The sequence below is a fragment of the Paenibacillus oceani genome (assembly GCF_014705615.1).
Classification (GTDB): Bacteria; Bacillota; Bacilli; order Paenibacillales; family NBRC-103111; genus Paenibacillus_AB; species Paenibacillus_AB oceani.
The window spans coordinates 1-57,671 of the sequence record NZ_JACXJA010000013.1 but is presented as its reverse complement, the minus strand read 5'-3'; the positions used below and the strand labels follow the sequence as shown (position 1 = coordinate 57,671).

Genomic DNA, 57,671 nt, shown 5'->3' with positions numbered 1-57,671 from the left:
AGCTTGCCGAATTGCATCTTGACGCCGCATATCGCGGGAGCGGTCAATAACGGGGTGAAGCGGGTCGGCCAATTTGCGATCGACGAATTGAAGCGGCTGCTGGCCGGCACGCCGCTCGAAGGCGAGGTTCGCGAAGAGCAGATGAGCACGCTGGCGTAACAGAAGAGGGAGGCCGCCGTCTACCGCAGGGGAAAGCGGCGGTCTTTTATTAACGGAAAGGGGTGATGCCCGTTACCAACAAGTTTGTCTGAGGTGCCGTCCAGTCCTGAACGAAAAGGATGACACGTGCGGCTTTTCGACCAACGGGGCTGACGGGTGCCGGCTAGGCTTGTCCGCATGTGAAAGCTGCCAACACCATGACGACATCGACGAATCGCATCCCGGAACTTAATCAGGAAAGTGGGGATTCGCTTATGTACGTTCGAAACGGGGCTAAAAACGGCCTCATCTGCTGTCTGGCCATGCTGCTGTGCCTCATCTCGGTTATGGTGCCGGGCAAGGCCGGATTGGCCAGCTCTCCGGCGATAGCGATTGTGAACGCAGGGTTCGAGCAGCAAGCTCCCGGAGGCGTGATTCCGGGCTGGAGGCAAACGTACGGCAACGGCGTGGCTGCGGCTACGTACGGGATTACGAGTACGTCCAAGTATAGCGGGAGCTTCAGTCTTCATCTGGATGACTTGTCTCCTACGGCGGCGCTTGGGGTGGAGAGCGACAAGTTCGCGATCGTCCCGGGGACCGCTTATTCGGCGTCGGCTATGTTTCAGGTGGAGCGCGGGGCGCTGTCCATCTATTTGCAGTTTTTTAATGAAGCCGGAACCCGGGTGGCGAACACTTCGGCCGGAGTGGATCTCTCCGCAGGGGAATGGGTGAAGGGCGGCGTATCCGGCATCGCTCCGGCGGATGCGGTGACGGCTTCGGTGCTGCTGTATTCTTCAACGACAGGACAGGGGGCGGGTCATATCGACGATGTGAAGGTGGAAGTGAATCCGATCGGTACGTTCGAGTCTCTGGGACAGCCGATTATGAATTTCATTAATCAGGACGCCGCGATCGGACGGGAGCAGGGCAAGGATGTCGCGTATACGGTGGTGAAGGGCGCCAACGACAGCACGGTATTTGCCGTAGTCGACCTGCTCTCTGCTGATGTGATCAAGACGATCCCGATGCCCGGCGTCACCGGAGCGTGGGGCGTCAAGGCGGCAAGCGACGGTAAAATCTATGCGGGCACTCATTATGACGGCCATCTGTATCAATACACGCCGGGCAGCGACAGTATCGTCGATCTGGGACGGCTGGGCGCGGAGACGCACATCTGGGCGCTGGTGGCCGGTGCGGACGGTAAAATCTATGCCGGCACGTATCCGAATGCGCACGTGTTCGAGTACGACCCGGCGACCAATCAGGTAAACGATCTCGGCCGGGTACATCCGACGGAGAAATACGTCCGCTCCATCGCTTACGACGGCGACAACAACGTCGTGTATGCAGGCGTCGGAGGGGTGACGGCGGGGATCGTCAAGATCGATCTGGCCACCGGGACTCACGAAGAAATTTTGCAGACCCTCCTTCCCGCCGCTTACACAAACTACGATTTTGCTACCAATATGGGTTATGCGCTCGGCAAGCTGTTCGTCAGGCTGAACAAGCCGGATCACCTGCTGATCGTGGATGTCGCCACGGAGACGGTCGAATATTACGACCCGAACGGTCTCGGCATGGGATCGAGGACGCTGGCGGTTATGCCGGGCGACGATCAGAATATTTATTTCGGTGGCTACGTATTGCGCTCGTATAACGTGGTGACCAAAACGTTTGCTGTAGAGTTTGCGGACCCGAACGCGAGAGCGTTCAACTTTTTCGACGGCAAATTTCTGCAGCTGAACGATCCGCAGTGGCCGGGGTATACGTTTGTCGGTTTTAGCGAGAAAGGCCAGATCTTTTTCAACAACAAGCAAACCGGCAATCTGTCTACTCTAAAAGTCGACAATTACGGCTCCCCGATTCTGATTCAAAGTTTGCATACCGGCTATGACGGCAATATATACATCGGCGGTTACTTGGGGGCTACCGGCTTTACATCCTATCGTCCGGCGGACGGCACGTTCACGGACGTGCAGCAGTTCGGCCAGGTCGAATCGGTGGCGAGCGTCAACAACAAGCTGTATATCGGCACGTACGGGAATGCGAGGGTGCACGAATATGATCCGACCGCACCGTGGACGTCCGCGAATCCGCGAAGGGTAGCCGAGCTGGTCAGCCACGGCCAGGACCGTCCGTTCGCGATGGTCGGCGTCGACTCGCTCTCCAAGCTGTATGTCGGCTCCGTCCCCGATTACGGTTCGCTGAGTGGGGCGCTGACGGTATATGACGTGCCGACCCGGCAAGTGCAGGTGCACAAAGATATCGTGCACGACCAGGGGGTCGTTTCCTTGGCGCACCGGGACGGCCTCATCTACGGCGGAACGACGATTTACGGCGGTCTTGGCACGAGTGGGCCGTCGGAGACGGAAGGCAAGCTGTTCGTATTCGATACGGCGACGAACAGCAAAGTATTCGAGATCGTACCGGTCCCCGGCCGCAAAGTCGTGAGCGGCTTGCTGGACGGCCCGGACGGCCTGATCTGGGGCGTGGCGGAGGATACGATCTTCAAGTTCGATCCGGATACGCAGCAAATTGTCTACAAAGCGGCGAGACTCGGACGGTACGGCACCGGCACGGTATGGGTCGACGCATTCCTGGAGGTCGGCAAGGACGGCAATGTGTACGGGACGAACCGGCAAAAGACGCTGTTTATGATCAAGCCGGACACGATGGAGTTTTTCCGGATCAAAACCGGCGCGGGCAATTATTTGACGCAGGACCATCTGGGCAATTTGTATATGGCGAACGATGCGAATCTGTGGAAGTATACGCTGCCGCAGGAAGAGGAGGAAGTAAGCCTGGACTCGATGCGGGCCGCGGTCGATTCCTATCAAGCCGCGGGCGGCATGAACAGCACGTTCGCCGCCGAGCTGAAGTACCGTCTGAATATTATCGGCATCTTGCTGGGGCAAGGGGCGGCGGGGCAGGCGGCTGCCTACATGCAGGACTTCGTCAGCCATATTCAGGACCCGGCTGTTTTGCAGCAGGGGCTCATATCGGCGGCGGCATCGGAACGTTTAAGCGCGGATGCGGCCGTGCTGATCCAGGCGTGGACCGCTTAAGGAGCTTCGCCCCCGCGAAGGGGAGAAGCGGCTTTCCAAGTGATCGGAGGGGAAAAGGATGGGAAGCACAGGACAGCGCGGCGTACGTTTGCGGACGGCGAAGGCGGCACTAAGCATTCTGCTTGCGGTCGCCGTCGTATTCGGCGGCTTCGGCGCCGGTATCGGACTCGGTCCGGCGGAGGTCCGGGGAGCAGGAGCGGCAGGCGAGCTGTTTTACGATTTTGAAAATTTCGCAGTAGGCCCCTTGAACGGACAGCACGGCTGGACGAATGCCGGGCCGGAGGTGACGGTGACCGATCAGGTGTATGCGGTCAGTGGCGCCAAGACGATGAAGATCGCCGATAACGACAAGACGAAGGCGATGGGAGCGCGGGTGTCGTTCGATCCGATCGAACGCGGCAGCGTCGAGTGGTGGGTGAAGGCGGACACCGCCGACCGGCTGGTCATGCTGCTGGAAAGCGCGGGCCCGCAAGGGACGAAGCCGGTCGAGTGGATCGGGCTGCTGGCGAACCGGACGATCGAATATTATGACGGGGCGACCCGGTCTTATTCGAGCGAGACGTACGAACCGGGGAAATGGTACCGGTTCCGGGTCGACTTTGACGCGGCGGCAGGCAAAAAGACGATCACGGTGCAAAGTGAAAATGGCTTGCTGATGTTCCGCCAGGATACCGGCTTTCGGGATACGACGGCCTCGATGGTGAACGTGTTCCGGTTTGCGACGATCTCGACAGGTCTCGGCACGTTTTATGTCGATAACGTCCGGATACGCGATGCCGCGCTTGCCGATCCCGGCAGCCTGATCGGTCTTCGGGCCGATCCGGAGTCCGTGCAGGTGGTGGCGGGGCAGACGAAGAAGGTGCATATGCTGGGCAGTTATACGAATGGAGATGTACGCGTAATGGATGGTGGGACGGTGAACTATACGTCTGCAAATCCCGGAATTGCGACGGCAAGCGGCGGTATCGTGACCGGCGTATCGCCGGGGGCGACCGTGATAGCCGCTGTATACGGAGGTGCGCAGGCGATGCTGGACGTGAATGTGCTTGATCCGAACGATGTGCCGCCGTACAAAGATTTGCCGCTGCGTCCTCTGCAGCGGACGACGGATCTGCACGGGCTGAAGATCGTCGTGCCGGCCGGTCAGGAATGGCGGGCGCTCGGCGAGCGGATCGCCACGGCGCTCCAGACGAGATGGGGCATTCAGGCCGTTATGGCGGCGCCGGACCGCGATCGGTTCCGCGACGGCTGGACCGGCAATACGCTGCTGCTCGGCTCTCTCGGCAATAACGACCTGCTTGCCCGGCTGTACGGGATGCGCGCGTCGTATGCCGACGCCGTCTATCCCGGGGACGGCGGGTATCAGCTGCTGACGGTGATCGACCCGTTCGGTCTCGGCGGCAATACGATTATCGTCGGAGCGGGAGATACGGCGGGAGCGGCGCTTGGCGTCGACCGGCTGCTGGAGATTATCGGTCAGCAGACGACCGCGGAGCTCCCTTGGCTGGTGGAAGCGAAGCTGTCCGATCAGGCGGCTTCCTATCTGCAATATGACGGCGACCCAAGCCCCGCCGATATTCAGTCGGCGCTGGCCGCTGCGGGGACGCGCCTGTCGAAGCTGAAGCCGACGGCGAACAACGAGACGGATGCCAAAGCTTTGCATTCCGTACTGTCGGCGATCAAAATCTACGGCGAAAACTACCAGTTGACCGGCAATCCGGGCTTCGGCGAAGTGTACCGCAAGCTGCTCAAAGGGTATGCGTCTTTCCTGAACCGGCATCCGGCGGAGGCGAAGGCGCAGCTGAACGAAAGATCGAACATGTGGACGGACGGCGACACGTTCATTCAGAACTGGACCATCATGGAGGCGTCGCCGCTGTTCACGCCGCTCGAGCGCAAGCAGATCGTCTCCGCGCTGTACCTGACGTTCGAGGCCAATGCGAGAGACGGCTACGTGACAGGAGCCGCGGCCAGCGGTCCGCGCTGGAACCATCAGATTTTCCCGGCCTTGTCGCTGATCGCGGGGAGCGATTATTTCCTCCGTTATTACAGCTTGGCCGAAGCTTCGGGATGGAGGCAGCTGGGCGAACGGATCTTCACGGGAAATACGTCGTACATAAGCCTGGACGAAGGCTCGGATTACCTGATGCACGTGCCGATGACGAATATCGATTACGCGATGGCGACGGGAAATCTGGATTTCATGCAGCGGAGCCTGCGTCCGAGCGCCGATCTGAATGCGCTGATGATCGATAATTTGGGCGTGATGGCCGGCGGCGGGGACACGTATCCGTTCGGCTACAGCAGCAGCGGGTTCTCGTGGGGACACTCCCAAGTGATGAACGCCGCGACGTGGCTGTACGGCGATCCGCTTTACCGGTTTCTGCTGGAGCGGGCGAGAACCGGACCGTTCCCGGATCAGCGGATGGGCGATCTGGACTATCCGATCCACCGGTATATGGCGGTGAAGCCGGACGAGTCGGCCGGTCCGCCGGAAGGAACATACCCGAGGGTGCAGGCGTCCTCCATCGAGCCGGGCATCTATGACGACTTGAGGGAGAAGGAGCAGGCGCCGCTTGACGTGGCGCTGGAGGATACGTTCCATAAGCTGACGTTCCGCGAAGGGTTCGGGCTGGATGACAGCTATCTGATTCTGGACGGCTTCTCGGCCGGAGCGCACGGCCATCAGGACGGCAACGCGATTCTCAATTATACGGCGAACGGCAGGCTGTTCCTGACCGACCGGGATTATATCGAGAATACGCCGGAGCATCATACCGGGCTTGTCGTCACGAAGGACGGGGAGCAGCGGAAGAAGCCGCCGCTTGCCGAGCTGCAGTGGTCGGCGGACATTGACGGCATCGGACTTAGCCGCAGCATCGTGCCGAATTACAACGGAACGGACTGGCAGCGCTCGGTTGTAAGTCCGAACGGCAGCTTTTATGTGATTTACGACGATGTCACGGTAAACGAAGCCGGCGACTACGTTCTGAAAAATCTGTGGCAGACACTGGGGACGCCGAATATTCGCGGCGGCGACCGCTTCGAAGCGGAGCAGCAGGGCGTGACGATGTCGATCGACAGTCTGGACGCTTCGGATCTGCGCACGCAGGACCGGTACGGTCATTTCCGCAAATATTGGAAGTCCGATTACCCGTATCCGTATGCCGATCAGGAAACGGTGCTCAGCGAAGTGTTTGAGGAGCGCGGGTATGAGGCGGGTGAGAAGACCGGCTTTATCAATGTACTGTCCAGCCGTAAAAGCGGTCCCGCACTTCAGACGCGGCGGCTGAACGAAACGACGCTGGAAATCCGTCAGCAGGGAGAGCAATGGCTGGCCGTCCAATCAGCGCTGACGAGCAGCGATTTCGCTTCGGACGGGAAGTTCCATCTGATCGGCGAAGGAAAGCTGCTGGCGGCCGAGGCGACCCAGATCCGGATCGGCTCGCAGACGCTGGCGTTCGCACAGCCCGTTATGTTCTCGATGGATACCGCCAGCGGAGAGTGGACGACGCATTCGCTGCGCAAAGACCGGGTCGTCTACGATGCCCAGGGCGAACCGGTCCGGGAGGAAGCGCTTGATTCCGGTACGGCGGTCTGGTCGAAGCAGATGCTGCAGCGGCTGGAGCGGGAGGTGAAGGATCGGGAAAACCCGCGGGAGTGGAAAAAGCCGAGACCGGATCATCCGGAAGGGCTGGCCGACTGGCAGCGGGTACACCGGTTCCCCGAACAAGTGACGGACAGCGCATGGGGCGAACTGAACGGAGACGGCAAGGAGGAGCTGGTGCTCGGAGGTATTCAGGGCGCGGTGAGGGCGATCGACGATGCCGGTCAGGTGATGTGGAGCTTCGCGGCCGCCGGGCGCGTCAACGAAGTGACGATCCAGCAGTTGAACGGGCAGCCGGTTGTATTCGTCGCCACGGAGAACTGGCACGTGCATGCGCTGAATGCGCAGGGCCAGGAGCTGTGGAGCTACGTATTCCCGAGCGGAGCCGCACAGCGCGAACGCAAGGGGAATCTGCTCGGCGTCACGAACGTCCGGGTCGCGCATGTGAACGGAGCTGATCAACCTCCTTGGGTGATGGTAGGCACGCAGTACCGGTACATTTACGGATTGGATGCGAACGGAACGCTTCAATACGAGGACTTGTTGTATTATTACGGAATCGAAGATATGGCGTTTGCTGACTTTGACGGCGATGGCAAGGAGGAGGGCGTCTACGCACTGGAATATGCGTATTACGCGTACTGGAACGAACGCGTCGTTACCCGCGGCGGCAGCGGCGGCGGTCCGGGCTGGAAGGTGGCGGACGTATTGGAGCAGGGCGGCAGCGGAGGGTTGCCCGCTTTCCTGATGGGAACGAAGCAAAATGAAGTACGTCTGGCCGGGTATAGCGGGAAGCTGCAGGAGCTGTGGCAGCGGAACGTCGGCGGTGAAGTGAATGCGATCCGCCATGGCGATTACAACGGGGACGGAGTGCCTGAGATTTTGGCCGGCTCGGACGGCTTCCAGTTCTACGCGCTGAATCCAGACGGCACGGTCCGGTTCCGCAAGGCGCTGGAAGACCGGGTGCAGCATGTGGACGGCTGGAGCAGCGGCGGCGTAACCGAGTATTGGGCGGCTGTGGACCGCGGTTTGTTGGTTCAGTTGTCCGACCAGGGCGAGATCGCCAAGAAGACCCGGTTCAAGCATCCCGTCGCGGCCATCCGGGCGGGAGAGGCGCAGCCTAAACCATGGGTCGTGCTGGAGAACGGAGACGTGTACCGTTACCGGCGCTGACCGGATTCTTTTCCGGATTCTTTTTTAGATTGCCGCTTGATTCGTCCGTTTATGCGCGCCTGCACCTGTGTGCCGGCGCGGGAACGGGCGGTCAAGCGTTTTTCATTCCCATTTCTTCGTTAACGGCCGGTGTATCCTTATGTTATATTGAAGAGATAAGAAAACTAACGAACAGTGATGGCGGGATTAACATGAACGAGAAACCGAGCCGTAAAACGTTTCACGCCCGACTGGAAAAACTGGTCGACGAGATTCGCAGCGATATTGTACAAGGAGTATTGCGGGAAGGAGATTTCCTTCCATCGGAAAAAGCGTATGCCAAGCAGCACCGGCTCAGCAACAAGTCGGTGCGTCAGGGGCTGGAAGTGCTGGTCGCCGAGCGGCTGATCGAGAAAATTCCGCGGGTGGGCAACAAGGTGGCGCGGTACGCCCGGAGCGAGACGGTGGTGCTGAAGTTTGCCTGCCATACTTCGCTGCCTAAGGAAGCTGCAATGAAGACGCTGGTTGCCGAATTCCACAAGCGTCATCCCGGCATTCGCGTAGAATTCGTCACCTATAGCGGGGCGATCAATACGTTCCGTACGGTCAAGCAGCTGATCGAAGAGGAAGCGGTCGACGTGTTCACGATGAACTACAACGGATATGATGACTTCAAGCGCAACGACGGTCTTGACTATTTGGAGGCGCTGGAGCCGAATCCGAATATTTATCCGTTTCTGACTGACATCATGACTACGGACGACGGGCAGCTCAAGGGGCAGCCGTTTCTGTTTACGCCGCTCATCCTGTGCTACAACAAGGATCATTTCCGCGAGAAAGGCGTGCTGGAGCCGGACAGCGGCTGGCGCTGGGACGTGTTGTTCGAACAGGCGTCGAAGCTGGCGGTGGAGAACGAGAGACTGGGCTTTTATTTTCACTTCCCGTCGAGCAACCGGTGGCCGGTATTTCTGCTGCAGAGCGGCATTCGCTTCGACCGCGACGAGCGGAACCGGTTCTCCATCGGCGGCACGCAGCTGCTCGACAGCTTGAGGGCTTGCCGCAAGCTGATTCATATGCAGAAGGGGTTTCCGTTGTTTCTGTCGGAGAGGGACGCCGATGCGGAGGATTTGTTTTTCCGGGGCAAAGTATCGATGATTATGACGACTTATCTGAGCTTGAATCATCACGAGCGGCCGGAAGGGCTGGAGTACGACGTGGCGCCGCTGCCGTATCTGAACGACCCGAAGACGCTGCTGATGACGATCGGGCTGGCGGTCAACGCCTCCTCCAAAGTGAAGGACAGCGCCAAGCTGTTCGTCGATTTCCTGGTCTCGTACGAAGCGCAGCTGATGATCCGGCAGAAAACGTTAAGCATCCCGAGTCTCAAGCCGGCGGCGGAATGGACGGGCAAGGAGTCGATGTACCGGCCGTCGCGCTTCCATATGTATCGCGATATTATTCCGGCGTTCCGGACGTTCGGCGCCTTGAATATGTCGATCAAGGAGCTGGATGCGGTGTATGCGGAAGCGAAGCTGTACTGGTCGGGGCTGGAGACCGAGGAAGGGGTGGCTGCGCGGCTGGAGCAGCTGCTGGACCGGTTGGGCGGCAGCGGGGGCGGTCACGACGAGGCCGGAGTGGCGAATCTCACGGTTTGAAAGCCGGAAAGTATGAGGGCGTCCTGCTGCAAGAGCCCCCGCAAGAGCACCCCGATTAGAAACGAACGCGTTAGGGCGGCTGCGTGTTTTGCGGGTGGCTGGCGGTTCGGCTGTTATTCACAAAGTCCAAGCACCGGAAGGGTGCTTGGGCTTTGTGCCGTTGAGAAAACCGTCCATCGGCAGCCGCAGTTGCCGAACGTAACCTGATAGTGACCCTTGCCTTGTATGCGGAAATTCCGTGCACGCGGCGGTCCGTCTTCATTCCCCAGTCTTCAATCCTCAATCCTCCCGACCCGGTCCCAATTCTACTTCTGCTTGACCAGAACGACGCCCGCCGCAATCAGACCCAGGCCGGCCCATGTTTTCCAACTGGTAGTCTCCTTGAAGAACCAATACCCCATCAGCAAGGAAATCAGAATCTCCATACACTTGGCCGCCACAAGCACATAACTGAGCTGGTGAGTCGCTTTGTACCCGAACCGGACCCCGTACCCGATGCACAGGTTGGCGAGTAGAAACAAGGGGAGCATCAGGGTCTGAAACTTGAACGTACTCCAGAAGTGAGGATCGATCTGCTTGCTCTGATAAGAGAAGATCGCGTTAATGACGGTTAATCCAGTGAATAAAAGCCCGGCGCTGTACAAGTATATCATCCGATCCTCCGCAGCAGCATATGATGGCCTTAGTGTTTCCCTATGCCAACTTTTTTAACCGCGCGCAGAAAAGCGGTCGTCGGCGTCACCGTGGAGCGTCTTATTGGGACGTCCGGGCTGCAGTCTTGCCCGATCGGAATAGCGGGTGAGTGAGCCGCCGCCGGGTTGCATTTCCCCGATTCATTCCTTCCGCGACCTGAACACGTCTCGTCCCTCCGGCAGCGGAACCGCTGTGCGATAAAGCCCGGAAAAATAATTTTTGGGCGGGTAAACTATGTTTCCCTTAGGCAAATGCGGAAGTTCCCGTCGTTCCAAGCAATTTTCACTTTTTGGTTTATCGGAATGTTTGCAAAAAGTATTGACAAATTGCTCGTGGACAATTAATTTGTATATAACAATAAATTTTGCCCTAGGGAAAAATATTTGTCGGGGTACAAGTTACATATTCATGCCTGACGGCAAATAAAGGAGGAACAAGAAAGTGGTGAGAACTATGCTGAAGACATCGAAATTATGGGGGATCGGATTGTTGCTGGCTTTATCTGTGGTCGTAACGGCGTGCGCATCCGATTCGAAACATACGGCAGGCCAGCCGGGCGGATCAACCGTCGCAGGCAAGCTTAACGTCATTGCGACGATTGCCCAGATCGCCGAGCCGATCTCCGTTATCGGCGGCGACAAGGTCAACGTCCAGAGCTTAATGGGTCCCGGAGTCGACCCGCATCTGTACACGGCCACGCAAGGAGATATTAAGAAGCTGGAGAGCGGCGACATCATTTTCTATAGCGGTTTGCATCTGGAGGCGAATATGGTGAAAGTGTTCGCCGAGATCGGCAAGAAAAAGCCGGTGCTCGCGATCGGCGAGACGCTCCCGAAGGAGAAGCTGCTGAAGGACGAGGCAGGCGCGACCGACCCGCATATCTGGTTCGACATCGATCTGTGGAAGCAGGCGATCGGAGCCGCGACCGAAGAGCTGAAGAAGGCATCGAAGGAAAACGCCGATTATTTCGAAGCGAACAAAACGAAGTATTTCCAGCAGCTGGACGATCTGAAGAAGGAAGCCAAGGAGAAACTGACGCAAATCCCGAAAGAAAAACGGGTGCTCGTAACGGCGCACGACGCGTTCGGCTACTTCGGCCGCATGCAGGGCATCCAGGTCGTCGGTCTGCAAGGCTTGAGCACGGAAGCGGAAATCGGCCTGACCGACATCGAGGATACGATCAAAATTTTGGTCAAGCACAAAGTTCCTGCCGTATTCGTGGAAAGCAGCATCAACCCTGCATCCATTAAGGCTGTAATCGAAGGCGCCAAGAAGCAAGGGCTTGACGTGAAGCTGGGAGGAGAGCTGTTCTCCGACGCCATGGGCGATGCGGGGACGAAGGAAGGCACGTATATCGGCATGTACCGTCACAACGTCGATACGATCTATAAAGCGTTAAGCGGAAAGGGTGAGTGAGATGACTCCGGTACTGAACGTAAACGGCTTGTCTGCCTCGTATCGCAAAAATCAGGTGCTCGACCAGGTGCGGTTTCAAGTGCTGCCGGGGACGATGACCAGTATCGTAGGCCCTAACGGAGCGGGGAAGTCGACGCTGCTCAAGGTGATGCTGGAGCTGCACCCCAGACTTTCCGGATCGGTCTCCTTTTTCGGAACGACCTACAGCAAAGCGAAGTCCCGGATCGGCTACGTTCCGCAGCGCGGTTCGGTAGACTGGGATTTCCCGACCAATGCGCTGGATGTCGTCATGATGGGACTGTACGGGCAGATCGGCTGGCTAAAATGGCCGAGACGCACGCACAGGGAGCTGGCGTTGAATGCGCTGGCCGAGATGGGGATGGAAGCTTATGCCGGACGGCAGATCAGCCAGTTGTCCGGCGGGCAGCAGCAGCGGGTGTTTCTCGCCCGCGCGCTCGTGCAGGACGCGGAGCTTTACTTCCTCGACGAGCCGCTGGCCGGCGTCGACGCAGCGACGGAACGCGCCATCATGGATACGCTGAAGAAGCTGAAGAGCAAGGGAAGAACCGTTATGGTCGTCCATCACGACCTGCAGACGGTGGAAGACTACTTCGATCACGTGCTGCTGTTGAACCGGACCGTCGTCGCCCACGGCGCGACGCAGGATACCTTTACCAAAGAAAACATTTACCGTACCTACGGCGGCACGCTTCGATGGATGGGGGAGAAGTTCGGATGATCACGATGTTGTCGCACAATGCGCAGTGGGTGTTATTAAGTACATTAATATTGGGCACGGCAGCCGGGATCATCGGCTGCTTCTCCTATTGGAAGCGGCAAAGCCTGATGAGCGATGCGTTGTCTCACGCGGCGCTGCCCGGAGTGATTGTCGGATTCGCCATTATGGGCTCCAAAAATTTGTCGGTCATGATCGCCGGAGCCGCGGTCAGCGCCTTGCTCGGGGCCCTGCTGATTCATTGGATCCGCTCATCCTCGCGCGTGAAGGAGGATGCGGCGATGGGCATTATCTTATCCGTGTTTTTCGGACTCGGCATTATGCTGCTGACGTTCGTCAACCGGACGGCGGGGGGCAGCCAGAGCGGACTGGACAGCTTTATTTTCGGCCAGGCGGCATCGATGGTCAGTAAGGACGTAGTGACGATGTCGGTGCTGGCGCTGCTCGTGATGCTGGTCGCCGTGATCGGCTACAAGGAGTGGAAGCTGTTTCTGTTCGATGCCGCCTTTGCCAAAGGACTCGGCTTGTCCAGCCGCTTGATGAACAGCATCTATATGGCGGTTCTGGTGCTGGTCATTGTCATCGGCATTCAGGCGGTAGGCGTCATCCTCATGGCGGCTCTGCTCATTATACCGGCCGTTAGCGCCAGGTATTGGACGAATTCCTTTAAATGGATGGTGGTCCTCTCCGGTCTGTTCGGCGGAGGAGCCGGAATGACGGGCACGCTGATCAGCGCCGCAGGCAAAGGCTGGCCGACAGGTCCGTTCATCGTCATAGCCGCTTCGACCCTGTTCGTCTTTTCGTTGGCGTTCGGACTGCGCAAGGGACTGATCGTGACGTACTTGCAGCAGCGCGCGCAGAAGAAACGTTTGCTGCAACCGATGGCGGGTCAGACAGTACTGGACGGGGGGGTGACCAAATGAGCTACGCAGGCTGGATTCTATTAACTGCATCGCTGGTCGGACTGTCCTGCGGATTTATCGGCGTCCTGCTCGTCCTGCGCCGGATGGCGATGATGGCGGATGCGATCAGCCATACGGTCTTGCTTGGCATCGTTACGGCATTCCTGGTCACCCGGGAACTGAGCGGCATCCATATGCTGATCGGGGCGATTGCAGCCGGACTGCTGACCTCTGTGCTCGTGCAATGGTTTCATGCGCGCGGCGTCCAGCAGGAAGCTTCGATCGGAGTCGTATTCACCACCCTGTTTGCGATCGGCGTCGTCCTGATCGCTACGAAGGTCGGGAACGCGCACCTCGACGTCAAGCATACGCTGATGGGTGAGATTACGTTTATTCCGTGGGAAAAAATCGAACTGCCTCTGATCGGGGAAATACCGGAAGCGGTATTCATCCTGTCGATTGTATTGATTGTTGTGCTGGTGGCGATACTTGCGTTTTATAAAGAGTGGAAAATTACGTCCTTCGATCCCGCGCTCGCCGCAAGTCTGGGAATACCGGCCGTGCTGATGCATTACGTGTTCATGTCGCTCGTCTCGGTGACGACCGTTGCCGCCTTCGACGCGGTAGGCGCGATCATGGTGGTCGCCATGCTGATTACGCCTGCGGCGGCGGCATACCTATGGACCGACCGGTTGTCGGTTATGCTGATTCTCAGCGGGTTGTTCGGCGTCATCTCGGCCATAACCGGCTATTATATCGCGACTTGGCTGGATACGTCGATCTCCGGATCGATGGCGTTCTCGACGGGCCTCCTGTTTGCCTTCAGCTTCCTCTGTTCGCCCAAGCACGGCGTAATCGCCAAATTCATTCGTCCGGCGGAGACGAAGCTTTCCGCTTGATGGGCGATAGACGAACGCGGAGCTGCGAATCGATACGTGCAACGGTTACCAATAAAGCGCTGCAGAGCTGCGGTCCTTCCGCTTCCTCTGGAGCGCTTTTTTTCCTTTACCCTGCGAACCTTTAACGGTCTGAAATTAACCCTTCCCGCCAAATGCGCTTTACGATACTTGCGGCTGTCTCCTCGGCCGTCAGATCGGACGAGTCGAGCCACATGCCGATCCGCGGCGTTTCGTTGCGCAGCACGGCGTCCAGCGCTTCCACCGTCCATTCGCCGTATCCTTTTTTGGAACGGGCGGCTTCTCTTGAGGCGACGGCAGCCGGGCTCGGACACAGCACGACCACATAGAGCGGGCGGTGGCGGACATAGGAAATAAAATCGTCAAGCACGCGGCCGACCACGACATCCTGTACAACGGCGTTGAATCCGGCTTCCCGGTAAGTGTCCGCGGTCTGGGCCGCCAGGCGGTATCTCAGCCGCAACTGCTCCATCTCGTCCTGCCCGGAGTCCGGAGTTATTTCTTTGCGGTTATTTACGATCATTCTCCGGAATAAATCTCCCCGGATATGGACGGAGTTGTCGAGCCGTTCGGCGAGCAATTGGGCGACAGTCGACTTCCCGCTGGCCATAATGCCTGTCACCAGGATGGTGCAGGGACGTTCTGGAGGCATCGCGATCGTCTCTCCTTTCCTCTATCAGATTCCCCCTATTATAAAGAACCGATACCGATTCGTAGAAGGGGCAGTTTGAATAATAACGATCCTTTACCGCCGTTCCGTCCCATTAGGACGAACAAACAAAGTCTCCCCGGCTCCCGCCGAAAAGCGGAGGCTTTTTCGCCCTGTCTTTTCCTCTTTCTCTTTCATACTAATAATCGTAAAGAAGCAGGTGAGCTCCATCGGGGCGATCGGCCATATCGAAGGAGGCGGGGGCTTGAAGCTATCGGTAGTGATGGCCGTGTACAACGGCGAGCGATACGTAGAGGAAGCGATCGGCAGCATACTGGCGCAAACGTATACGGATTTTGAGCTGATCGTAATCGATGACGGTTCTGTCGACCGGACGAGAGACATCCTTCGCTCCATTTCGGACCCGAGGCTGAGGAGAGTGCTGCTGCCGTACAATTGCGGCGCCGCGATGTCTCTGAATATCGGCGTCTGGCAGTCGACCGGGGACTGGATCGCCATCCACGATGCGGACGACCGCAGTATGCCCGACCGGTTTCAGGTGCAGGCCGAATATGTTCGGGCCCGTCCAGAGCTGATCGTGGCCGGTGCGCAAATATCGTGCTTCGGCGACGCCGACGTCTCCCCGGCCTTGCTGCGGGAGCGCGAGCAGGCGCTGAACCAAGGCGAAAGTGCGCTGCGTCGCGATCGTTATTCGGTATGTCCGTTTTGCCACGGCACCGCATGGATTTCGCGGGCGAAGTTTATTCAAGCCGGAGGTTACGATCCCGGTTACAAGATCGTCTACGATTACGATTTGTGGCTGAAGCTGTTCCGGCTAGGTCCGATCGGGAAGGTGGACCGGGTGTTGTACGAATACCGGATTCATGCCAGCTCGCTGTCGAATCACAACAAGCGAAACGCGTTTACCGAGAGGCTCCGCTGCTGTGTCCGCCGAATGTGCGAGTCGGATCTGGTTCGCGGCAGCGGTATGCCCCGGGTACTGGTGATCGGCGGAGAATATCAGTGCCGGATTATGAAGACCGAGGTGGCGCCGTATTGCCGGATACACGTACAGGCTTATCACGATTCCGGTCTGGCGGGGAAGGTGCAGTCGTTCGTACATGCAGTCAAGTCGGGCGAAGTAGACGCTATCCTTCAAATGAATCATCCCTCGCGGACGATGATGACCGCGTATTTCCAGTTCCAGGGACTGGTGCAAAACAAACATTTCTTTAATTTATGACAACCCAGCGTCACGCTGATTCGATCCGGGCAACTGGCATTCGATGGAGGAGGTTTCGCCTTGCTGCCCTCGCCTACCGCTTCTAGCGGCACAAAAATTGATATCGTCATACCGACGGTAAGAAAAGATCTGGAAGTATTGCCCTATGTCGTGTCCGGCGCCAGAGCCAACATCCGGCATCCGATCGGGCGTGTCTATATCGTCGCGCCGACCGATCCCGAGATTCGGGCGTATTGCGAACGGAACGGGTGCACGTACGTCGAAGAGTCGGCGCTCCTGCCGATTACGAAGGAAGAGATCGGTTATACGGTGAACGGCATTGACCGGTCGGGCTGGCTGCTCCAGCAGTTTATCAAGCTGAGCGGCGACCGGCTGTGCGAGCAGGAGTTTTATCTGGTCATCGATTCGGATACGGTGTTTATCCGCCCGAACTGCTTCGAGCGCGGCGGCCGAGTCATCTTCCACACTTGCGACGAATACCATCCGCCGTATTTTGCAGTTTATGAGAAGCTGGTAGGACTGAAGCCGGCTTCGTCCAAATCGAAAAATAACATAGAAGCTTCCTCCTCCTCCGGTTCGGTTTCGGTCCGGGACCGAGCTCTGGCTGCTTGTGCCGATGAATAGGAGCGGTTTGTACCTCTTAATTGGTCCGAAACTAGCTTATATGAGGGAATAAGAGTGGTTTGAAGCTGCTATAATCCACAAAAAGGTGCTTCCTCAGTCGAATGGTCGAAATAGGGGTGCAAACCGCCTTTATTCGCTTCTGTCTTCTACATATGCCGAAAATAGAGGGGGCAAAAGACTCTTTTTCGCTTGAGAGCAGCCAGTATGTACGCGTGTTCTGGAGATCGGAACACTTTCTGTTCGCAAGAGAAGCCACAGCTTGCGCATAGCCGAGCATTCGTCGTGGCAAAAGCTTCGGTTACATGATCCTTAGCAGTTGAACACCGAAAACCGGATCAGTCGAACTCAGATACCACAGCAATCGAATATCAGATACCGGATCAGTCGAACACTCAGATGCCAGAACAGTCGAACATCAAATACCAGAACAATGCAATTTCGTTCGTTTGTTTACGGACGCCTTGGTACAGTCGTGTATCGAAACCGCCGATTTCGAAGCCGCAGCTCTCATAAAAGTGGCATGCCCGCACATTGTTGCTTTGCGTCTCCAGCATAAGACCGGGCATCCCGCCTGTGGCCGCCCAGCGCTTGGCCTGTTCGATCAGCCTGCGGCCGATGCCGTGTCTGCGGTAAAGGCGGTCGACCTGAATGTCTTCAATATAGGCGCAGCGGTTCCAATTGCGTCTCAGTATGATCCGGCCTGCTGCGCGCGCTCCCACGTATGCCAAATAAACGATTTGATCCGGGTTGCCGATGTACGCCGAGAAGTCGGTCTCTTCGTCTGACGGCGACGGTTCGTCCGAGTAACGTTTCGTATAGGCGGGCACTTCTGCAATCTCGTATCCGATTCGTCCGTCTGTAAGGGAGAGGACGAGGGTGGAATCGACGATAAAGCTATCGTCCAGACGAAGCCAGTCGTCCGGATCACCAGCCTGTAGTTCGCGGATCGTAATAGTCATCGTGCATCTCCTTTCCTAGCCGCCTGGGCCGGATTGTGGGGTTGCTTTGCATTCCCTGGACGGGATATACATTCTTCGATACCAAGCTGCCGGTTCCTGCTTCGGGATACCCGGGCTGCCGCTTTCAGGAAGTGGGGTGGCTATCGACCGAGTTGATAAGTAAAGAAATATACATCAGAATTGTGGGTTTCGGATGGATATTGCAGAAGAATTGACTTTTTGTGATTTGTAAATCATTGTTATTGTTGTTTTGTTTTCTATAAAAGTCGATGTTCTGATGTTCATATAATTTATAGTTTTATACATCAAGAAGGAGGATAATCCAACTTTTAGGTGGGGAAACAGTTGTTTTTATCGAAAATATATTGACTGACCTTAAAAATAGCTGTATGATTCGAATTAACAAACCTCTTACAAATTACATATGGAAAGTTATTAAATTTCAATAGCGCCAGTAATGAATAATTTGTAACGCATTACAGTATAAAATGTAATTTGTATGCTGATCCCTGACGTTTCCCCGCTCATCACCGCATAGGCGTATTCCGACTTCCTATCCGTCAAGATTATCAACACCCAAGAGCATCTTGTCCCGACATCAAGCGCGGAAGGTGAGCAAATCGGCGCGGTTAACCAAGACGACAGCAGCAAACGAAGCAGCAACGAAGCAAGCTGAGCCTGTCCGACTGCTGATTGACATCAAATAAGATGTACATTACGATCAATTTAAAGTTGAATTCGTGAAGGATGTCAATTTGTACAGGGAATAGGCCGAGCGGAGCACGGACGCCCGTATGGGGCCGGCAGCCGGCTAGTCGGAATGGTGGGGAATTATAATGAGGAAACGTCCCAGCCGATTAACGTTTCAATCGCGGTTGGATGAGATGGTCGGTCTTTTACGAAGCGAGATTCGAAGCGGCAAAAGAGCCGACGGGGAGTTTTTGCCCCCGGAGAAAGATATGGCCGCCGAGTACCGGTTAAGCAACCAGTCGGTGCGCAAAGGCTTGGAGGTGCTCGTAGCCGAAGGTTTGATCGAGAAAATACCGCGGGTCGGCAATAAAGTGATCGCCCCTGCACTTGCCGGGAACGTCACGGTAAAGCTGTGTTATCAGAACACGATCCCCGGCGAGACCGGACTGCCGGAGCTGCTGGCGCGCTTCCGGACGTTGTATCCGCACATTAACGTGCAGGAGGTGGTGCTTCCGACAAATTCGCTCGACATCATAACGCAATATATGGATAACGGGATGCTTGATGTTGTGACGATTAACCAGACGTTATTCCGCGAACTGAGGGAGACGGGCAATCTCGGCCGTCTCCAGCGGCTGGAGGCGAATCCGGATGTTTATCCGTTTTTGACCGAAGCGTTTCGGGCGGAAGGGGAGCTGCTGTTACAGCCGTTTATATTCTCGCCGGTGGTGATGTGCTATAACCGTGAACACTTCCTGGACAAACAAGTGCCGGAGCCGGACAGCAGTTGGACCTGGCGGCATATGCTCGACCTGGCGGCAAGACTGGAAATTCCGAAGGAGCGGGTCAGTCTGGCGTACTTGTTTTATTCCATTAACCGTTTCCCGCTGCTGTTTCTGCAGCACAGCCTCACGTTCGATCGGGATGGCGGCGGGAAGAGGCGGATCGACAGGAGCAAGATGAGTGAGCTGCTCAGACTGGCGCGTACATTGAAGGAGAAGTTTCCGATTCTGTTCGACGGCAGCATCCGGAGCGATATCGAGACGGAGCAGCTGTTCATGCAGAATAAGGCGTCGATCATCTTGACGACGTATTTCCGGCTTAATTCGTTTAAAGATGCGGAGATTCCGTTCGAGCTGTCGCCGATTCCGCATATGGGCGATCCGAAGACGCTGCTTGTCCATATCGGTCTTGGCATCAACCGGAACACCGAAGTGCAGGAAGCCGCCCGAACGCTGGTCGAGTTCCTGACGTCTTATGAGACGCAGCTTGCGATTCGCCGCAACACGTATTCGCTGCCTGCGCTGAAGCCCGCGGCGGAGTGGGTCGGGGAGGAAACGTTGTCGCGATCGTCCCGGTTCTCGATGTTCCGGGAAATTTTCCCGACACTGCGCACTTGCGATGATTTGCAAATTAGCGAGGCCGATATGAAGAAGCTGGTATGGGAAATGCGGATGCATATGGCCGGCTTCGATGATGAGGAACAGTTTTGCACCCGGCTGGAGGAACAACTGATGTGAACCGGCAGTTATGGCGGGATCGGGGAGGGCGGCGCAGCGGCGAGCCTCTTTCTCCGGTGCGGGGTCGGCGCGAGAGACAGGACAGAAGAGAACCGCTGCTTTGCAGCCTATTGTAAGCGCTGTCTTATGCAAAACTCGAATCAAAAAACGATGGTTGACACGTAAGGGCCATACAATCGACATAATTATCTGAATATTCAATTTATTACTAAACCAATAACAGGGGGACGACGCAAACATGAGGAAATCTATTCAACGTACGGGGATTACGCTTGCACTGATCGGGGCTGTGCTGGTGTCGGCGTGCGGCAACCAGGCGGGGAGTGGTACGGGAGCGGACGGCCAAGCCGGGCAGCCAGCCGAAGTGAAATCGAAAAAGCCGATTACGTTAACGATATTTACCAATGGAGTGACGCCAGCGGAGTTCGACGACCGGTTTAGAGGGATGCTGAAGGAGAAATTCCCGCATGTCACGATCGAATATATCCAGAGCGCGAAAGGCTCGTCCATCGCCGACCTGGTCGCCCAGAACAAAATACCGGATATTATCCGGACCGACATCCCGACATTGTACAGCGGTTACCTGGATTACAAGATCGGGTACGATCTGAGCGAATTGATCAAGAAAAACAAGTACGATTTGAACCGGTTCAACAAAGTGTTTATCGATGAAATTGTGACCGTCGGTCAAACGGGAGCGATTTACGGATTGCCGGTTCCGCCTTATTTTCCGCAAGCGCTTTATTACAACAAGGATCTGTTCGACAAGTTCGGCGTTCCTTATCCGAAGGATGGCATGACCTGGGATGAAGTATACGAGCTCGCAAAAAAAATGTCGCGGACGGACGGAGGCACCATATATCGCGGATTCAGCGCCAATACGATGGCGATGCTGAGGGACAATCCGTTCTCCCATCCGATTCTGGATCCGAATGCCGATCAGCTCTCGGATACGGAAATATGGCAGAAGATGTTTACGAACTTCAAGCGGTTTTACGAGATTCCGAACAATCCGATTGAGAAGACGGCTGCCGCGGAAAATACGGTGTTCGGCAAAGGGAACGTGGCGATGATGCTCAACCAGCACAGCGTCTACTTGACGATCCCGCCGGAAATAAACTGGGATATCGTCTCCTACCCCCTGCAGACGGGGGCGCCGAAGCTGATGCCGCAGCGCGGTCCGGCGTATTGGTCGATTACGAATGCGACCAAGCACAAGGACGAAGCGTTCGAGATTATTACAGCGATGCTGTCGGACGAGATGCAGTTGTCAGACTCCAGGAAAGGACTGCCGACGACACTGACCAAGAAGGAAGTGATGGATGAGCTTGGCAAAGGGCATCCGGTCTACAGCAAGAAAAATATGAATGCGATCAACGTGTATCAGCCGGTTACGTTTACGCCGAAGCGGAAAGCCGATCTGATCGACATCCCGGGAATTACGCAGCAAAACTGGATGGCCGAGACGTTCCAGAAAGTCGCGGGCAGCGGAGCCGATATGAATACGGCGCTTCGCGAGCTCGATGAGCGGCTGAAAGCAGAGATCGCAAAGCTGAAGAGCCAGAAGCAGCCGTAACGCCAGGAACCGGATAGGTCGATACCAGCACGATATGGAATTGGGGCGCAGACGGGCGGGGGACTGGTACAGTCCCTTTGCTTGTGCCGTTATGACGGATACCGTTACCGTTCAAGGATACGTCGGGAGGAAGGCGCGCGAGAGCAGGCCGGGAAGGGTACGGCTTGTTTTCCTCCTTAATAGATCAGGCTTCGTATACAAGGAGGTGAAGATCGGCTCGCGGATCTGCGGGAAAAGAAGAAGGGCGCTTCAAGAAAGGCAGGAATCGCCGACAGTGGGCGACAAAGAAGGGAGCTCCGCACCGGGAAGCAAGCGCATCCAAGATCAGCTCGTCCGAATCGGATCAATCGAGATCGAGAGGAGATCAAGTGATGAAGAAGAAAGCTACGGTATGGCTGTTGGTGCTGCTGCTGTGCCTCGGGATGCTGCCGCCGCTATCGCAGCAGGCGAAGGCCGAAGCGCTGGCTTTATTGAACGGCGGGTTCGAATCCGGAATGGTAGGCTGGACCCGCCTGCTCGGCAATGCCGCCAATATGGCCGTCACAAGCGAGCATTACCAGTCCGGAGGTTTCAGTCTGCGGATCGATGACAAGGAGAGCACCTCTGGGTACGCGGTCATCAGCGGCCGTCATCCGGTCGTGCCGGGCAAGCAATATATGGCGTCCGCCAAAGTGAATATCATCAGCGGACACGGCATGATCTATTTCTATTTCTACGATGCGGCCGGGGCGATGATCCACAGCGTCTCGTCGGTGAAATCGTCTCCGCTCGGCTCCTGGACCGACGTTGCGATATCCGCAGTGCCTCCGGCTGGGGCGACGGAGGTCGCCGTCGTGCTGGCTACCGGCATGGCGAACGTCGGCCGAGTTTATTTTGACACGGTTACCTTAAATAGGGTCAGTCTGATCGCCAACGGCGGCTTCGAGTCGGGACTTCAGAATTGGAACGCCGCCTTTGGCAGCGCCCAACGGATGGCGGCTGTGACCGATCCGAAATTTTCCGGTTCCTACAGCCTGAAGCTCGACGACAATAGCGCCACGAGCTCGCTGGGCATGGATAGCGACAAGTTTCCCGTCGTCCCGGGCAAAAGCTATACCGCGGAGGCGCGGGTGAGGGTGGACAGTGGCTCGGCGGCCCTCTATTTGCGTTACTACAATGCGGCCGACGTTCAGCTCGACCAGGTAAGCAAAGGGCAGGGCGTCACCCAAGGGTTGTGGCAGCCGTTGACTGTCTCGATGGTCGCGCCGCCGGGCGCCACGAAGGCGAGCATCATCGTGTACTCCTCCTCGGCTAGCGTGGGGGTAATGTATTTCGACGATGTCAGCCTATCGGACAAGACGATGCTTCAGGGCACAGTGACGGATGCGGCGGACGCAGCTCCGGTGCCGTGGGCGAACGCCTACCTGTATCCGGCGGCCGATACGGGCTTACTGGAGCCGATCGATAAAGCGGTGACGAACGCCGCAGGCAAATATACGTTTGGCAAAGGAGTCCAGGACGGCAGCTATGTCGTGAGCGTGTCTAAGGACGGCTTCGTTGCCGGTACGGTCGCCGTGCAGGTAGGCACAAGCCCGGTAAGCGCCGATCTGGCGATCGCCAAAGATAACGCTGCGGAGCGTTACACGGTGGGCGGCAAAGTCCGCGTGCCGGCTGAGACGACACCGCTGGCCGGTGCGACCGTCTCGCTGTACGACGATAACGATACCGGCTATACAACATCGCTTGGCGCAGCGGTATCGGCGGCGGACGGAACCTTTACGCTCGACCGTCAGGTCGTGAACGGACGGTACGTGGCCCGCGCCCTGAAGCCGGGTTATTACACGACGACGTTTCCCGTAACGGTGAACGGCAGCTCTTACACCTCGGTCGACCTGCAAATGCCGGTGAAGATCGACGTCACGACGGAGAGCATGCCGAAGCCGCCGGCGGCCCACCCGCGGTTATACGTAACCCCGGAGCTGGTGACGCAGCTGCAGGCCAAAATCGCCACGCCGCACTTCCAGCCGATCTGGACGAAGCTGCTCCAAGGCAGCTACATCCCGGTATATACCGGGAAAAGCAGCGGAGCCACGCTCGATTTCGAGACATATCCGTTCCCGTCCGCCGAGCAGGCCCGCTATGTGAAGCTGTTCGGCCGGGGTAACTCCGTCAATCAATGGAACTCGATCACCGAGACGGAGATTTATACGCAGGATACGGCCGGCGGGAAAGTGAAGCTTCCGGTGCAAAGCGCGGCCTGGAGCAGCCAGGACCGCCAGTACGACGGCAACAATACGATCGACGGCAACCTGGACGCCGAGTCTCGCTGGTCGGCCGAAGGGGCCGCGGAATGGATCGTGTACGATCTCGGTTCCGTGCAATCGGTCAGCGAGGTCGATATCGCCTGGTACAGCGGCAATACGCGCTCTTCCTATTTCGATATTTACGTCTCCGCAGACGGACAGAGCTGGAAGCTCATTGAGCTCGGTTTGGGCAAACCGCCGGGCTGGCTTGATCCGCCCCCGCCTGGAGGGATCAACTACTCCGCCCGCACGAAGCAGGCGATCGAATTTAATGCGATGAAATATTTGCTGCAGGGAGATGCCGCGAGCGGACGTCTGGCGGTAGAGGCGATCCAAAACTTTATGGACACCGCTGTCTACGGCGGACTGGATACGTTCCGGCCGATCGGCGATACGATGTTCGCGGCGGCGCTCGTCTACGATTGGTGTTATCCGCTGCTGGAGCCGGAGGACAAGACGGCGATCATAGCCGGGCTGAAGCGGCTTGCGGGCCAGATGTCGATCGGGTATCCGAATATCCGGTACGGCGCGATTAACGGGCACTATTCGGAAAATCAGCTGATGAAAGATTTTCTGACCGCAGGCGCGGCGATTTACGACGAGGACCCGGAGATGTACGATTTGTCCGCCAAACGGTTTTTCGAGGAATATGTGCCGGCGCGCAACTTCTGGTATTTGTCCGGCATGCACCATCAAGGCGCTTCCTACGGCTTCGGCGTCCGGTATACTCCGGAATTGTGGGCGCAGTGGCTGTTCGACCGGATGGGACACGGCAGCGTTTTCGTTCCCGAGCAGGGCGAGGTGATCTATCGCGGGATCTATTCGCGCCGTCCGGACGGGCAAATGCTCGTAGACGGAGATACGGGGACCGGGCATAATAACGCCCCAGGGGTATATTGGAAATATACGCCTGCGCTGATGCTCGCCGCTTCGTATTACAAGGACCCGTATTTGCAGGACGAATTTATGCGGCAATATACGCCGGGAGCGGATGTGTTGACGGAGATCTTGTTCGTCGAGCCTGATTTGCCTGCTCAGCCGGCCGGAGAACTGCCACTTACCCGCTACTTCGGTTTCCCTTACGGCTCGATGATCGCACGAACCGGATGGGACGCAGACGGGACGGGAGGACGTTCTGCCGACGTCGTCGCGGAGATGAAGATCGGCAGCTACCAGTTCGGCAACCATCAGCATTTCGATTCGGGCAGCTTCCAGCTGTACTACAAAGGCGCTCTGGCGATCGATTCCGGCCTGTACGGGGGAACGAACGGCCAGTACGGCAGCGAGCACGACAGGCATTACTACAAGCGGACGATCGCCCATAACGCGATGCTCGTCTACGACCCGGCCGATCCGCAGTTCGGCGATTGGGCGAACGACGGCGGGCAGCGATATATCCCCAGTGCGACCGGGATCGCGGATTTGCTTGGCAAAAACAATTACGTCAGTCCGGTCCTCGGGCACCAGTTCGGCCCGGACTTGCAATCGCCGAATTTCAGCTATATCAAAGGCGATCTGACCGCCGCCTACAGCGACAAAGTGAAGCAGCACGAGCGTTCCTTCGTGTTCCTGAACCTGAAGGATGCGGATCACCCGGCCGCGATGATCGTGTACGACAAAGTGAAGGCGTCCGACCCGAATTTCAAAAAGTACTGGCTCTTGCATAGTATGGAGGAGCCGCAGGTGAACGGCAGCACGACGACAATCGTGCGCAGCGAAGGCGGATACGAAGGGAAGCTGGTCAATGAGACGCTTCTGCCGGGTCCCGGCGGGGCGGTGATTGAGAAGGTCGGCGGACCGGGACACGAATTCGACGTGTTCGGCGCGAATTACCCGCAAGCTACGCGGAGCGCGCCGGACAAACATACGATTGAGGCGGGAGCTTGGCGGATTCAAGTGTCGCCTGCTGTTCCAAGCGAGACGGACCGCTTCCTGAACGTGCTGCAGGTGATGGACAATGACGGCACGGCTCCGCTGCAGACGGGAGCGATCGACTCGGAGAAGCTGGTCGGGGCGGCGATCGCCGACTACGCCGTGTTGTTCAGCAAAGCCGGCGTGCGTGAGCAGGGAACCGTATCGTTCGCCGTCTACGGAGGAGGAGAGCGGCAATACGTCGTGACGGACCTCGCCGGCGGTACGTGGAAAATCTCCGGCGCAAGCGGAGAGTTCTTCGGCGAGGTAAGCGAGGAAGGGGGCGTCCTGTACTTTGCCGGGCCGGCGGACGCTTACACACTGACGTACATGGGCGCTGCGGATATGGTGCCGCCGGTTACGAAGGCGACGGCTGACGGCGTGACCGGGCCGGGGACGTTCAACAACCGCGACGTAACGGTGACGTTTGACGTGTATGACCTGCTCTCGGGCGTCGACCGGACGGAATACCGGCTGAACGGGGGCGCCTGGACGACGGTGACCGGCTCGGTTTATTTGCAGACGGACGGAGTCCATGCGCTGGAATACCGCTCGGTGGACCGGGCGGGCAATGTGGAGACGGCGAAGCAGCTTGTGATCGGCATCGACCAATCGCCGCCGACGGCGACGCTCGCCTACAGCAGCACCGTCCCGACCCGAGAGGCGGTGACGGCGGTGCTGACGCCGAACAAACCGGTGACGATTACGAATAACGGCGGTTCGGACCGCTACACGTTTACGGAGAACGGCAGCTTTACGTTTGAATTTACCGACGGGGCGGGCCGCTCCGGAAGCGCCACCGCCACTGTAGCGAACATCGTTGCAAGCAGCACCGGAGCGCCGGGCAAGCCGGTGTTGTCCGACGACAACGGGCATGATACGGGCATACGGGACGGCACGTATACGGTGACGATGAACATGTGGTGGGGCCATAATGGGACCGCCTACAAGCTGTATGAAAACGATGTGCTGCTCGACGCGCAAAGCTTGATCGACCGCGGACCGAACGCCCAATCGACCGTCACGAACGTCACTTACAGGGACAACGGCACGTACCGGTATTACGCGGAGCTCAGCAACGCTTACGGAACGACGCGAAGCGACGTGTTGACCGTGGTCGTCTCGCAAGCGGCTCCCTCCCAGCCGGTCCTCTCCCACAACAACTGGGACGGCGACGGCCAATATCAGATCGAGATGAACCTGTGGTGGGGGACGAACGGTTCGACGTACCGGCTGTACGAGAATGGAGCTGTGATCGATACGCAGACGCTGGCTGTCCGTACGCCGCAAGCGCAGCGGGCCGTCACGACGGTCCAGGGCAAGCCGCCGGGCGTGTACGAATACCGGGCGGAGCTGGCGAACGCATCGGGAGTGGTGTCCAGCGCGAAGCTGATCGTCCAGGTGGTGAAATGAACCGGCGGGGCTGACCTCAACGTTGTAGGCAAGACCGAGAACGTCCCAGCTTCCGCAACAAAGACCTCAAATTCCACTGTAAAGTGGAGGCTGAGGTCTTTTTGTCTAGAAAAAGCAGTTCTATGCAGTTGGTGGAGCGGAAGAGGGCGGGGACAACACGGAGCAGTCCTGCCGCAATTGCGTCAAAAACGAAGGAGCATAGCTTCAGCAGGCGGTTCGCTTGCCGGGCTATGCTCCCTTTTCATTTAATCGGGCAGTACGAAGAAATTTTTGCCGAATAATTGCGACACGTCCTCTTCTGCAGCGGATTGGTTTTTCCGGCGGGCCAGTGCTTGAATGAACTCGAAGGCCGCCTTCTGGTCGCGTTCATCCAACTTGTCGAATAGGTTCACCAACTTTTCTTTCATTGTAAATCCTCCTCTCAGAATCAAAAGTGAAGCAGCTCAAACCGACATGACAGCACAGTTGACAGGGGAAGGAATACATATAGATGTTTTTCGTTAGTTTTCCGCTTTTTTGCCTAGTGAGAGCGCAAAAAACACAAGGCTAGACCTTGTGTTCGAAAACAAATCTATCCTCCCCACATTCGCCTACGAGGTTAGCTGACGGATTCGGGCGGTGAGAAATCGCCCTTCGGCGCGTAACGGTACGGCCGATTCACCCCATGTACATTGGTTCCCCCGTTTTTCTTCTTAGAAGAAAACTCGGCGACTACAATTATTGAGTTATACTCCATTATAACGTGTTGTCTAGCTAACTGTAAAGAATTATTTTTTTGGAATTGTTCGAATATGGGATGGATGAAGATCGAAATGATGATGATTCCGGAACGGGCAAGGATCGCAATGCCAAGGAAAAGCATAAGCAAGGATCGGTCACCGGGTTTTCCGCTTGATCCGTTTGAGAATAGTATGGCTTTGCTGCAAATTTCTAACCATTCCAATTAGAATGAAGCCGAGGTTAAAGGCTTGCGAAAACAATGGCACCAGATTCAAGCCATACCGACAGCTTTCTCTTAAGTGGCTGCCAAAGAGCTCGGCATATCGGAAGCGTTGTCGGCTTTTCTAGGGGAGCATATGGGGCCGTTTGCCACCTCGCCGGAGCTGTTTTTGGCGGCAATACACGAAACGTCGGTCCTTATACGGATAAGGGGGCCGACGTTTTTGGCAGAAGGGATCGATGGTTCCGATTGGGTCGGGCAAGGTGAGCCCGGCGCAGGCGATCGGCTGAGGCTGTCGATTCATTGTGGATAACCAAGTGGAGAGGGAAAAGATTACCTTCTGGCGAGTTTTGTCTGGAATCCCCTACCTTACAATCCTTATTCAATCATGGGATTCCGGACAACCTGTTTGAGCAGAAGAAGGTAAATTTTCACTTGGAACGGGCCTGCTATCACTTCTACACAATGAATCGACAGCCTCCTTCCGCTGCGTTACAAGGCGGAGCTTCGAAGATCGTGGACGCGGCTGGATATGCGGGGGGCGAAGCTGCTTGGCTTCCCGTTACCGCGACGACCGTCTCCTGTTATCTCCTCCCACCCCGACCTCTGGAGCTTGGTGCAAGGTTTTCTTCGAAGGAGGCGTCCCTAATTTGATCCGAGGCTTGATCCAAAGTTTTATCCCGAGCGTTCTCCCTAGCTTTCTCCAGAGTTTTCTCCGAATCGGCCCAGATGCGGCGTATCCATATATTGTTGAGCACGAGTACCGCGATGATGATCCCCATGCCGGATAGAACGGACAGATCGCCCAGCGGCACAACGGCAGCATTCAGCCAGCCGACATCCTTGTAGGCGATCGGCACCACGATCATGCACAGGGCGCATCCGGCTAAAGCGACGACATAGATGAAGACGCACAACCATTTGATCAGCGGTCCGGAACGGAATCCGATGCGAACCAGATCGGATAAGGCGAAGAACAGGCCGGCCAGCAGGAAGCTGGCGATCACCGGCGGCTCGATCTCCACCACCTTCGTAGACTTCAGAAAACCCAATATTACATAGCTTAATGCTATAAACAATAGAAGCAGCTCGCCTTGACCGGGAATCCCGGGCAACGGCAGCCGTTGCTTCGGAGGTTTGGTTTTGACGTAGGTTTGCATTCTTCTCGGCGTTTCGCGCTGAATAGAAGGTTCCGGCACGGGATCACTTCCTTTGTCCATATCGGTGCTGCAGAACGGATGAATAAGCACATAGCCTATTCTATCACGACGAGGAATAGACTGGAAATGCATATCGGCGCATATGTGAATTTAGCCGGATAGAAGAGGGGGCGGTGAGGGGTGACCCAATGGGAGCCAGGCCCGTTCTTGGGTTGAAATTGCGGCATCACTCCGGGCTGTCCGCGCATACGGCGGGAAATTGAAATAGAAGGTTTTGTCAAGAAATAAAAGCTGCCAAAGACCCTTAATTGGATCTGCGGCGGTTATATGGGGCAGGCTTGCGCTTCGAATTTCCAAATTCGGAAGGGCTTCTACTCCAAGATTCGTCCGAAGGAAGAGAACTACGGCTTAATTTTCTATTGACATAAATTGGTTTCCGGCATATGATTGCCATTATCTATCTCAGAAGGAGGTCCGGGCGGCATGTTCGATCAGCTAACTTACTCACCGAATGCGATTCGCGATAAGAAGAATGAACATCAGTTTGTCAGCCAATCGAATAGGCTCATCCCCTCTCAACGGACCTGCCGGTCTGTATTCAGGTGAAAGATTATTCCAATCGTACCGCTTGGGTCCGGTTGGGGTAAGTTCATTTTGTATCTGTTCGGCCATGGACATTTGAGTCCGTGGCTTTTTGCATTTATTTTGGTAAGGAGGGACTGCCATGTCCGAGTATCAACGAGTCATTCAAGAGGAGCTTCGCCAGATCGAACAACAGGAGAACATCCGCATCCTATACGCCTGCGAGTCGGGGAGCCGGGCATGGGGGTTCCCGTCCAAGGACAGCGACTATGACGTGCGTTTTCTATACATAAGGCCGGTGGACGGGTACCTATCGATCTTCGACAAAAGGGACGTCATCGAACGCCCGGTGAGCGATCTGCTGGATATAAGCGGCTGGGATCTCCGCAAAGCGCTGGTGTTGTTCCGCAAGTCGAATCCGCCGCTGCTGGAATGGCTGCAGTCCCCGATCCGGTATCTCGAAGCGTATACGGTGGCGGAGCAGATCCGAAGCTTATCGCCGTTAACCTTTTCCCCCAAATCGTGCACGTACCATTACTTGAATATGGCGAAGGGGAACTTTCGGGAGTATTTGCAAGGCGAGCAGGTGAGGATCAAGAAGTACTTTTATGTGCTGAGGCCGGTGCTTGCCTGCGGTTGGATCGAGCGATACGGAACTATGCCGCCGATGGAGTTCGACCCGCTCGTAGAGGCGCTGGTGCCGGAAGGTTGCGAGCTGAGGGAGGCGATCCGGACGCTGCTCGTCCGCAAGAAGGCGGGAGAAGAGCTGGACTACGAGCCTAGGGTGAACCCGATCCACGACTATTTGAACGAAAAAATCAGCTACTTCGAGCAGACGGCCGCAGCGATGAAATCAGCCGAGGGGGAGCACGACAGGCAGCTTGACGAGTTGTTCCGGCAGGCATTGCGGGAAGTATGGGGAGACAGGTGAGAAGGTGAGCAGGTGAGAAGGAAGAGGAGGCTGCAACGGTTTAGTAAAAGTATGCAGTACTCTTGGGCGGGCAAAACGTCCATTCTGGAGACGATCCGCCGCGGTCTGGTCGAACAAGGGCGGCTCGCAGCTTACAAGCTGCCGGACGACGAACAGTATTGGGCCGGTCAGAAGCCTCGGTTCGGGAGCGGATCGCCAAGCTTTTAAAGTAGAAAGGGATTTTTGAGAATGTAGAGGAGTGAATGCGGTGCAAATGGTGATTCGAGCGCTGGGGGAAGGAGCGGGGATGATCTCCCACCTGCTGGCAAAAAATCCGAGTAATGAATACGACCGGGAAGAAAAGGGTGCGCGGGTCCGTCTCGTGTATACGAAATGTACGGAAGAAGAAACCGAAGTTGTCCTTTATGCAACGCCCGATCCGATCGAACTTGTAAAAGGAAGCCCGGATAACTACGACATCACGCAGTATATCAATGACAGAGAATTCGCGGTCAGCAGCTTGTTTTGCTCCTACATCCGTTCGGCATTGGGAACGGCGCTGAACGGCAAGCCGAAGGAGGCTTATCTCCCTTGGGTCGGGCATCCGTTCCAGTTGGAGCTGTCCTTCGGGCCGGTAGCCTCGAATTTGCCGGACGGGATCGTGGAGCAGCTGTTTACGGCTCTCGGTTATGAACTTCGGGTCGAGCGGGGAGAGTTGCCCTATTCCTTCGAGCTGAAAAGCCGCAGTACGGCCCGGTATTTGACATTTAGCGGTCAACAGACGCTGCAGAATGCGCTGCGCCAGCTGTTCGTCCTCATCCCGGTGCTGGACGATTATAAGCACTACTTTATCGGCGAGGATGAGCTCGACAAAATAAGGCGGTATGGGGAAGGGTGGCTGGAGGATCATCCTCTCCGGGATCTGATCTTGAAGCGGACGCTGCGGTTCGGCGATCTGATTGGGCGGTATAACGAGGAGGTAGCGGGAACAGTAGGAAGCGTAGGGACAGAAAAGGAAGCAGGCGTAAGTGCGGACGTGGAACCAGAAGCGGACTTAGCGCCTGAGGACGAAGAGAGCACAGCAGCACCTGCCGCTGCGGACGATGGAGAACAAGATGCGCCTCAGCCCAAAATCCGCTTAAACGAGCTGCGATACCAGGCGATTATCGAGACCGTCGAGGCGCTTGCTGACAAAACGTCGATCGTCGACTTCGGAAGCGGCGAAGGCAAATTGGCGGCCAAACTCGGTTGGATCGACGGAGTGGAGCGCGTTCTGGCTGTTGAACCTTCCGCTGTCGCCCAACTGCGGGCGATCGACCGGTTTGCCAAGATGGAGGGGCGGCAAGGCGCGGCCGTTCCTACGCCGGTATCCGGATCGCTCTTTTATTTCGATGAATCGCTCCGTGGTCATAACGTCATGATCTTATGCGAGGTTATCGAGCATATCGACGAACACCGGCTCGCCCGTGTCATGGACACGATCGTTCATGAATACAGGCCGGAAGTGCTGATCGTTACGACGCCGAATAAGGAGTACAATCGCGTGTACGAGATGGAAGACGAGGCGATGCGGCATAACGACCACCGGTTCGAATGGACCCGTGAGGAGTTCCGCGACTGGTGCGATAGCTGGGCTTCGGATAGGTATACAGTGGATTGGAAAGGGATCGGGGAAGAAGCCGAGGGTTTCGGCCAGCCTACGCAAATGGCCGTATGTACACTCAGGAAGGAGGCGAATCGGTGGTGACAGACCAAATACAAGAAGCGGGACGGACGATCCGGTTTCCCCATGCGGGAATCGTTCTGCTGGTCGGTCCGTCGGGCAGCGGCAAGACGACGCTTCTCCGCAAGCTGGCGGACGAAGGAGTTCTGTTGGAGACCGAAGTGATCTCTTCGGACCAATTCCGGATGCTCATCGGGGATACGGAGTTTATCGATTGGCGGAACAGGCCGAAGCAGGAGGCGGATGTATTATACCGGGACTATCAGATGATTTCGGAGCGGGCGTTCGCGGCGATGGAGACGATCCTTGACATGCGCTGCCGGCTCGGGAAATTGACGGTAGTCGATGCGACGCATCTGTATCCGGAGGACCGCAAAGGATACATCGATCTGGCCGGACGATCTCACGTCCCGATTATGGCTCTGGCGCTGGACGTTCCCGAGGAAGTGCTGCTGCAGCGAGATGAGGGAAGAGACTTTCCGCGCGGACGGCAAAGAGTGAAGCAGCAGCTGCAGTCGTTTAAAAGAACGCTTCGCGGAATAAAAGACGAAGGCTTTGACTCCTGCTATATCGTGAAAGACTCTCAACTGGCCCGGCTCGGCTTCGGCCGCCGGGAGAATCCGCTCATGGCAGACGTCGGGAACGGGATCGACATCATCGGAGACATCCACGGCTGTTACCGAGAGATGATCGAGCTGTTGGCCCGGCTCGGCTATGTGCCTGACGAAACGGGAATATACCGTCATCCAGACGGGAGGAAACTCGTCTCCGTAGGCGACGTGATGAGCCGCGGGCCCGAGTCTTTGGCGGCGATGCGGTTCTGGATGCGACACGTCGAATCAGGCTTGGCCCATATGGTCGACAGCAATCACGGGTGGAAAATTGCCCGCTATCTCGAAGGCCGAAATGTAACGCTCGCTCATGGAGACGAGCTGCTGGCCGAGGAGTTGGCGAGGTACGCGCAGGAAGCGGGAGAAGCTGCCGCGGAGCAGCTTAGGGGCGAGCTGAAGCGGTTTTTGCTGGACGCACCGTCGCATCTCGTCTTTTGCCGGAACGGGGTTCGCCAGGTCGTCGTAGCTCATGCCGGTATCCGCGACAATTTTATCGGGAAGCAGTCCAAGCGGATTCAGGATTTTTGCCGGTATGGCGATACCGACGGCGTCGACGAGAAGGGTAAACCGGTGCGTAAAGACTGGTATGTCGATCACGAATCCGGCGAGTTGATCGTCTGGGGCCACGATCCGAGGCCGCAGCCGACGGTCGTTCGCAATACCGTCAATATCGACCAAGGAGTCGTATTCGGTGGACAGTTAACCGCGTACCGCTATCCGGAGAAACAATTCGTCAGCGTCCAGGCGGCCCGCGACTATGCCAGAGATCCGGACAGTCCACTTCTGGCTTGGGAGAAGAAGCGGTTCGCTCCGCCGAACATTCGCAAGTTTACGGAAGGGTACTCCGTCCTGACGGACGTTTACGGGGAAGTCGCGGTCCGCGGGCAGTTTGTAAAAGCGGCGATCGATACGGTGTCGCACTTTACGATCCCGATCGAGGAACTCGTCTATATCCCGCCTACGATGAGCCCGCCGCCAGGAGTCTCGTCCGAGGATGCTTACCTGGAACACCCTCGTGATGCTTTTGCTTTTTACCGATCGCAGGGTGTTACCACGATGGTAGCGGAGAAAAAGCATATGGGCAGCAGAGCAGTATTGCTGATATTCAAGGATGAGAACATCGCAGCTGACTATGTAGGACGCCCGACGCTTGGGACGATATATACGCGCACGGGTCGAGCTTTTTTTAATCCGGATATGGAAAAGCAAGTGCTCCACAGGCTCCACGCGGATTTGCACCAGGCGAGATATTTCGAACGGCATCGGACCGATCTGCTTCTGCTGGACGCAGAGATCGTACCCTGGAACTTGAAAGCCCGTGAGCTGATCGCTTCCCAATACGCTCATGTAGCCGAGACAGCGATCCTGGATCGGACGAAGCTGATGGAGAAGCTGCGCCAAGCTGAAGCAGCCGGGCGTAAAGTTGGGGACTGGGTTCGCGAGATGGAAGGGAAGCTGGCGAATGCTCGCGTGTTCCAGCGTGCTTTTCAACACTATTGCTGGGATGTGGACGGCTTGGAGGGAATCCGGATCGCTCCGTTCCATGCGCTGGCGCATAGCGGGGAAACCTTTTTCGAGCAGCCGCATGTATGGCATATGGAGCATAATCGCGAGCTGGCGAGCCTCTCCCTTCTATTCATGGAAACCGACTATCGCGTCATCACGGATGAAGCCAGCGAGGCGGAGGCGATCCGCTGGTGGGAAGAGATGACCGAGGAGGGGCACGAAGGCATCGTCGTCAAGCCGGAGCATTTTATAACGAGAAATCAGAACCGAGTCCTTCAACCGGCGATCAAAGTAAGAGGGCGCCCGTATCTTCATATCATATATGGTATGGATTACCTCGAGCCGGATAATCTGAAGCGGCTGAAAATGAGGAAGACCGGTAAAAAAGAGCGGCATGCGATTATGGAATTTGCGCTAAGTGTCGAAGGGGTCGAGAGGTTTATTCGCAAGGAGCCGGTGGAGCGCGTTCACGAATGCGTACTGGCAACGCTTGCTTTGGAGTCGGAGCCTGTGGATCCTAGGTTGTGAGGATAGTAGATAGACGGGTATCAAACCAAGAAGTCCGTACGACAATTTAAAGTCGCTCTCGAGCGGCTTTTTTCTTTTTCCTACCAAACTGAGAAGTCTGGGATTGAAAAATAGGAATAATCGTCGAGTAAAATTTATCCGGGGTGCTATAGTGGAAGTCAGGAGGTGAATGGCGGTTGGAAAAGTACTCCGGTATTCAAGACGTTTTGGACTATATTGATCATCATATCGAGGAAGCCTTCGACAGTGATCGTCTTGCCGAGATTGGGTGTTTCTCGAAATCTCATTTTTTTAAGCTATTCACTCACCATACCGGGTACACGCCGATGAATTATGTCCGAAGGCGAAAACTCCACTATGCGGCCAAGAGGATGATCACCTGTAAGGATAAGATCATCGATATTTCTTGCCGGTACGGCTTTGAATCGCATGACGTGTTCAGTCGTGCATTCAAACGAGTCTACGGCATCACTCCCGAAATCTACCGAAAGAGAAGATACCCGTTACCCGAGATGGGAAAAGCAGTTATAGGCAAACAAGCGAAGGGAGAAGAAGCGATGGTAGACGTGCAAATTGTGGAGAGGGCTTCCATGTGCTTCCTTGGCGTAGAGAAGCGGATCGGTCCTGAAGAAGGAGAAGCGACAATCGCACAGGTATGGGAGCTTTATTTTCAAAGCTATAAGCGTCTTTTTGGAACTATCACAAACCGGGTGAGACCGGAGGACGATGCGGAATATGCGCTTTCCGTGTTTGATTCGGATGGGAAGTTTATTTATTTTGTCGGTTTCGAAGTAGAGGAGCTTGACTATATTCCTGTGGGAGCCGTAGGGAGAAAAGTGCCTGCTCTCACTTACGCCAAAGCTACGCATGTCGGTCCGCCGGCGGAAACTTTGGGCCGTACCTTGGATTACTTATACGGAGAGTGGTTCAAGACTACCAGCTATCAAACGGCACACCTGCAAGACTCTCCCTATTCCGTTATCGAGTACTATGACAAACGTTGTAGTTTGACACCGCCGGAGATGGACGTCTATGTACCGATCAAACCGCCTTCCCATCATACGATCGAGCATGTGGAACCTTTTCAAGCGGCGTTCTACCGGGCGGTCGGCAACGATTTGTCCAAACTGAAAGTGGAAGCTTTTGATGTGCTAATCAATTGGGTGGAGAAAAGCGGTTTGGCGAACGACTCGTCGTTCCGGCTCGGAGTGAAGTATGGGGAGACAGAGGAGCACGAATCGTTTTGTGAAGTGTTTTATAAAATTCCTAGACAAGAAGCGGTGTCAGCACATTCCGATCAAGTGCAGGTAAAAGCCTACACGGGCGGAACCTATGCGGTAGCTCCCGGAATCCATCATTTTCTGGAGAAGGATTGGAATTCGTTTATGAACTGGCTAAAGCAGCATCACGAGTACAAACCGGTTGGCGGATGTTATGAGGAGTTCGTCATCGAGAACGGTAAGTTGGATTATTACACGCAGCTTTATTTCTATGAGAGAGTGGAGCGGCATGAGTGAAGCTGCGAAATGTAATATGTGGCTTGCCAGCATATTTCCAGAGTGATATGCTTAGAATAGAAAGCAGGAGTCGGTCGCCACCGACTCCCTGTACAAACACTTGGGCGGGGTTCCTCCTGAGTAAATGCTTGCTTGGAAATAACCCGTTATCCCTTGGCGCTAACCTGGGCGGGTTATTTTCGTTTTAGGTAGGTCAGAAGCGCGAGAAGAAACATCGAAGGGCAAAATCACTTCATGCAACGAAAAGTTCATACGCATTCCCCCTTTCCGGAGGAATACGAACCGCCCAAGTTCAGTTGTACAACCTATATTTTACCATAAGTCGCTCAATAGCGGCTTTTTTTCTTTTTAACCGGAGTCCTGGTTAGCTTTGACCATGACAAAGGAGTCTTGACATTGCTATGACATGAATGTGAACGATGTCATCGTTGTATAGGAAAAATGGAATAACGTGTCGAAATAAATAAGCGAAAGTGGGATCGGGATGGTGAACACCGTTGTTTTGCGGTGCCAAACCGTCTTGGAAGCTGTGTTCGGAGGCGGCAGACCGGTTTTTACATGTTGTTCGACAAGTTTCAGTTGCCGTACAATTAATACACGGGAAGGCCCTAGGCCGAATATGAGGCTGTCGATTCATCGTGGACAACCAAGTGGAAAGGGAAAAGATTACCTTCTGGCGAGTTTTGTCTGGAATCCCTACCTTACCATCCTTATTCAATCAAGGGATTCCGGACAACCTGTTTGAGCAGAAGAAGGTAACTTTTCACTTGGAACGGCCTGTTAACACTTCTACTCAATGAATCGACAGCCTCACTATCCGGGTTAGTTTGCGAATCATGGGGAATACCGGCTGAAAGAAGTTGTCAGGGATAGGAGGGCAGATGATGTCGGATTTGGGAGTATCTCTTCAATCGCTGCGAAGCGTGCCCGAGCTGAAGTATGTGAATGCCGAGAATGTAGTCCGTTATCGCGCGATTATGCGTTTTTTCTATCAAGAGTACAAAAGGCTCAAGTATTGGATGAAGCCGGAGGAAGTATGGACGGAAGTCGTCAAGTGGGGAGTGCTTCCGGACTACACGATCGAGCAATGCCTGGCCGATCTGGAACAGCTCGCGGAATGGGGCAATCTGGCCTCGCGGCATGATGGGGGACGCGCGTCGACGCTTGAGGAATATATGAAGAAAAAGATGCAGTACCTGCTTCGTCCCTACTCGATCGAGATCGAGAGACTGCTGGAAACGCTGGAGAGAGTGACCGGCTATGGCGGCTCGCTGGAGTCTACCTTGTTCGATTCCATCGCGGAGAAGCTGTTCGAGATTCGGAGATTGGCTGTGGAAACTTCGCCCGAGGCTGCGCTGGAGTTATGGACGACACTGTACGATGCATTCAAGCGGCTTCATGAAAATGCGGCCGACTACATCGCCAGTCTGCAAACCGCCAAAGCGGAAGAGATGATGGTGGCGGAATCTTTTCTCGTGTTCAAGGACCGGCTGACCAATTACTTGCAAAACTTTATTCAGGCGCTGCAGCGAAGCGCGTACAAAATCGAAGGCAATCTGGAGAACATTTCCGAAGGCGTGCGCGACCTGTTTCTGGAGCAGGTGGCGGAGGCGGAGCTTGCCAAGCCGCGGCTGGAGGAGATGCCTTCCAAGGAAACGCTGCTTCAGGAACTGCATCAGGGCTGGAACAATTTGCGGCGCTGGTTTCTGGGAGAGGGCAATTCGCCTTCCGAGCTGACCTTGCTGGAGAGGGCCACGAAGGAAGCGATCGCACGGATTGTGAGAAGCGTCATTCGGATGCAGGAGCGGAAACGGTCGGGTGTAAGCCGGAAGAAGGAGCTGGAACATCTGGCAGGCTGGTTCGCGCGGCTGGACAACCTGGACGATGCGCACAGGCTGGCGGGGCTCGCCTTCGGCTTGTTCCGGTCCCGTCATCTTCAGGGTGAGGATCTGCGCCATTCCGACCGCGCGGATCAGTCGATGTGGGATGAAGTGCCGACGATCCAGATGCTTCGTCCGCGCGGCCGCAAACGAACCGGCAAGCAGGATACGGAGCCGGTTCGCGAGAACGAAGAACGGAAGCGGAGGGAGCGGGAGTCGTTCCTGCAGCGTCAGGCGGAGGAATGGGAGGAAATCAGCGGTCTCATCGGAAGAGGCCGCCTGCGAATCTCCGAGCTCGGGACCGTTCCGCCCAAAACGCGCCTTCGGCTGCTGCAATGGATCGGCCGCTGCAGCTCGGCGCCGAAGCATGCCTTTGTAACGCCGGAAGGTGTCAGAATTGCGATGCTGAACAGCGACACCCCGGAACGGACTGTGCTGGTGTCGGAGGACGGGGAGCTTCATCTTCCCGATTACGAGCTGGCGTTTGCGTTGACGGATGCGGTCAGAGAAGTCGCGGCAGCGGGAGAAGGGGGGCTTCCGAATGAGTAACAATGGCGGGTCCGCAATCGGACGGGCCAGGCGGTCGATTCGTTCGGAGGCGACTTCGGCGCAAATCGCGGAGCGGAAGCAGGCTTGTGTTCATGCGCTACTGAACCGGCCGTGGATCTTGAAGGAGGACGATCAGGAGCTGTATTTCTCCATCAAGGACCACTACGAAGAGCTGCGGGACTGGTTTATGGATCAGGCCGGTTTTCCGCTGCTGATGACGCGAAGCTTGGCCAAGCTGGAGCGGACGCCGGTCGTGGCGCACCCCTGGATGGGCTTCGAGGAGTTTCGCGAGATCCGGGACTATGTTTTTTTCACTTATGCCTTATGGTTCCTGGAAGGCAAAACGGAGATGGATCAGTTTCTGCTCTCCGACGTCGTCGAGGAAGTAAGAGAGCAGCTGGCGGCTGTCGGTCTGGAGGCGGATTGGCGGCATTACCATCACAGGCTGTCCATGGCCCGGGCTCTGAAGAAGCTGAGCTCGCTCGGCGTGCTGATTGCGGTAGACGGCGACGAGGGGGACTGGGCGCAAAGCGAGAGCAGAAATGTGCTGTACGAATGTTCGCCGCATTCCCGCTACGTACTGCGCCGATTTCCCCAGGATCTGACGACCTACAGCCGGATGGAGGAGCTCAGCGAGCCGATTCTGTACGCCAATACGCCGGATGGCGATAATATCCGCAGACGGCACCGCGTCTATCGCCGTTTTCTGCTCGAGCCGGTCGTGCTGGATCGTCATTGGGACGCGGAATCGCTGCCTTATGTGTTGACGCAGCGAAGATCGATCATGGATCATTTGCAGCGCATGCTCGGTCTGGAAGGACGGAGGTACAGGGAAGGCCTGCTGTTCTTCTATCCGGAGCCGACGAGCGAAGCGGTCTTGTTCCCGACGCTTTCCGGCGTCTCCGACCTGGTGCTGCTGATCGCCGGCGAGTTGCGCAGACAGCTCGGCCTGGAAGGTTCGGGGCGATACGCGGAAGCGGACGGATCGATTCGCCTGGAACGCTCGGAGCTGGAGGGCATCCTGCTGCGCTTGCAAGAACGCCATCAGGACTATTGGAGCAAAGAGTTTCGGACGTCGTCCTCCGCCCAACTGGCGGAGCTGGTCTTCGCGCATATGGAACAGTGGCGGCTGGGAGAGTGGGAGGATGCAGGCCATTTCCTGATATCACCGGTAGTGTCCCGATGGAACGGGATGTACGACATGGCGGATGTGTAGTCGAATTCAGACAGGAAAGATGAGGTGCTAACGTACGTGGCAATTCATATCGCGGGTGAAAACGAATCGGCCGGCCGCTGGCGTATGGGCCGGGTCGGTATTCTCAACTTCTGGTATTACGACGAGGAAATATTCGAGCTGGAGGAAGGCCGCCTTATTCTTCGCGGGGCTAACGGCTCAGGCAAATCGGTTACGATGCAAAGCTTTCTCCCGCTCGTGCTTGACGGTGACAAGCGCCCGCACCGGCTCGACCCGTTCGGCTCGCGAGACCGGAGAATCGAGTTTTATTTGCTCGGCGAGGCGGACAGCGGCAAAACCGATGTGACCGGGTACTTGTGGATGGAGTTCGTAAATCCGGACCGCGGCTTGACGAAAACGATCGGCATCGGGCTGCGGGCCCGCCGGGGGGCGGCCCAGGTTCAGTTCTGGGGCTTCCTGCTGGACGACGGGCGGACGATCGGCAACGATTTTTGGCTGTATGACCGCCATCACTGGCTGGAGCATCATACGCGCATCCCGCTTGGCAGACAGGAGCTGGAGAAGGCGATCGGGTCCGGCGGGCAGGTCGTTCAGGACCAATCGTCGTACCGGGATATGGTTAACAAGCATCTGTTCGGCTTCGCCGATGCCGAAGCGTACCAGGATCTGCTGCACCTGATGATCCAACTGCGCAGTCCGAAGCTGTCCAAAGACTTCAAACCTACGGCGATCTACGACATTCTTCACGGCTCGCTGCCGCCGCTGCAGGAGGATGATCTGCGGCCGCTGTCGGAAGTGCTGGAGGACATGGATCAGATCGCGGACCGGCTGGACGAGCTTCGTCTCCATATGAAGGAGATGAACAAGCTTCAAGAGTCCTATGACCGCTATAACAGGCGGACGCTGTACAATCAGTCGGTGCTGGTCCTGGAACGGAATGCCGAGCATAGCGAGCTGCGCCGCCGGGCTGCGGAATTCGAAGCATCGCTGGCGCAGGCGGAGGAGGCGAAGGGGGCGGCCGAGGCTGACATCGCGCAGGCGGAATCCGCGATCCGGCAAGCGACGGCCGAACTGGACGTGCTCGAGAAGCATGAAGCGATCGGCAAGCAGCGCGAGCTGGAAGCGGCAACGTCCTCTTTGGAGGATACGCTCAAGCATCTGGAGCTGGCCCGGGATCGGATCGGGAAGCTTCGCGCCAAGTTAACTGCGGTGGAGCGGGAGCTGGAAAATGCGGAGTTCAAGCGGCGCGCGTATCGATCGGAGCAGCAAGAGGCGCTTCAGGATCTCGAATCGATTGCGCAGGATATCGAGTTTGCCGAACATCCGGTCTACCATCGATACTGGGAATCGGACGAGCCCGGCGACGACAGCTGGAGAGAGCCGTGGCGAAGGGATCTGCGCGGACATCGCGAACGGCTGGAGGCGGCTCTGGGCCAATCGCGTGAGGAACGAGAGGCGGCCCGGCTCGTGCAGGAGCTGGAGCATGAACTCGGCGAGGTTCGCAGGGAGCGCGACGAGCGCGAGCGGGAACGCGGAGATGCCGCGAGAAGGCTGGATGCGGGCAAGGAATCGCTTCGCGAAGCGATTGTATCCTGGCGAGCGGGACTTGTCGAGCTGCCCTTCGATCAGGAGCGCGTTCGGGAGACGTTCGAAGCGGTAACCGCATATGGACCGGAGTCGAGATCGCTTGAGGCGGTTCGGGCCCCGATGCTCCTCTCTCTTGCTGCGAGGCGGGAGCAGCTCGCGGGCGAACGGATGCAGCTTCAGTATAAACGGAAGGAGCTTGCGGGGAAGCAGGCGCATATTGCGGAAGAGATCCGGACCTGGGAAGCGAGCCGCGAGCCGGAGCCGCAGCGGAGCGAGGCGCGCGCCAGACACCGTCTGATGCGGGAAGCCGGTGATGGGGCTCCTCTGTACGAAGTGTGCGATTTCCGGGACGGCATGGATGAGCGGCGCATGGCGCGGATCGAGGAGGCGCTGGAGCTCGCCGGGCTGCTCGACGCCTGGATATCGCCGGACGGGCGTGTAGGCACGCTTGCGGACGGGCAGGAAGAGATGTGGATCGTGCCGCAGCCTGTAGAGCTCGGTTATACACTCGCCGATATTCTCCGGCCGTCGCCATCGGAGCAGTGCGGTCTGAACGCAGAAGCGATCGACGCCGTCCTGCGGACGTTTCGCTGGATAGAGGACGGCGATCTGAGCGGCAGCGAAGCGAAGGATGGGGCCTTATCCGGGGCCGGGACATTCCGGCTCGGCCCGCTGATGGGAGCGGCAGACGGCAAAACGCGTGCAGAATATATCGGCAAGGAGACGCGCAGACAGACCAGGCTGCTAGAGATCGCCCGGCTCCGGCAAGAGCTGGATGCGGTGCTTCTTGACATGGAGGAGCTGGACCGTGCGATCGCGGACATTCAGGAGCAAGATGCGGCGGTGCAGACTGAAGGAGCGTCGTTCCCTGCGTGCGGGGAGCTGGAGACCGGCTTGCAATCGCTGCTGGAAGCCACATACCGGCTCGAAGCCGCTTTGAAGCAAGAGAACCGGGTGCTGGAGCGATTTAAAGAAAAGTCGCTGCAATGGCGCGACATTCAGCGGCAATTGCATGAGTTGACCGCCGGCTGGACGCGGCTGAAGCGGGAGAAGGAGCTGCAGGAAGCCGCGGCGTTGGCGCGGGATTACGAGAGCGGAATCGGCGAGCTGCACTCGGCGTGGAGACGAAGCACGGAAACGGCGGAACGGATTGCGCGTTTGCAGGAAGAGAAGCTGTCCACGGACGAAGCGATCGAGGATGACGAGATTTTGCTGGATGAGCTCGATGAAAACAGCCGGACGCTGCGCAAAAAAGCGGATACGCTGCGCCAATTGATGGATGAGCTGGGGCTGAACGATCTCGTCGCCCGGATCGAGTCGCTGAAGGCGGAACGGGAGCGGAACGGCAAGGCGAGGAAAGTTGCTAGCGACAGGCTGGAGCAGGCGAAGGACGCAGCCGCGAGAGCCGATGCGAGCTTGCAACTGTACCGGGAACGGGAAGAGGGGCTCGAACGTCAACTGGAGCAAGCTGTCGCCTATTGGCACAGGGAGATGCGCCGCAATCTGGTCGAGGAATGGCGGGAGGCTTACGTTCCGGACGGCGAGCGCCAGGCTGCGGTCCGGCTGTCCGCAGAAATCAAGCAGCGCTATGACGGGTTTTTTGAAGGGAAAAATGCCGATACGGTCAAAAATACGCTTCTGGAGCATTACAACGAGGTACGCAGCATTTTAACCGACTATGTGCTGGAATCGGACATTGAAGAAGATACGGGGAGAATCGTCATTACGTCCAAACGGGACCGCTCCAATCCCCAGCCTCCTCTTCGACTCGCCGAAGAATTGAAGCGGGATGAGTTCGAGCAAAGCGCTCTGCTCAGCGAGAAAGACCGTGAGCTGTACGAAGAGATCATTCTCCGCAGCGTCGGCAAGGCGATCCGTCAGCGCATACACCGCGCCGAGTCTTGGGTAAAGCGGATGAACCGTCTGATGGAGGAGCGCAATACGTCCAGCGGTTTGCGTCTTAAGCTGGATTGGGAGCCGCGGGCGGCCCAGAACGAACAGCAGATGGACACGTCCGCCTTGGTCGAGCTTCTCAAGCGGGATTCGCACCGGCTGCGCGAGGACGAAATCGACGCGATGATCCGGCACTTCCGTTCACAGATCGGATACGCCAAGCAAAGTGCGCAAAGCGAGAAGGAGTCGCTGCGCAAACATCTGTACGAGGTGCTCGACTACCGCAACTGGTTCCAGTTCGAATTGAAATACCGGAAGGGCGAGCAGACTGCTTACCGGCCGCTGACGGACTCGAGGTTTAATGTGCTGAGCGGCGGGGAGAAGGCGATGGCTATGTACATCCCGTTGTTCGCGGCGACATGGTCGAGATACTCCGACGCGCGGGCCGAGGCCCCGCGACTGATCTCGCTGGACGAGGCGTTCGCGGGTGTGGACGAGGAGAATATGCGCGACATGTTCCAGCTGCTTACGGAGATGGGCTTCGATTACATGATGACGTCGCAGGTGTTGTGGGGCTGTTACGATACCGTCCCCCGATTGGCGATCTATGAAATCTATCGTCCGAAGGATGTGGACTTCGTCACCTTGTTCCGCTACCGGTGGAACGGCCGGATCAAAGAATATGTGAAGGATGATGACAGCGCCTCATGACGATCACGACAGATGCCGGGATTGCCCGCAAGACGATGGCGTTTTTCAACCGGCGGGCCTATCGAAGGATGCTGGAGGCGGTCTGGAGGAAATACGAAAGCCTGGGAAGAATCGGGGGTAAAGCGATGGTGCCCGAGGTATCGGACGAGGAATGCGAGGCGCTGAATGCGTTCTTCGGTTGGGACTTGCGATTAGGCGACCGGGCGGAGATTCCTCTGAGCCTGTTCGAGCGGGAACTGCGCGAGTCGGCCTTCGCCACAGGGATTGTGGAGCTGCACACTCTCCTGGAGGGCAAGCCGCTGCTGTCCAAGCAGGAGAAGCGGCATATTCACGATACGGAATGGACCCGTTTCGTTCGCGGGGTCCGGGATTTGACGGGCGATACGAAATCCTCTGTCGGCTGCGAGTGGTTGTCGCAACTTGAAGAAGGCTTCGGCGCTGGCGTTCGTATGGTCCGGGATCTGTACAAGACCGATGCTGATCTCGCCTCGGCTTCGCTGCATATTGTCGTTCGGGCGTTGAATCTGCTGTTTGCCGGGGACCGTGCGCACAAGGTAGAGAAGGCGGCAGTCCGTCTTCCTGTCCTGGCGGCGCGCTGCAGCGGGGACGCTCATGCGCTGGATGCGAACCGGCCAGCCGGCAGGCTGCTTATTTCCGTATTGCGAGCGCAGCAATCGGGAGCGGAGGAGACGGAGGAAACGGCGGAAGAACGGATGGAGGAAGAGGATGGTTCGGATACGCTGCGGCTCCGGGAGCTGTATCGCAGCTTCGGCATTCTCGATGACGATATTTCGTCCATCGTTCACTGGTATGTGCCGAAACCCGGCCTCCCGGCTTCACCTGCGGTCTGGACGCTTCGGCAAGTGGAGGCGGCCGGTCACCTTTCACGGTGCTCCCACATCTATGTGGTAGAGAATCCGGCGGTGTTCTCTACGATCCTGGATTCGATACGCGAGCCTGTTCCTGCCGCCGGCGATCCTCCGGCACTGATCTGTACGAGCGGTCCGGCCAGCGCGGCGGCGATCCGGTGGATTCAGCTCATCCTGCAAGCATCGGGAGAAGAGTGCAAGATCGTGTATTCCGGGGATTTCGATTTGAAAGGTTTGGCGATGGGAGAGACGATGGCACGGCTGTTCCCCGGCCGATTCGTCCCCTGGCGTTTCGATAGCGCCACCTATCAAGCGGCGGCGAATGCGATCCCTGGACCGAGATTTGACGACAGCGAGCTGATGAAGCTGGAGAGTACGGAGATCGGCTGGGATTCGCAGCTTTGCGGCCATATGCGGCGGATGGGCAGCAAGGTGCATCAAGAAGCATTTGTCGACGAGCTGGTCAGGGACTGTATGGCGGGAGGATTCGATGACCTGCGCGGGTAAGTACTGGGAAAGCACGGCTAGGCCGGTGAACTTCTCTGAATCTTCCGGCGGGTACTCTACTTGAATATATAAGCTTAATATGTGGCTTGCCAGCATATTTCCAGGATGATATGCTTAGAATAGAAAACAGGAGCCGGTTGCCGCCGACTCCCTGTACAAACACTTGGGCGGGGTTCCTCCTGAGTATGTAATACTTGTAGGAAATAACCCGTTACCCGTGGCTCTAACCTGGGCGGGTTATTTTCGTTTCAGGTAGGTCAGAAGCGCGAGAAGGAACATCGAAGGGCAAAATCACTTCATGCAACGAAAAATTCATACGCATTCCCCCTTTCCGGAGGAATACGCGCCGCCCAAGTTCAGTTGTACAACCTATATTTTACCATAAGTCGCTATCGAGCGGCTTTTTTCTTTTCCTGCAAATAGAAGAAGTCCAACGGGATCACTCCCGGAAAGCTACCGAAAGAGAAGATACCCATTACCCGAGATGGGAAAAGCGGTTGTAGACAAACGAAATCTATACCAGGTTGACTTCTATGGTTTCCAAAACCGGCTGCTCCAATCCACGAGGATGTCATCAAGCTGTCGGGACAGTGGGAAGTCTTCTGAACAACGGAGACTTTAAGGAAGTGGGATCGGAGCTTTCCGCTACATACGCAGAGGTGCCTAGCGCATGGAACAAATATGCCGTCGGAGACGAACCACTGCCCGGGCAAGGTGTTGCAACCTATTGCATGTAGTTTTGCCGCAAAGGCCCTTTAACGAGCAATTCATGCTATAATATTCCAAAATAAGATTAGGGTTCACACTCGAGGAGAGGTTATCTGAAATGGGTGAACGTATAGCGGAGACTTTTCGAACGAGGTATAAGCCGCTGTTGGTAGTACTGATCGCGGCATGGATTGCTTTTGCGCTTGGAGGCTGCAGCGGAAACGAAGCGGGAGAAACGAACCTCTCGGACCGGCAAGACGAGCGCATGGCGATTAGCATCATGTACCCGTTGTATGGCAATAAACCGTTAAAGTCGGAGGTATGGAAGTACATCGAGCGGATGTTCAATATGGACTACAAGCCGATGGCGATTCCGATCAACAGTTATCAGGCCAAGTTGAAGACGGCCGTCTTGTCGGGGAAAACGCCGGATGCCCTCGTCTGGACGTCGTTTCCTTCATCCGATTTGCTTGGTCTCATTCATAGCGGGATGTTTCACGAGCTCGATCCGTATATCGAGCAAGCGCCGAACTTGCGGAAGCTGCCGCAGGAAATATGGAATAACGCGAAAATGGACGGCAAACTTTACGGCATCCCCCGGCCGAGGGCGAGGGTCGACCGAGCCGTCATGATCCGCAAGGACTGGCTGGACCGTCTGCAGTTGCCTATGCCGAAGACGATCGACGATTATTACCGCACGGCGGTTCTGTTCACGAAGAACGACCCGGACGGCAACGGCAAAAACGATACGTACGGTTTTGCCGCAGGCAAAGGGCTCGACTACCTTCATGAGTTGAAATACGCCTTCGATACGGGCAATGGCTGGCGCGTCATGGAAGACGGTCTGTTGATGGCAAGCCGAATTTCGCCGGGACAACAAGCGTATCTCGATTGGCTGCGGCGGTTGTACCAAGCGGGAGGCATCGATCCGGACTTTTCCGTCTTGAAGCCAACGCAAGTGTGGGAACGGTTTGTAGAGGGGAAAACGGGAATCATCATTGCTCCGATTACGAACTACGCCTGGTTTCATGAAGAGCTGTCCGCTAATGATCCGAATACGGAGCTGGTGATGGCCGGCCCGCCGATCGGGCCGACGGGAGCATTCGGGTTCGAGGAGAAGATCGGATTTTACGGTATGTTCTTAATCCCCAAGTCCGTACCGGAAGAGAAAGTAAAGCGGATCGTCGAGTTTCTGGATTGGCAGGCGGGCGACGAAGGGACGTACGTCAAATTGTACGGACTGGAGGGGGTGCACCATATCGTCGATGCAAATGAAGGGGTCTTGCTGGACCGCGGCAAGATCGCTTCGGAGGGCGTCGATTCTTTGTTCTCGATGAATGCATACGATCCTTATGTGTATGTCTCCTATGACGCTCCGGAGCAAGTCCAGGCCCGGCAAAAGGAGATGCTTGATCTCGTGCGGGACCAAGGAGTGAGCAATCCCGCGCTGGGGTATGTTGCTCCGGTTCAATTGACGATAGGTTCGATTTATACGGAAAAAATTCGAAGCTTCGACACCGACTATGTCCGGGGTGTTTTATCGAAAGGGGCCTTCGAGGAGTTTCGCCGGGAATGGCTGGATAAGGGCGGAGAGAGGGCTACCGCCGAGGTGAATGAGTGGTATCGTTCTCGGAAGAAGGAAACGAATCGATGATGGGGCGTTTTTTGTACAGGGGGAGAACAGCTTCGATCCGGCTGAAAATATGGATTGCGGCGGCGCTTATCTCTATCATTCCCGTTGCGGCCGTAGGGGCGCTGACCTATTCGATCGCGGAGAGCAGTCTGATGGAGGAAGTTGCGAAAACGAATCGGGCGACGATGAAGCACGTACAGGAACGGATCGAAAGCATGATCGAGGATGTCGATCGTATTGCCGTCCAGCAACTGCTGGACGACGGCCTTCAAGTTTTTCTTCATGAAGGCCGTCTGACGGGAAATGAATTCGAGCTAAGTCAAGTAATGACGGTGCTTGCTTCCATGGAAACGTTAATCGATCAGGCCGAGGTAGTTTATTTGTACATGGTCAAGCCGCAGGCAGTCGTAACGGCGGGCGGCGTAGAGCGCGATCCGGGGAAGGTGCTGAACGAAGGGCTGCTGCAGGCGTTACACGATAACGGCAGGCCGGTATTTTGGCATGACCGGGTCGCAACCCATGTAACCGATGTATCGGATTCGGAAGGAGCGCCGGACGGTATTGCATGGGTTCGCCGTATCCCGGCTGCCTTCGAGCAGCCGCTCGGTTATTTCATCGTCACCATTCGCGAGGAAGTGCTGCTGGACGTTTTTCGCCATATGGAGTTCGGAGAGACGGGCGGCATGCTGTTTGTGACGTCTTCCGGGCACTTGTATGCGGATCCTAACGCGCGCAAGCTGCTCGGTGGCAATCAGACGGACAAGGTCAGGCATCTGCTAAGCCAGAACAATAACGGAACATCCGGCAACGTATCGAGGCTTGAACTGGACGGCCGGGACATGCTCGTTCACGGGCTGCAATCTCCCCTCAACGGGTGGCAGTATGTGTCCATCGTTCCTTACGAGGAATTGACGGGACATATTCGGAACATCAAGAGGGCGGTTCTCGCTGTATGTCTGGTTCTGATCGGCATTGCGCTAGCCGCTTCGCTCCTGTTGGCCTCAACCTTGTACGTAAAAGTCCGCGCTTTGCTGGAGTCGATGCAGTCGAGAAACGACAAGCTGCAGCGTCAAGTTCAGAAGTCGCTTCCGGAGCTGAGGACACATTTTGTCCGAAAATGGCTTACGGAGCCTTTGTCGCCGGAGGATATCAAACAGTTGGAGGAAATGGGGGTCTCCGTCGAACGGTCCGGCTATACGGCGATCTGTATGGAATGGAACGATTCCCGCCGTTATTCCGACACGGATGCGAGGGAATGGCTGGAGCGGATCATCGGGGAAGCGCAGCGCATGGCAGAAGGGAGTATCCGGGGGCATCTCATACGAATCGCTCCCGATCGAATTGCCGGCGTATTCGTACACGAGTCGGAGGAGCAGGCTTCGGTCCGGCAGGAGACGATAAGAACGGCAGAGCAGTTGCTGGAGCAGATCGATCGCAAGTTGGGCCAAGTCGTGACGATAGGGGTCGGCGAGACATGTGCGAGTGCCGCGGAGGTTCATATCTCGTTCGAAGAGGGGAAGCAGGCCGTACAGCATCGGCTGGCGGCTGGCGGGGGCCGCGTATATACGCTGGAATCGATACGCGCTCATTCGGTTGAGACGATTTACCCCTTGGAGCAGGAGAAAGCGGTGATGGCCGGTTTGAAGCTGGGGGACGCGGAGAAAGCGCAAGCCGCACTATACGGTTTTACGTCCGATCTGATCGGCAACGAGACGCTCACGTACGACCAAATGCTGCAGTCGTATGCAATGCTGCTCACGGCTGCTTATCAGACGTTATCGGATCTTGGGATGCGAACGCAGCTTTCGCTGCTGCCGTATAACGGATATACGAAGCTTTACGGAATGAAAAGCGCGGAAGAAATCGAGATATGGTTCAAAAGCGAGCTGTTCCCGGCGGTCTTGAGGCGGATCGTTGCGGGCCGCAAGCCTCCGGAAGAACGGGAGACGCAAGGGATCGCTCCCGTCCTGGATTACATTCACCGGCATTACGATCAGGATTTGTCGCTTGGTCTCGTCGCCGAACGGTTCGGATTGTCGGATATGCAGCTCAGCCAGCAGTTTAAGCATGAAGTCGGATTGACCTTTACGGACTACATGATTTCGTACCGGATAGAGCGGGCGAAGCAGATGCTCGGCGAAACCGAGCTGAAGGTGGCGGAAATCGCCGAACGGGTGCGTTACAATAATTCACAGAACTTTATCCGTGTTTTCAAAAGGGTGACCGGCTTGACGCCGGGGCAATACAGGAAGCAAAATAATCATTTCAAATGATTATATTCATGCAAAATAGCTCCATGATATGGTCAAATTGGCCCGAGCAGCCCGCGCGAACGATGCGCGAGCTTTTTTTTGTTCTTATGGCCAATTCGAGTCGAAAGGGGCTTCTATTAATGAAGGAAAGGCGGGAGTTGATGGTGTTGATCACGACGAGGATGCGAAAGCGTGTCACCCTGCTTATGATCGCGGCGATGTTGGTACAGGTGTTCCTCCTTCCGGGATCGGGAGACGGGTACGCTTATGCGGAAGGAGGGGGGACGTGGGCCGATGAAGCGGATTTGACGCTTCAATACGCGGGTCAAGATCCGCTGACCATCGGTTGGACGCCGCCGTCGAATCGGACGGTTCAATATTACAATGCTCTGCTTTATGCGGGAGGCGTGCGGGGTGCCTTCCCGGCATGGTACAAAACGTCCGCCGACACAGAGCGAACCGTATACGGTCTAGACGAGTCGGAAACGTATTTGTTGATAGTCGAAGCGTATGCCCCGGGGGATGTATATATCGGCCAGTTGGAGAAAACGTTCGTGCTGAATCAATGGAATGCAGGGCCGCCGTGGCAAACGTATGGCGATTTGACGACGACGTTCGCGGATGAGGGCGGCGTTAAGCTGCAGTGGAAGCCGTATACCGGGGCGGTCAATTTTTACATCGTCATCATTCGCGACGGCAATGGCGATTACGTGGCCGACGCGATCGTAAGCGGGGCGGCGATGGCGGCTCCGGAGGCGACTATTGCGGGCTTGACGCCGGGCGGGGCATATACGGCGGATGTGCAAGCGTTCGATGCCGGCGAAAACGAAATCGCCAAGCTGACGGGATCGTTCAAGCTGCCGGATGCGCCGCCCGATCATGACGGCTTGCCGCCGGTATGGCCGCAGCAGGTCGTGCTTGCGGTGTATGAGGTGAAGCATAACGCGATAACCGTCGGCTGGCCTGCCGCTTCGGACAAAATCGGCGAATACCGCGTATCGCTGAACGGCCAGCAGGCGGCTGCGGTTACGTCGGCTACATATGCGTATACGTTTGCCGGACTTGAGGCGGCTACGCTGTATACGCTGTCTGTAGTGGCCGTTGATCAGTTCGGAGCGAGCGGTACCCCGCTGTCGGCGACGGAACGTACGGCCAAGGCGCCCGAGCTGCAATGGGAGGCGCCGCAGTTCGGGGGAGAGGTCAAGGCACTGAGACCGGGCGAGACGATGCGCATATCGATGCAGGGCGCATCGGGTGCGCAAGCGGAGGCACGCGTTCACTATGACAGCTGGTACAATGCAGGGGGGCAGCTGCTGGCGCAGCCGGCCGCGATGCAGGCCGTTGTACCGCTGGTCGAAGCGGTCCCGGGTACCTATACGGGGGAATGGAAGTTGGCCGAGAATCTGGGGATTGCGCGCGTGAACGAACTGATGGCTGTGCTGCAGCATGGAGCCGATCCTGCGGATGCATTAACGATGAGTGCCACGGTAGGCTTGCCGGTCGGCGGCAAGCTGGAGATCGAGGTGCAGCCGGGCGGTGAAGCGGTTCAATCGCTAATCGTGAAGTTGGCGGGATCGAACGGAAATTCCTATGGCGTTCTTCCCGTTGCCGCACCCGGCGTATACATCTTCCCCGAGCAAATTCCGGCCGACGATTATACAATCTATGTGACGGAGCGATATTCAGGGCGCATATTGCGGCAAATGAGCCCTATTGCGGTAAAGGGCTCTCTGACGCATCGGGAGACGATCGACGGGGTGGGAATGTCGACACTGCAGGTGAAGGTGACCGATGAGCATGGAGCTCCGATACCGGGGGCAGTCGTTACGGCAAAGTTGGCACAGTCAGAGATCAGTCAGCGAACGGACAAAGACGGTATGGTCTATCTAGGGAACCGTTTCGCGCAAGGCGACACCATAACAATGGCCGTTTCGCAAGCGCCAAGCGAATATATTCAGCCTGATGGAAGCTTAACGATTGCAATTGGGGCAGGGCTGCATGAAGAGCGCATGCAGCTGCAGACAAGGGCGACCACCGAGGTGTCCGGCATAGTCAGTGACGAGCAAGGCCAGCCGGTTGCCGGTATGACTTTGGTATTCACACAGCAGGACCCTGTCAAGACGGATCAATTCCGTACCATTCGCGCAACGACGGATGCAGCGGGCCTATACAGGGTGTCTCTATTCAACGGGCAGGCGCAGGTCGAGGGTTCCGTGCTGCCGCATCGCAGCCATGCCGTTCAGGCTTCTTCCGTCATTGCGACGGGAGAGCAATTGACACACCATTTGCAAGCTCAAACCGCTGCAGTAGGCAGTATTGATATACAAATCACTGCGCAGTATCCCGGGGAAAAGGAAAGACAGATCAGCCCAGATCACCCGGACTACAAAAAATTGTCAATCGAGTTGAGAGATGCGACCGGCAAAGCAACGCGTGTGGAACAATTTCCATTCACGCCTGAAGGCGTCCGCGGAGATTCGATCACGTTATGTGTGGATGGGTCGCGGCTGTCGCTACTGCGAACTTGCCAGACGTACACCTTATCGGAGCGGGACGTGGAGGGGAAATTCAAACTCCTCCAGTTGGGAGGCACAGTGATCGCGGCGATCGCGGAGGCCTCAGGCACTTTCGTAGGGGTGATCAGCGGTGTGGACCAGTTTTACTACGATAAAGTAAAATTCGTCGATGATGTGCCGATTATAGAGTCGGTGCCCAATGCCGGGACTTACTCCTTAAGGGTATATAAGGGTGAATTTGGCAGAAGTGAGGTTGTCGAGAAACTATTCGCGGTAAGAGCGGGGGATACGGTGGATCTGGGGTTGTTGCAGCTTCCATCCGATGTTCCTGGTGATGTGCAGGCGGCGTTCGATACGGATCAAGATTCTATTGTCGTTGGACAATCGGTTCAGTTGCATGCCGCATATCGAAATGGATCGGGTTCAAGTCAAACCGATGTTCAATTGTTCGTTTCGTTGCCGGAAGGAGCGAGAATCTTAGCGGATAGCATCCTGTTGAATAACAAGCCGATCGGACCGGAATTCTGGAGGCAGAACGGCCGAACGGCTTCCGTAAAACTCGTAGATGCACTGGGTGCCGAAGAGGCCGTGCAAGTTCAAATGTCCGTGAGAATACCGGCTGACTATAGCAGTGCTTTGGCTGTGTTTGACGGTAAAATAACCGTGGATGCAGACGGCGTCCGGGATGAATTGGGGTTGGGCAGCGCAATGGTGGATGTCTCCGCGATCCAGCTGAATGCTCCCGAACAAATAAGCAGTCTGCAAACGTTCGTTTCAGGGCGAGCGATTGCAGGCAGCGTGGTCAAGGTATATGCGGATCAAGTATTGGTTGGCCAAGCGACAGCGCCCCAATCCGGGCATTGGTCCATGCCGGCTGAATTGCCAATCGTATCGTCCAGCCATAGCTATGCGATATCCGCTTTGGCCGAACATGAGGGAAAGACGTATTATGCACCGGAACAGCAAGTGTTCTATAGCGATCGCGCTCCTGCTATTATCGAGTTTTCCATGCAAGGTATATATCCTGGAAGAATTACAACCGCTTATACTTATAATCCTTCTTTGGGCATTGCCGGCTTTCCATTTCTGTTGGAACCGGGGTCGATCGTTTATCGCGCGCGGTTCAACAACCCGCATGCTGTGTCCAATATCCGCTTTCTGGTTGGTCCAACCGAGCTGCCGGCTTCACTGGACAGCGATGGCGTGTATACGGCAACCTTGTACAGCGGATCGGAAATTGAATTATACAATGCCTACCATCCGGTTTATATCCAGTATGACGATACTCCTTCTGTCCAGTTGAAGTCGCTGCCCGCAACTGAAGAGCAGATCCGGGCAAGCTTGCCTCATTGGTGGCAGGAAATTTCACTGCCGTCTGCAGGCGCATTGGAAACCGAGAAGGAGGGCAATACGGAGAAATGGAGTCTGCGGCTCAATACGCCTGAATTCGGAGCGGGTTCTTCGTTGAAGGCGACCATGACGGCCCAGCGGAATGTAGATTACAACATACAAGGGAAATCCAGCATTGGAAGCGACGGGGCTGTCATATACGGATATGATGCGTCCATCAGCAAACATGCAGGCAGCGGAACACCATTCCCAAGTGCGCCTACAGGGCATCGGGATTCCAGATTGAAGCTCTTGAAGTGGGTTGCAACTGGAGGAAACAACGTTCACGCAACGCTTCGCATTACGGGTTATAACCCGTATGACGGGGATGCTGTGGCGGCATCGTCAAAGAAAGGAAAGGTACGGATTGCCGCTCTAAACACGCAGATTGCCAAATCGTCCTTCGAAATTGTATTGGACGGCACGGATTTGGGACTGAATATGCTCGGTTCCAAGGGCTTCCGAAGTACGCTCGACGATCTGCAGGCGTTAATTGATGAATGCTATGATAATTGCAGCATGGAGAAGGCGTTGGAAAATCACCGCAAGATTGAGGAGGTTATGGAGAACGCCATGCTGGCCGAGGTAGGCAAGTGGATGATGGCAGGCACCGGCTTCGTCGGCGCCGCTCTGGGTCCCCCGGGATGGGTGCTGTCCTCCTTGATTTTTGTGAACTCGCAATTGTTCGGCGCCGTACTGGACAATGAAGTGGCTCGGCAAATCAAGAGCGTGATGGGAAATATGAAAATCGAATGTGAATTTGATGAGGATGAGTTTAGGAACCGGAATAAGCGAAGATTCGAGCAACAACTGGGTTCGATGCTCGCCAATCCGAAATATATCTTCGACCCTAGCGGCTACGTATATGAGGTCCATCCTGCCGAGCGCATTGAAGGCGTGAGAGCGACCGCCTTGCAGTGGAATGAAGCGGAGGGACAATGGAATACGTGGCAGGCGGAAGAGTATTTACAAAGCAACCCTTTATTCTCGGACGCTGACGGCAAATACGGCTGGGATGTGCCGGAGGGCAAGTGGAAGGTCCGGTACGAAAAGGAAGGATATGTGACCGCGTACAGCGATGAACGGATCGTGCTGCCTCCTCACTATGATGTGAATATCCCGATGGTATCGACCGATCCGCCTCAATTCGTCTCGGTTGTTTCGGAGGATGGGGGGCAGTCTGCGGCGCTGCGCTTCAGCCGTTATATGGAGCCTGGCAGTCTTACGGCCGATACGGTAAGCGTGCAACTGGCCGACGGTACGGCTGTCGAAGGGACTTTGCAGTCGATGAGCGCTGTGGACTACCAAGGCAAGCAGGTGGCGAAGACGGTGAAGTTCGTGCCGACGCAGCGGTTGGCTGTGGGCGCTTCGATCCGGGTCACGGTGTCGCATCTGGCGATGGGCTATAACGGGCTCCCGCTTGTAGAGGATACCACCTTGAGCGCAACGGTGACTGCAGCGGATATGACTGCTCCGGGGCAAGCTGAACAGCTTGCGGTCATACCTGGCGACGGCATGCTTCAGGTAGTGTGGCGCGATCCGGCCGATGATGATCTCGAACATGTCGTTGTGCGCTGGAAGGCGGCCGGAGTCGGCGGCTATCAGGAAGCCGAGGTTGCAGCAGGCGTCCAATGGCTGACGATTGATCATTTGACAGCCGATGTTTCTTATGAGATTGAAGTCGTTGCCTTCGACAAGTCGGGCCATGCATCTGCTGCCGCGACCGCTGCGGCTGTTCCTTTGGCCGCTGCACCGGCTGTTGACCGGACGGAGCCGGGAGCGGTCCGTCGGGTGAGCGTAGAGGCCGGCACCCGAAGCTTGAAAGTGAACTGGACCGATCCGTCCGATGCCGATTTCACCGCCGTGGAGTTGGCCTGGTATGCGGCAGGGTCGGCGGAACCGCTAGGCAGTGTCACGGTGGCGAGAGGACAGCAACACTATACGATACCGGATTTAACGCCGGACACTTCATACGTCATTGAACTGGCGGCATTTGACCGGACTGGCAATGCGTCGCGATATGTGGAACTTTCCGGGAGAACGTCGGCTTCTGATGACGCTTCACCCGGCGACGGTTCACCGGGCGGCGCGCCAGGCGGCGGGTATATACCGCCGGCCAATCCGAATTCTGGATCGGATAACGGCGATCAAGCCGGAGATCCGAATAAAGCTGTAATTCCGTGGAGCGAATGGGGCGGCCGGGAAGCGACGGAGCTGTTCGGCGGCGAGTTGTCGATCCGGCCGGCCGACCGGATCGATGTGTCGGAACAAACCGAAGGCGGAATGGCTGTTAGACGCAGCGAAGAAGGAGCGTGGCCGGGCGATTCGAAGTATGTGCCTGCCGGCATCGTGTATGTGTTCGCCTTCGAGCCGCCGGCAAAGAAGGATGGACGGATCCGGTTCGATGCGGAGTTTAAACCGGCGGGCGATTGGAAGGACCGGCTGAAGAACGGCCTGCTCGACCCGACGAAGCTGGGGGTTTACAAGCAAAGCCGACGCGATCCGTCCGGTTGGGAATACGTTGGCGGCTTCTGGAATGCGGCATCGGAGCGGCTAAGCGTTCGGCTTGAGGCTCCGGGCATCTACACCGTCATGGCCTATATGCCGGCGTTTACCGATATGGCGGGGCATTGGGCGCGCAGGCAAGTCGAGGCATTGGCCGCCCGGCATTTGGCCGGTGGGGTTGGCGGGCAGCAGTTCGATCCGGAGCGCAGCGTCACCCGTGCGGAGATGACGGCGTTTATCATCCGGCTGCTGGAATGGGCAGCGGGCGAACGGCTGTCGTTCGATTCGCGGCAGAGCGCCGGCTTCGGCGATGTGCCGGGCGGTGCTTGGTACAAAGAGACGCTCGATAAAGCGGTTAGCAACGGACTGCTGTTCGGCGCCGATCGCCGGTTAAGGCCGGACGATCCGGTTACGCGTGAAGAAGCGGCAGTTCTCGTCGATCGGGCGATGGAGCGGTTAAGCCGCAGCAAGGCCGATCGTACGCACGATGATTCCGCTGTTCGTGAGGGGGGCAGCAATGCGGCGTCTGTCTTTACGGATGCGGCGGGCATCTCCGGTTGGGCCGCAGAGGCGGTTTCGCGGCTTTATGACAGGGGGATCGTCAGCGGATATCCGGATGGATCGTTTGATCCGCAAGCCCCGATGTCACGGGCGCAATCCGCAGCCATGGCATGGAATCTCATGAGCATGTTCGATGAACGCGTCCAATTCAACCGAGTTCCATAAGCAAAACATCCGGAAGCTTCCTGAACCACTTAAACGTGGGGCGGGAAGCTTCTTTGCGCAAGGGGACCGCCTTGACAGATCACTCCAATTCACGGCTTCTCTCTGGTTATGTAGATGCCCGGAATC

Annotated in this window: 29 protein-coding genes, 2 pseudogenes and 1 riboswitch (1 of these 32 running past the window's edge); of the genes and pseudogenes, 26 read left to right on the top strand and 5 right to left on the bottom strand. The window is 56.6% G+C overall.

Going from position 1 to position 57,671, the window contains the following annotated elements:
- The 4 genes from IDH45_RS11110 to IDH45_RS11095 all read left to right on the top strand — a co-directional run.
- Window positions 1–159, top strand: the 3' end of a protein-coding gene (locus IDH45_RS11110) for a hydroxyacid dehydrogenase (RefSeq protein ID WP_190927536.1). 837 nt of this gene lie to the left of the window's left edge; the window shows 159 of its 996 coding nt (coding positions 838–996); its start codon lies beyond the left edge, outside the window; the stop codon is at window positions 157–159.
- A gap of 254 nt (window positions 160–413) precedes the next feature.
- A complete protein-coding gene (locus IDH45_RS11105; protein WP_190927534.1) occupies window positions 414–3,203 on the top strand; it encodes a PQQ-like beta-propeller repeat protein in 2,790 nt (929 codons plus the stop codon).
- 58 nt (window positions 3,204–3,261) lie between these two features.
- On the top strand, window positions 3,262–7,983 hold the full coding sequence (locus IDH45_RS11100) for an Ig-like domain-containing protein (RefSeq protein ID WP_190927532.1): 4,722 nt from the start codon (window positions 3,262–3,264) through the stop codon (window positions 7,981–7,983).
- Window positions 7,984–8,174: 191 nt separating this feature from the next.
- The gene (locus tag IDH45_RS11095) at window positions 8,175–9,617 is read left to right on the top strand and encodes an extracellular solute-binding protein (RefSeq protein WP_190927530.1); all 1,443 of its coding nucleotides are present in this window, start codon (window positions 8,175–8,177) and stop codon (window positions 9,615–9,617) included.
- Window positions 9,618–9,922: 305 nt separating this feature from the next.
- Here the strand turns inward: IDH45_RS11095 and IDH45_RS11090 are convergent, their stop codons facing one another.
- Complete coding sequence (locus IDH45_RS11090; RefSeq protein WP_190927528.1) at window positions 9,923–10,270, bottom strand: hypothetical protein; 348 nt, start codon at window positions 10,268–10,270, stop codon at window positions 9,923–9,925.
- 493 nt (window positions 10,271–10,763) lie between these two features.
- On the opposite strand from IDH45_RS11090, the gene IDH45_RS11085 reads away from it, so the two are divergent.
- From IDH45_RS11085 to IDH45_RS11070, 4 genes are read left to right on the top strand one after another with little or no spacing between them, the layout of a single operon-like run.
- Complete coding sequence (locus IDH45_RS11085; RefSeq protein ID WP_190927621.1) at window positions 10,764–11,726, top strand: metal ABC transporter solute-binding protein, Zn/Mn family; 963 nt, start codon at window positions 10,764–10,766, stop codon at window positions 11,724–11,726.
- A gap of 1 nt (window position 11,727) precedes the next feature.
- Complete coding sequence (locus IDH45_RS11080) at window positions 11,728–12,465, top strand: metal ABC transporter ATP-binding protein (protein ID WP_190927526.1); 738 nt, start codon at window positions 11,728–11,730, stop codon at window positions 12,463–12,465.
- Window positions 12,462–13,385, top strand: a complete 924-nt coding sequence (locus IDH45_RS11075) for a metal ABC transporter permease (RefSeq protein WP_190927524.1) — start codon at window positions 12,462–12,464, stop codon at window positions 13,383–13,385. Before IDH45_RS11080 ends, IDH45_RS11075 begins: the two co-directional genes overlap by 4 nt.
- Window positions 13,382–14,263 carry a metal ABC transporter permease gene (locus IDH45_RS11070; protein WP_190927522.1) on the top strand — a complete coding sequence of 294 codons (882 nt, stop codon included), beginning with the start codon at window positions 13,382–13,384 and terminating at the stop codon, window positions 14,261–14,263. The genes IDH45_RS11075 and IDH45_RS11070 overlap by 4 nt, the downstream gene beginning before the upstream one ends.
- A gap of 121 nt (window positions 14,264–14,384) precedes the next feature.
- On the opposite strand, the gene IDH45_RS11065 is transcribed toward IDH45_RS11070, so the two are convergent.
- A complete protein-coding gene (locus tag IDH45_RS11065; RefSeq protein ID WP_190927521.1) occupies window positions 14,385–14,933 on the bottom strand; it encodes an AAA family ATPase in 549 nt (182 codons plus the stop codon).
- A 262-nt stretch (window positions 14,934–15,195) separates the two neighbouring features.
- On the opposite strand from IDH45_RS11065, the gene IDH45_RS11060 reads away from it, so the two are divergent.
- Together IDH45_RS11060 and IDH45_RS11055 are read left to right on the top strand one after the other, a co-directional pair.
- Window positions 15,196–16,173 carry a glycosyltransferase family 2 protein gene (locus tag IDH45_RS11060; protein ID WP_190927519.1) on the top strand — a complete coding sequence of 326 codons (978 nt, stop codon included), beginning with the start codon at window positions 15,196–15,198 and terminating at the stop codon, window positions 16,171–16,173.
- Window positions 16,174–16,233: 60 nt separating this feature from the next.
- Window positions 16,234–16,797 (top strand): DUF6492 family protein, encoded by a 564-nt coding sequence (locus IDH45_RS11055; RefSeq protein WP_190927517.1) that lies wholly within the window; start codon window positions 16,234–16,236, stop codon window positions 16,795–16,797.
- Between the two features lie 392 nt (window positions 16,798–17,189).
- Here IDH45_RS11055 and IDH45_RS11050 read toward each other — a convergent pair whose 3' ends face one another.
- Window positions 17,190–17,756 (bottom strand): GNAT family N-acetyltransferase, encoded by a 567-nt coding sequence (locus tag IDH45_RS11050; RefSeq protein ID WP_190927515.1) that lies wholly within the window; start codon window positions 17,754–17,756, stop codon window positions 17,190–17,192.
- Window positions 17,757–18,592: 836 nt separating this feature from the next.
- Here IDH45_RS11050 and IDH45_RS11045 point away from each other — a divergent pair.
- The 3 genes from IDH45_RS11045 (at window position 18,593) to hepB (ending at window position 27,148) form a co-directional block, all read left to right on the top strand.
- Window positions 18,593–19,966: an extracellular solute-binding protein gene (locus IDH45_RS11045; RefSeq protein WP_190927513.1), complete on the top strand. Its 1,374-nt coding sequence runs from the start codon at window positions 18,593–18,595 to the stop codon at window positions 19,964–19,966.
- Window positions 19,967–20,204: 238 nt separating this feature from the next.
- The gene (locus tag IDH45_RS11040; RefSeq protein ID WP_190927512.1) at window positions 20,205–21,542 is read left to right on the top strand and encodes an ABC transporter substrate-binding protein; all 1,338 of its coding nucleotides are present in this window, start codon (window positions 20,205–20,207) and stop codon (window positions 21,540–21,542) included.
- Between the two features lie 371 nt (window positions 21,543–21,913).
- A complete protein-coding gene (hepB, locus tag IDH45_RS11035; protein ID WP_190927510.1) occupies window positions 21,914–27,148 on the top strand; it encodes a heparin/heparin-sulfate lyase HepB in 5,235 nt (1,744 codons plus the stop codon).
- 245 nt (window positions 27,149–27,393) lie between these two features.
- Here the strand turns inward: hepB and IDH45_RS11030 are convergent, their stop codons facing one another.
- Window positions 27,394–27,555 (bottom strand): hypothetical protein, encoded by a 162-nt coding sequence (locus IDH45_RS11030; RefSeq protein WP_190927508.1) that lies wholly within the window; start codon window positions 27,553–27,555, stop codon window positions 27,394–27,396.
- 164 nt (window positions 27,556–27,719) lie between these two features.
- Window positions 27,720–27,868, bottom strand: a riboswitch (cyclic di-AMP (ydaO/yuaA leader).
- Window positions 27,869–28,672: 804 nt separating this feature from the next.
- Complete coding sequence (locus IDH45_RS11025; RefSeq protein WP_190927506.1) at window positions 28,673–29,287, bottom strand: hypothetical protein; 615 nt, start codon at window positions 29,285–29,287, stop codon at window positions 28,673–28,675.
- Window positions 29,288–29,972: 685 nt separating this feature from the next.
- Here IDH45_RS11025 and IDH45_RS11020 point away from each other — a divergent pair.
- The 13 genes and pseudogenes from IDH45_RS11020 (at window position 29,973) to IDH45_RS10965 (ending at window position 57,545) form a co-directional block, all read left to right on the top strand.
- Entirely contained in the window at window positions 29,973–30,761 is a 789-nt protein-coding gene (locus IDH45_RS11020) for a nucleotidyltransferase domain-containing protein (RefSeq protein WP_190927504.1), read from the top strand.
- 12 nt (window positions 30,762–30,773) lie between these two features.
- Window positions 30,774–30,968: a hypothetical protein gene (locus IDH45_RS11015; RefSeq protein WP_190927502.1), complete on the top strand. Its 195-nt coding sequence runs from the start codon at window positions 30,774–30,776 to the stop codon at window positions 30,966–30,968.
- 46 nt (window positions 30,969–31,014) lie between these two features.
- On the top strand, window positions 31,015–32,487 hold the full coding sequence (locus IDH45_RS11010) for a methyltransferase domain-containing protein (RefSeq protein ID WP_223836566.1): 1,473 nt from the start codon (window positions 31,015–31,017) through the stop codon (window positions 32,485–32,487).
- Window positions 32,454–35,045: pseudogene (locus IDH45_RS11005) on the top strand (polynucleotide kinase-phosphatase); the annotation flags it as partial. The gene IDH45_RS11010 and the pseudogene IDH45_RS11005, both read left to right, overlap by 34 nt.
- Window positions 35,046–35,284: 239 nt before the next feature.
- A pseudogene (locus IDH45_RS35255) lies at window positions 35,285–35,590 on the top strand (helix-turn-helix transcriptional regulator); the annotation flags it as partial.
- A 75-nt stretch (window positions 35,591–35,665) separates the two neighbouring features.
- Window positions 35,666–36,625, top strand: a complete 960-nt coding sequence (locus IDH45_RS11000; protein WP_223836564.1) for an effector binding domain-containing protein — start codon at window positions 35,666–35,668, stop codon at window positions 36,623–36,625.
- Window positions 36,626–37,509: 884 nt separating this feature from the next.
- Entirely contained in the window at window positions 37,510–39,054 is a 1,545-nt protein-coding gene (locus IDH45_RS10995; protein WP_223836557.1) for a TIGR02677 family protein, read from the top strand.
- A complete protein-coding gene (locus IDH45_RS10990) occupies window positions 39,047–40,270 on the top strand; it encodes a TIGR02678 family protein (protein WP_190927492.1) in 1,224 nt (407 codons plus the stop codon). The genes IDH45_RS10995 and IDH45_RS10990 overlap by 8 nt, the downstream gene beginning before the upstream one ends.
- 36 nt (window positions 40,271–40,306) lie before the next feature.
- Window positions 40,307–44,440 (top strand): TIGR02680 family protein, encoded by a 4,134-nt coding sequence (locus tag IDH45_RS10985; protein ID WP_317891189.1) that lies wholly within the window; start codon window positions 40,307–40,309, stop codon window positions 44,438–44,440.
- Entirely contained in the window at window positions 44,437–45,816 is a 1,380-nt protein-coding gene (locus tag IDH45_RS10980; protein WP_190927490.1) for a TIGR02679 domain-containing protein, read from the top strand. Before IDH45_RS10985 ends, IDH45_RS10980 begins: the two co-directional genes overlap by 4 nt.
- Before the next feature lie 826 nt (window positions 45,817–46,642).
- Window positions 46,643–48,178 (top strand): extracellular solute-binding protein, encoded by a 1,536-nt coding sequence (locus tag IDH45_RS10975; protein ID WP_190927488.1) that lies wholly within the window; start codon window positions 46,643–46,645, stop codon window positions 48,176–48,178.
- Window positions 48,175–50,430 carry a helix-turn-helix domain-containing protein gene (locus IDH45_RS10970; protein WP_190927486.1) on the top strand — a complete coding sequence of 752 codons (2,256 nt, stop codon included), beginning with the start codon at window positions 48,175–48,177 and terminating at the stop codon, window positions 50,428–50,430. The genes IDH45_RS10975 and IDH45_RS10970 overlap by 4 nt, the downstream gene beginning before the upstream one ends.
- Window positions 50,431–50,549: 119 nt before the next feature.
- Window positions 50,550–57,545: an S-layer homology domain-containing protein gene (locus tag IDH45_RS10965; protein WP_190927484.1), complete on the top strand. Its 6,996-nt coding sequence runs from the start codon at window positions 50,550–50,552 to the stop codon at window positions 57,543–57,545.
- Window positions 57,546–57,671 lie beyond the last annotated feature (126 nt).

Bases quoted from the DNA above. Each gene is read 5' to 3' on its own strand.
- IDH45_RS11105 (WP_190927534.1), top strand. From the start codon at position 414: ATGTACGTTCGAAACGGGGCTAAAAACGGCCTCATCTGCTGTCTGGCC.
- IDH45_RS11100 (WP_190927532.1), top strand. From the start codon at position 3,262: ATGGGAAGCACAGGACAGCGCGGCGTACGTTTGCGGACGGCGAAGGCG.
- IDH45_RS11095 (WP_190927530.1), top strand. From the start codon at position 8,175: ATGAACGAGAAACCGAGCCGTAAAACGTTTCACGCCCGACTGGAAAAA.
- IDH45_RS11090 (WP_190927528.1), bottom strand. From the start codon at position 10,270: ATGATATACTTGTACAGCGCCGGGCTTTTATTCACTGGATTAACCGTC.
- IDH45_RS11085 (WP_190927621.1), top strand. From the start codon at position 10,764: ATGCTGAAGACATCGAAATTATGGGGGATCGGATTGTTGCTGGCTTTA.
- IDH45_RS11080 (WP_190927526.1), top strand. From the start codon at position 11,728: ATGACTCCGGTACTGAACGTAAACGGCTTGTCTGCCTCGTATCGCAAA.
- IDH45_RS11075 (WP_190927524.1), top strand. From the start codon at position 12,462: ATGATCACGATGTTGTCGCACAATGCGCAGTGGGTGTTATTAAGTACA.
- IDH45_RS11070 (WP_190927522.1), top strand. From the start codon at position 13,382: ATGAGCTACGCAGGCTGGATTCTATTAACTGCATCGCTGGTCGGACTG.
- IDH45_RS11065 (WP_190927521.1), bottom strand. From the start codon at position 14,933: ATGCCTCCAGAACGTCCCTGCACCATCCTGGTGACAGGCATTATGGCC.
- IDH45_RS11050 (WP_190927515.1), bottom strand. From the start codon at position 17,756: ATGACTATTACGATCCGCGAACTACAGGCTGGTGATCCGGACGACTGG.
- IDH45_RS11045 (WP_190927513.1), top strand. From the start codon at position 18,593: ATGAGGAAACGTCCCAGCCGATTAACGTTTCAATCGCGGTTGGATGAG.
- IDH45_RS11040 (WP_190927512.1), top strand. From the start codon at position 20,205: ATGAGGAAATCTATTCAACGTACGGGGATTACGCTTGCACTGATCGGG.
- hepB (WP_190927510.1), top strand. From the start codon at position 21,914: ATGAAGAAGAAAGCTACGGTATGGCTGTTGGTGCTGCTGCTGTGCCTC.
- IDH45_RS11030 (WP_190927508.1), bottom strand. From the start codon at position 27,555: ATGAAAGAAAAGTTGGTGAACCTATTCGACAAGTTGGATGAACGCGAC.
- IDH45_RS11020 (WP_190927504.1), top strand. From the start codon at position 29,973: ATGTCCGAGTATCAACGAGTCATTCAAGAGGAGCTTCGCCAGATCGAA.
- IDH45_RS11010 (WP_223836566.1), top strand. From the start codon at position 31,015: ATGGTGATTCGAGCGCTGGGGGAAGGAGCGGGGATGATCTCCCACCTG.
- IDH45_RS11000 (WP_223836564.1), top strand. From the start codon at position 35,666: ATGGTAGACGTGCAAATTGTGGAGAGGGCTTCCATGTGCTTCCTTGGC.
- IDH45_RS10995 (WP_223836557.1), top strand. From the start codon at position 37,510: ATGTCGGATTTGGGAGTATCTCTTCAATCGCTGCGAAGCGTGCCCGAG.
- IDH45_RS10990 (WP_190927492.1), top strand. From the start codon at position 39,047: ATGAGTAACAATGGCGGGTCCGCAATCGGACGGGCCAGGCGGTCGATT.
- IDH45_RS10980 (WP_190927490.1), top strand. From the start codon at position 44,437: ATGACGATCACGACAGATGCCGGGATTGCCCGCAAGACGATGGCGTTT.
- IDH45_RS10975 (WP_190927488.1), top strand. From the start codon at position 46,643: ATGGGTGAACGTATAGCGGAGACTTTTCGAACGAGGTATAAGCCGCTG.
- IDH45_RS10970 (WP_190927486.1), top strand. From the start codon at position 48,175: ATGATGGGGCGTTTTTTGTACAGGGGGAGAACAGCTTCGATCCGGCTG.
- IDH45_RS10965 (WP_190927484.1), top strand. From the start codon at position 50,550: ATGAAGGAAAGGCGGGAGTTGATGGTGTTGATCACGACGAGGATGCGA.